The sequence below is a fragment of the Bradyrhizobium monzae genome (assembly GCF_021458635.1).
Taxonomy (GTDB): Bacteria; Pseudomonadota; Alphaproteobacteria; order Rhizobiales; family Xanthobacteraceae; genus Bradyrhizobium.
Genome location: NZ_JAIRDQ010000001.1, coordinates 110,712 through 165,939 on the forward strand (window position 1 = coordinate 110,712; position 55,228 = coordinate 165,939).

58 protein-coding genes, 1 tRNA gene and 1 pseudogene (2 of these 60 only partly in view) are annotated in these 55,228 nt (G+C 64.4%); 30 read left to right on the forward strand and 30 right to left on the reverse strand.

Annotation, left to right across the window (positions count from 1 at the left end):
• Positions 1-178, reverse strand: the beginning of a protein-coding gene (locus K3F49_RS00575) for a BREX-1 system adenine-specific DNA-methyltransferase PglX (RefSeq protein WP_234678852.1). Its footprint begins 197 nt before the window's first position; 178 of the gene's 375 nt are visible here — the first part of the coding sequence; its start codon is at positions 176-178; its stop codon lies beyond the left edge, outside the window.
• Between the two features lie 231 nt (positions 179-409).
• On the opposite strand from K3F49_RS00575, the gene K3F49_RS00580 reads away from it, so the two are divergent.
• Positions 410-667 carry a hypothetical protein gene (locus K3F49_RS00580; RefSeq protein WP_187437394.1) on the forward strand — a complete coding sequence of 86 codons (258 nt, stop codon included), beginning with the start codon at positions 410-412 and terminating at the stop codon, positions 665-667.
• A gap of 46 nt (positions 668-713) precedes the next feature.
• Here K3F49_RS00580 and K3F49_RS00585 read toward each other — a convergent pair.
• A tRNA-Leu gene (locus K3F49_RS00585) sits at positions 714-798 on the reverse strand.
• A 211-nt stretch (positions 799-1,009) separates the two neighbouring features.
• Positions 1,010-1,252 (reverse strand): FliM/FliN family flagellar motor switch protein, encoded by a 243-nt coding sequence (locus tag K3F49_RS00590; RefSeq protein WP_234678853.1) that lies wholly within the window; start codon positions 1,250-1,252, stop codon positions 1,010-1,012.
• Between the two features lie 82 nt (positions 1,253-1,334).
• Here K3F49_RS00590 and lipB point away from each other — a divergent pair, with 82 nt between their 5' ends.
• Positions 1,335-2,072 carry a lipoyl(octanoyl) transferase LipB gene (lipB, locus tag K3F49_RS00595; protein ID WP_234678854.1) on the forward strand — a complete coding sequence of 246 codons (738 nt, stop codon included), beginning with the start codon at positions 1,335-1,337 and terminating at the stop codon, positions 2,070-2,072.
• Between the two features lie 198 nt (positions 2,073-2,270).
• A complete protein-coding gene (locus K3F49_RS00600; protein ID WP_234678855.1) occupies positions 2,271-2,984 on the forward strand; it encodes a DNA helicase in 714 nt (237 codons plus the stop codon).
• Between the two features lie 44 nt (positions 2,985-3,028).
• Here the strand turns inward: K3F49_RS00600 and K3F49_RS00605 are convergent, their stop codons facing one another.
• Positions 3,029-3,451, reverse strand: a complete 423-nt coding sequence (locus K3F49_RS00605; RefSeq protein ID WP_234678856.1) for a tautomerase family protein — start codon at positions 3,449-3,451, stop codon at positions 3,029-3,031.
• A gap of 111 nt (positions 3,452-3,562) precedes the next feature.
• On the opposite strand from K3F49_RS00605, the gene K3F49_RS00610 reads away from it, so the two are divergent.
• Complete coding sequence (locus tag K3F49_RS00610) at positions 3,563-4,417, forward strand: LysR family transcriptional regulator (protein ID WP_234678857.1); 855 nt, start codon at positions 3,563-3,565, stop codon at positions 4,415-4,417.
• A 4-nt stretch (positions 4,418-4,421) separates the two neighbouring features.
• On the opposite strand, the gene K3F49_RS00615 is transcribed toward K3F49_RS00610, so the two are convergent.
• From K3F49_RS00615 to K3F49_RS00625, 3 genes are read right to left on the reverse strand one after another with little or no spacing between them, the layout of a single operon-like run.
• Complete coding sequence (locus K3F49_RS00615) at positions 4,422-5,858, reverse strand: TIGR01777 family oxidoreductase (protein WP_234678858.1); 1,437 nt, start codon at positions 5,856-5,858, stop codon at positions 4,422-4,424.
• Entirely contained in the window at positions 5,855-6,520 is a 666-nt protein-coding gene (locus tag K3F49_RS00620) for a DUF4166 domain-containing protein (protein WP_234678859.1), read from the reverse strand. The genes K3F49_RS00615 and K3F49_RS00620 overlap by 4 nt, the downstream gene beginning before the upstream one ends.
• A gap of 16 nt (positions 6,521-6,536) precedes the next feature.
• The gene (locus tag K3F49_RS00625; RefSeq protein ID WP_187437385.1) at positions 6,537-7,094 is read right to left on the reverse strand and encodes a GbsR/MarR family transcriptional regulator; all 558 of its coding nucleotides are present in this window, start codon (positions 7,092-7,094) and stop codon (positions 6,537-6,539) included.
• A 153-nt stretch (positions 7,095-7,247) separates the two neighbouring features.
• Between K3F49_RS00625 and K3F49_RS00630 the strand changes: the two genes are divergently transcribed.
• Positions 7,248-8,768 (forward strand): PAS domain-containing sensor histidine kinase, encoded by a 1,521-nt coding sequence (locus tag K3F49_RS00630; RefSeq protein WP_234678860.1) that lies wholly within the window; start codon positions 7,248-7,250, stop codon positions 8,766-8,768.
• 7 nt (positions 8,769-8,775) lie between these two features.
• On the opposite strand, the gene K3F49_RS00635 is transcribed toward K3F49_RS00630, so the two are convergent.
• The 4 genes from K3F49_RS00635 to K3F49_RS00650 form a co-directional block, all read right to left on the reverse strand.
• Positions 8,776-9,075: an acylphosphatase gene (locus tag K3F49_RS00635; protein WP_234678861.1), complete on the reverse strand. Its 300-nt coding sequence runs from the start codon at positions 9,073-9,075 to the stop codon at positions 8,776-8,778.
• A complete protein-coding gene (locus K3F49_RS00640) occupies positions 9,072-9,938 on the reverse strand; it encodes an isocitrate lyase/PEP mutase family protein (protein ID WP_234678862.1) in 867 nt (288 codons plus the stop codon). Before K3F49_RS00640 ends, K3F49_RS00635 begins: the two co-directional genes overlap by 4 nt.
• A gap of 109 nt (positions 9,939-10,047) precedes the next feature.
• Positions 10,048-12,063 carry an acetyl-CoA carboxylase biotin carboxylase subunit gene (locus K3F49_RS00645; RefSeq protein ID WP_234678863.1) on the reverse strand — a complete coding sequence of 672 codons (2,016 nt, stop codon included), beginning with the start codon at positions 12,061-12,063 and terminating at the stop codon, positions 10,048-10,050.
• A 174-nt stretch (positions 12,064-12,237) separates the two neighbouring features.
• Positions 12,238-13,320 (reverse strand): zinc-binding metallopeptidase family protein, encoded by a 1,083-nt coding sequence (locus K3F49_RS00650; RefSeq protein ID WP_234678864.1) that lies wholly within the window; start codon positions 13,318-13,320, stop codon positions 12,238-12,240.
• 225 nt (positions 13,321-13,545) lie between these two features.
• Here K3F49_RS00650 and K3F49_RS00655 point away from each other — a divergent pair, with 225 nt between their 5' ends.
• The 4 genes from K3F49_RS00655 (at position 13,546) to K3F49_RS00670 (ending at position 19,078) form a co-directional block, all read left to right on the forward strand.
• Complete coding sequence (locus K3F49_RS00655) at positions 13,546-16,011, forward strand: hybrid sensor histidine kinase/response regulator (protein WP_234680545.1); 2,466 nt, start codon at positions 13,546-13,548, stop codon at positions 16,009-16,011.
• 9 nt (positions 16,012-16,020) lie between these two features.
• A complete protein-coding gene (locus tag K3F49_RS00660; protein WP_234678865.1) occupies positions 16,021-16,461 on the forward strand; it encodes an EamA family transporter in 441 nt (146 codons plus the stop codon).
• 66 nt (positions 16,462-16,527) lie between these two features.
• Positions 16,528-17,805, forward strand: coding sequence for an MFS transporter (locus tag K3F49_RS00665; RefSeq protein WP_234678866.1), 1,278 nt, complete (start codon positions 16,528-16,530; stop codon positions 17,803-17,805).
• A gap of 22 nt (positions 17,806-17,827) precedes the next feature.
• The gene (locus K3F49_RS00670) at positions 17,828-19,078 is read left to right on the forward strand and encodes an arsenic transporter (RefSeq protein WP_234678867.1); all 1,251 of its coding nucleotides are present in this window, start codon (positions 17,828-17,830) and stop codon (positions 19,076-19,078) included.
• 9 nt (positions 19,079-19,087) lie between these two features.
• Here K3F49_RS00670 and K3F49_RS00675 read toward each other — a convergent pair whose 3' ends face one another.
• A complete protein-coding gene (locus K3F49_RS00675) occupies positions 19,088-20,452 on the reverse strand; it encodes an MFS transporter (RefSeq protein ID WP_346657285.1) in 1,365 nt (454 codons plus the stop codon).
• A 24-nt stretch (positions 20,453-20,476) separates the two neighbouring features.
• A complete protein-coding gene (locus K3F49_RS00680; RefSeq protein ID WP_234678869.1) occupies positions 20,477-21,244 on the reverse strand; it encodes a GntR family transcriptional regulator in 768 nt (255 codons plus the stop codon).
• 179 nt (positions 21,245-21,423) lie between these two features.
• Between K3F49_RS00680 and K3F49_RS00685 the strand changes: the two genes are divergently transcribed.
• Genes K3F49_RS00685 through K3F49_RS00695 form a run of 3 tightly spaced genes read left to right on the forward strand, consistent with a single transcriptional unit; the run spans position 21,424 to position 24,457 of the window.
• Complete coding sequence (locus tag K3F49_RS00685; protein ID WP_234678870.1) at positions 21,424-22,623, forward strand: mandelate racemase/muconate lactonizing enzyme family protein; 1,200 nt, start codon at positions 21,424-21,426, stop codon at positions 22,621-22,623.
• A 12-nt stretch (positions 22,624-22,635) separates the two neighbouring features.
• Entirely contained in the window at positions 22,636-23,403 is a 768-nt protein-coding gene (locus K3F49_RS00690) for an SDR family oxidoreductase (protein WP_234678871.1), read from the forward strand.
• Positions 23,404-23,425: 22 nt separating this feature from the next.
• Positions 23,426-24,457, forward strand: a complete 1,032-nt coding sequence (locus K3F49_RS00695; RefSeq protein ID WP_234678872.1) for an L-idonate 5-dehydrogenase — start codon at positions 23,426-23,428, stop codon at positions 24,455-24,457.
• A 68-nt stretch (positions 24,458-24,525) separates the two neighbouring features.
• Here the strand turns inward: K3F49_RS00695 and K3F49_RS00700 are convergent, their stop codons facing one another.
• Positions 24,526-25,398 carry a DUF3280 domain-containing protein gene (locus tag K3F49_RS00700; protein WP_234678873.1) on the reverse strand — a complete coding sequence of 291 codons (873 nt, stop codon included), beginning with the start codon at positions 25,396-25,398 and terminating at the stop codon, positions 24,526-24,528.
• A 187-nt stretch (positions 25,399-25,585) separates the two neighbouring features.
• Between K3F49_RS00700 and K3F49_RS00705 the strand changes: the two genes are divergently transcribed.
• Both K3F49_RS00705 and K3F49_RS00710 read left to right on the forward strand, forming a co-directional pair.
• Positions 25,586-26,971 carry a sensor histidine kinase gene (locus K3F49_RS00705; protein ID WP_234678874.1) on the forward strand — a complete coding sequence of 462 codons (1,386 nt, stop codon included), beginning with the start codon at positions 25,586-25,588 and terminating at the stop codon, positions 26,969-26,971.
• Positions 26,968-27,621 (forward strand): response regulator, encoded by a 654-nt coding sequence (locus K3F49_RS00710; protein WP_234678875.1) that lies wholly within the window; start codon positions 26,968-26,970, stop codon positions 27,619-27,621. The genes K3F49_RS00705 and K3F49_RS00710 overlap by 4 nt, the downstream gene beginning before the upstream one ends.
• Positions 27,622-27,637: 16 nt before the next feature.
• Here K3F49_RS00710 and K3F49_RS00715 read toward each other — a convergent pair whose 3' ends face one another.
• A complete protein-coding gene (locus tag K3F49_RS00715) occupies positions 27,638-28,621 on the reverse strand; it encodes a VOC family protein (protein WP_234678876.1) in 984 nt (327 codons plus the stop codon).
• Positions 28,622-28,768: 147 nt separating this feature from the next.
• Between K3F49_RS00715 and K3F49_RS00720 the strand changes: the two genes are divergently transcribed.
• The 5 genes from K3F49_RS00720 (at position 28,769) to K3F49_RS00740 (ending at position 34,547) form a co-directional block, all read left to right on the forward strand.
• Positions 28,769-29,560 carry a DNA-binding transcriptional regulator gene (locus K3F49_RS00720; protein ID WP_234678877.1) on the forward strand — a complete coding sequence of 264 codons (792 nt, stop codon included), beginning with the start codon at positions 28,769-28,771 and terminating at the stop codon, positions 29,558-29,560.
• A 73-nt stretch (positions 29,561-29,633) separates the two neighbouring features.
• On the forward strand, positions 29,634-31,130 hold the full coding sequence (gene mhpA, locus K3F49_RS00725) for a bifunctional 3-(3-hydroxy-phenyl)propionate/3-hydroxycinnamic acid hydroxylase MhpA (RefSeq protein WP_234678878.1): 1,497 nt from the start codon (positions 29,634-29,636) through the stop codon (positions 31,128-31,130).
• A gap of 24 nt (positions 31,131-31,154) precedes the next feature.
• Complete coding sequence (locus tag K3F49_RS00730; RefSeq protein ID WP_234678879.1) at positions 31,155-32,006, forward strand: fumarylacetoacetate hydrolase family protein; 852 nt, start codon at positions 31,155-31,157, stop codon at positions 32,004-32,006.
• A gap of 57 nt (positions 32,007-32,063) precedes the next feature.
• Positions 32,064-33,266 (forward strand): ABC transporter substrate-binding protein, encoded by a 1,203-nt coding sequence (locus K3F49_RS00735; RefSeq protein ID WP_452100164.1) that lies wholly within the window; start codon positions 32,064-32,066, stop codon positions 33,264-33,266.
• 72 nt (positions 33,267-33,338) lie between these two features.
• Positions 33,339-34,547, forward strand: a complete 1,209-nt coding sequence (locus K3F49_RS00740; RefSeq protein ID WP_234678880.1) for an ABC transporter substrate-binding protein — start codon at positions 33,339-33,341, stop codon at positions 34,545-34,547.
• A 48-nt stretch (positions 34,548-34,595) separates the two neighbouring features.
• Here K3F49_RS00740 and K3F49_RS00745 read toward each other — a convergent pair whose 3' ends face one another.
• The 3 genes from K3F49_RS00745 to K3F49_RS00755 form a co-directional block, all read right to left on the reverse strand.
• On the reverse strand, positions 34,596-35,438 hold the full coding sequence (locus K3F49_RS00745) for a hypothetical protein (RefSeq protein ID WP_234678881.1): 843 nt from the start codon (positions 35,436-35,438) through the stop codon (positions 34,596-34,598).
• Between the two features lie 195 nt (positions 35,439-35,633).
• Positions 35,634-36,125, reverse strand: coding sequence for an SRPBCC family protein (locus K3F49_RS00750; RefSeq protein ID WP_234680547.1), 492 nt, complete (start codon positions 36,123-36,125; stop codon positions 35,634-35,636).
• Positions 36,125-36,532 carry an ArsR/SmtB family transcription factor gene (locus tag K3F49_RS00755; protein WP_234678882.1) on the reverse strand — a complete coding sequence of 136 codons (408 nt, stop codon included), beginning with the start codon at positions 36,530-36,532 and terminating at the stop codon, positions 36,125-36,127. The genes K3F49_RS00750 and K3F49_RS00755 overlap by 1 nt, the downstream gene beginning before the upstream one ends.
• A gap of 284 nt (positions 36,533-36,816) precedes the next feature.
• On the opposite strand from K3F49_RS00755, the gene K3F49_RS00760 reads away from it, so the two are divergent.
• Complete coding sequence (locus K3F49_RS00760) at positions 36,817-37,893, forward strand: serine hydrolase (RefSeq protein WP_234678883.1); 1,077 nt, start codon at positions 36,817-36,819, stop codon at positions 37,891-37,893.
• A 61-nt stretch (positions 37,894-37,954) separates the two neighbouring features.
• Here the strand turns inward: K3F49_RS00760 and K3F49_RS00765 are convergent, their stop codons facing one another.
• Together K3F49_RS00765 and K3F49_RS00770 are read right to left on the reverse strand one after the other, a co-directional pair.
• Positions 37,955-38,779 carry an outer membrane protein gene (locus tag K3F49_RS00765; RefSeq protein ID WP_234678884.1) on the reverse strand — a complete coding sequence of 275 codons (825 nt, stop codon included), beginning with the start codon at positions 38,777-38,779 and terminating at the stop codon, positions 37,955-37,957.
• 273 nt (positions 38,780-39,052) lie between these two features.
• Entirely contained in the window at positions 39,053-39,757 is a 705-nt protein-coding gene (locus tag K3F49_RS00770) for an SDR family oxidoreductase (RefSeq protein ID WP_234678885.1), read from the reverse strand.
• A gap of 156 nt (positions 39,758-39,913) precedes the next feature.
• Here K3F49_RS00770 and K3F49_RS00775 point away from each other — a divergent pair, with 156 nt between their 5' ends.
• A complete protein-coding gene (locus tag K3F49_RS00775) occupies positions 39,914-40,756 on the forward strand; it encodes a GNAT family N-acetyltransferase (protein ID WP_234678886.1) in 843 nt (280 codons plus the stop codon).
• Positions 40,757-40,907: 151 nt separating this feature from the next.
• Positions 40,908-41,222 carry a hypothetical protein gene (locus K3F49_RS00780; protein WP_234678887.1) on the forward strand — a complete coding sequence of 105 codons (315 nt, stop codon included), beginning with the start codon at positions 40,908-40,910 and terminating at the stop codon, positions 41,220-41,222.
• Positions 41,223-41,247: 25 nt separating this feature from the next.
• Here the strand turns inward: K3F49_RS00780 and K3F49_RS00785 are convergent, their stop codons facing one another.
• The 7 genes from K3F49_RS00785 to K3F49_RS00815 all read right to left on the reverse strand — a co-directional run bounded on the left by K3F49_RS00785 (position 41,248) and on the right by K3F49_RS00815 (position 44,881).
• On the reverse strand, positions 41,248-41,691 hold the full coding sequence (locus K3F49_RS00785; RefSeq protein WP_234678888.1) for a hypothetical protein: 444 nt from the start codon (positions 41,689-41,691) through the stop codon (positions 41,248-41,250).
• 185 nt (positions 41,692-41,876) lie between these two features.
• Positions 41,877-42,167, reverse strand: a complete 291-nt coding sequence (locus tag K3F49_RS00790; protein WP_234678889.1) for a hypothetical protein — start codon at positions 42,165-42,167, stop codon at positions 41,877-41,879.
• A gap of 20 nt (positions 42,168-42,187) precedes the next feature.
• On the reverse strand, positions 42,188-42,526 hold the full coding sequence (locus tag K3F49_RS00795; RefSeq protein WP_234678890.1) for a curlin: 339 nt from the start codon (positions 42,524-42,526) through the stop codon (positions 42,188-42,190).
• A 149-nt stretch (positions 42,527-42,675) separates the two neighbouring features.
• Positions 42,676-43,086: a curlin gene (locus tag K3F49_RS00800; protein ID WP_234678891.1), complete on the reverse strand. Its 411-nt coding sequence runs from the start codon at positions 43,084-43,086 to the stop codon at positions 42,676-42,678.
• Between the two features lie 44 nt (positions 43,087-43,130).
• Positions 43,131-43,523 carry a curlin gene (locus tag K3F49_RS00805; protein WP_234678892.1) on the reverse strand — a complete coding sequence of 131 codons (393 nt, stop codon included), beginning with the start codon at positions 43,521-43,523 and terminating at the stop codon, positions 43,131-43,133.
• A 141-nt stretch (positions 43,524-43,664) separates the two neighbouring features.
• Positions 43,665-44,057, reverse strand: coding sequence for a curlin subunit CsgB (locus tag K3F49_RS00810; RefSeq protein ID WP_234678893.1), 393 nt, complete (start codon positions 44,055-44,057; stop codon positions 43,665-43,667).
• A 167-nt stretch (positions 44,058-44,224) separates the two neighbouring features.
• Entirely contained in the window at positions 44,225-44,881 is a 657-nt protein-coding gene (locus K3F49_RS00815; protein ID WP_234678894.1) for a response regulator transcription factor, read from the reverse strand.
• A 608-nt stretch (positions 44,882-45,489) separates the two neighbouring features.
• On the opposite strand from K3F49_RS00815, the gene K3F49_RS00820 reads away from it, so the two are divergent.
• From K3F49_RS00820 to K3F49_RS00840, 5 genes are all read left to right on the forward strand, one after another.
• On the forward strand, positions 45,490-46,920 hold the full coding sequence (locus K3F49_RS00820; RefSeq protein ID WP_346657286.1) for an efflux RND transporter periplasmic adaptor subunit: 1,431 nt from the start codon (positions 45,490-45,492) through the stop codon (positions 46,918-46,920).
• Entirely contained in the window at positions 46,917-47,642 is a 726-nt protein-coding gene (locus K3F49_RS00825) for an ABC transporter ATP-binding protein (RefSeq protein WP_234678896.1), read from the forward strand. Before K3F49_RS00820 ends, K3F49_RS00825 begins: the two co-directional genes overlap by 4 nt.
• Entirely contained in the window at positions 47,639-48,862 is a 1,224-nt protein-coding gene (locus tag K3F49_RS00830; protein WP_234678897.1) for an ABC transporter permease, read from the forward strand. Before K3F49_RS00825 ends, K3F49_RS00830 begins: the two co-directional genes overlap by 4 nt.
• A 53-nt stretch (positions 48,863-48,915) precedes the next feature.
• A complete protein-coding gene (locus tag K3F49_RS00835) occupies positions 48,916-49,233 on the forward strand; it encodes a response regulator transcription factor (protein ID WP_234678898.1) in 318 nt (105 codons plus the stop codon).
• A 948-nt stretch (positions 49,234-50,181) separates the two neighbouring features.
• A complete protein-coding gene (locus K3F49_RS00840) occupies positions 50,182-52,038 on the forward strand; it encodes an alkaline phosphatase family protein (protein WP_234678899.1) in 1,857 nt (618 codons plus the stop codon).
• A 40-nt stretch (positions 52,039-52,078) separates the two neighbouring features.
• On the opposite strand, the gene K3F49_RS00845 is transcribed toward K3F49_RS00840, so the two are convergent.
• Positions 52,079-52,657 (reverse strand): hypothetical protein, encoded by a 579-nt coding sequence (locus tag K3F49_RS00845; RefSeq protein WP_234678900.1) that lies wholly within the window; start codon positions 52,655-52,657, stop codon positions 52,079-52,081.
• A gap of 392 nt (positions 52,658-53,049) precedes the next feature.
• On the opposite strand from K3F49_RS00845, the gene K3F49_RS00850 reads away from it, so the two are divergent.
• The 3 genes and pseudogenes from K3F49_RS00850 (at position 53,050) to K3F49_RS00860 (ending at position 54,315) form a co-directional block, all read left to right on the forward strand.
• Positions 53,050-53,709 (forward strand): peroxiredoxin, encoded by a 660-nt coding sequence (locus K3F49_RS00850; protein WP_234678901.1) that lies wholly within the window; start codon positions 53,050-53,052, stop codon positions 53,707-53,709.
• A 91-nt stretch (positions 53,710-53,800) separates the two neighbouring features.
• A pseudogene (locus K3F49_RS00855) lies at positions 53,801-53,947 on the forward strand (FAD-binding domain-containing protein); the annotation flags it as partial.
• 68 nt (positions 53,948-54,015) lie between these two features.
• Entirely contained in the window at positions 54,016-54,315 is a 300-nt protein-coding gene (locus tag K3F49_RS00860; RefSeq protein WP_234678902.1) for a histone, read from the forward strand.
• 66 nt (positions 54,316-54,381) lie between these two features.
• On the opposite strand, the gene K3F49_RS00865 is transcribed toward K3F49_RS00860, so the two are convergent.
• Positions 54,382-55,119, reverse strand: a complete 738-nt coding sequence (locus K3F49_RS00865) for a hypothetical protein (RefSeq protein WP_234678903.1) — start codon at positions 55,117-55,119, stop codon at positions 54,382-54,384.
• A gap of 89 nt (positions 55,120-55,208) precedes the next feature.
• On the reverse strand, positions 55,209-55,228 hold the final stretch of the coding sequence (locus K3F49_RS00870; RefSeq protein ID WP_234678904.1) for a DMT family transporter. It continues 859 nt past the right edge of the window; 20 of the gene's 879 nt are visible here — the last part of the coding sequence; its start codon lies off the right edge, out of view — the gene reads right to left on this strand; its stop codon occupies positions 55,209-55,211.

Genomic DNA, 55,228 nt, shown 5'->3' on the forward strand with positions numbered 1-55,228 from the left:
TCTGGAAGAAGTAGAACGCGCGCAGCGTCGAGGCCGCGCGCATGCCGCTGTAGACCAGCACCAGGATCGCGAGGATCGCCCGGTTCTGATACCTCTCCATGACGTTCAAGCTGAAATAGACCAGGGCCATGAACGCGAAGTTGGTCAGAAAGCGGTAGACGAAGCTTAGAAAGACCATGCTGGCTCCAGCCGAGAGAGGTCGCGCGAGGCCCGTCTACGCCCACTTTGTTTCAACAAAGATACCATCGCCCACGTGCCGCCGCCTTTTAGCCACGCGCCGCCATAATGCAAGCGAGAGCGCGGCCCCTCGCCTTCTTCCACGCAGCCCGCGGCGCGATGGAGATTCGACCGAAGCTACGGTAGACTGCTGCCGCTGCCATACGTGAGGTCTGCGGATTGAGGTCTGCCGATGCCGAAGAAGGGAATCACGGGCCACGACGACTGGGTCCTGACCGAGGCGCTCGCAACCGCGCTGGTCGCGCTGGAGCAGCTCGAGGCCAAGCACCAGCCGGGCGCGCACATGGACGACATCCGCAAGTTGCTGTCGAACGGCAAGGAGCCAGCTGCGGTGAGCCTGCATCTCGCCCAGGCCAAATGCCGCCTGTTCCCCGACCTCGATCCGCTCGAGATCTACCGGGAATACGGGATCGGCGAGGAATATGGCTGAGACCCCTGCGCGGGGCCGCCTGCTTCCTTGAATGGAGATTCGAAGGTGGTGCGCTCGGAGGGACTCGAACCCCCACGATTTTACTCACTGCCACCTCAAGGCAGCGCGTCTACCAATTCCGCCACGAGCGCTAGGAGATACCGGCCTGAAGCTCTAGAGCTGGCCGGATCAGCGGCCGCCGATCTAACAAATCCGTCAGAGGGATACAAGCCTGCAAAGGCTTCGAACTCCACAAGCTCGACAGGAATTTCACGCGCCCGGATCGGCCCTATCCGTCCCGCCTCGCTACCGCGTGCCCAGGCCGCTACCGCGTGCCCAGGCCGCTACCGCGTGCCCGGGCCGCTACCGCGCGCCTTGCGTCCGCGGCAGCATCTGCTTGACCTCGACCGCGATCCGGTTGCGGTCGACCAGCACGACGCCGGACGCCACAGGCAAATTGTTGGCGAGAACCTTGACCTCGTCAGCCTCGGTTGCGTCCAGCTCGATGATGGCGCCGCGGGAAAGACGTAATACTTGATGGATGGGCATGGTGGTCGTCCCGAGGACGACCATGAGATCCACGGTGACTTTGTCGAGAGTAGGCACTGTCAGCACCACCGCAACTGGGGACTTACGCCAAAGGACTTGGCATTTGCGCCTGCAATCATCACCACGTTATGGTTAGCCAATGGTTAATTCGCCCCAAAACCCCCGCCAAGAGCTCGATTTGACGTCGTTTTCCGCCGCCGGCGGCGAGCCCGTCGAATGGCGAATCTCGGACGCTCCGGTGCCCTATCCGGAGGCCGTGGCCGCCATGGAGGCCCGCGTCACCGCCATTGCGGCGGGCGAAGCACCCGAGCTGGTCTGGCTGCTCGAACACCCTCCGCTCTACACCTCCGGGACCTCGGGCAAGGAGACCGACCTGCTCGATCCCCGATTCCCGACCTTTGCCTCCGGACGTGGCGGCCAGCTCACCTATCACGGCCCTGGCCAACGAGTGGCCTACATCATGCTCGACCTCAAGCGCCGCCGGCCGGACGTCCGGGCCTACGTCGCAGGCCTGGAGGAACTGATCCTGAAGACGCTCGCCGCCTTCAACGTCCGCGGCGAGCGGCGCGAAGATCGGGTCGGCGTCTGGGTGAAGCGCCCGGACAAGGGGCCGGAGCACGAGGACAAGATCGCGGCGATCGGCGTGCGGCTGAAGCGCTGGGTCTCGTTTCACGGCATCGCCATCAATGTCGAGCCGGAGCTTTCGCATTTCGCCGGCATCGTCCCCTGTGGCGTCGCCGATCCCCGCTACGGCGTGACCTCGCTGGTCGATCTCGGCCAGCTCGTGACGCTCGCCGATGTCGACGTCGCGCTGCGGCAGGCGTTTGTAGAGCTGTTCGGGCCAACACGCGCGATGGTGCCGGAAGCAACCGCCTGACGCTTTCCTGTTGGAGGCGCGCCGAATGCGTTCTCCATCGGCACGGAATCGGTTACGCTTGGCTTTGGCGCCGCCCACGCCTCCCCCCTCCGCCGGGAAAGCAGACTTCATGCCGGGCGACTAAACCATCGGACCGACTGTTCGAGCGCCAGGCATAAGGAGGGATTGCGCTTTCTGCTCGCAATGGGAGGTTTGACGATGAAACTGTCTGCGCCAATCTATCATCTGAAGCGAAAAGCGAAGCGCCTGTCCCGCGAGGAAGGCATTCCGCTCCACGATGCGCTTGACCGCATCGCCACGACGGAAGGGTTTTCCGCCTGGAGCATGCTGGCGGCGAAAGCTGCCGCGGCGACGCCGGCCAACAAGCTGTTCCCACAATTCAAGCCGGGCGACCTCGTGCTGGTCGGAGCGCGCCCCGGTCAGGGCAAGACCTTGATGAGCCTCGAACTTGCCGTGGAGGCCATGAAGTCCGGCCATCGCGCCGCATTCTTCTCGCTCGAATACACCAAGAAAGACGTGCTGGACCGTTTGCGTACGATTGGCACGGAGCCGGCAGAGTTCGACAAACTGTTCGAGATCGATTGCTCCGACGCCATCAGCGCCGACTATGTCGTCAAGCAAATGGCCGCTGCACAGCGCGGCACAGTGGTGGTGATCGATTATCTGCAACTGCTCGACCAGAGACGGGAAAACCCCGATCTGACCGTTCAAGTCCGCGCGCTGAAGTCGTTCGCGCGCGACAAGGGGCTGATCGTCGTCTTCATCTCGCAGATCGACCGGTCCTATGACCCCTCGGTCAAGCCCTGCCCCGACCTCAGCGATGTCCGCCTGCCGAACCCGTTGGACCTCAAGCTGTTCGACAAGATGTGTTTCATGAACAACTCAGAGGTTCAGTTCCGCGCAGCGAGCTGACGACAAAAGCCGCGGGTGAGATCCCTCACCCGCGGCTTGCATCATCACGCCGCCTTCAGCGAAACCTCGAGCTTGCCGGCGATGTAGCGGCGCTCCTGGGTCAGGCCGCCAAAGCCGTAGGCGTCGCCCTTGACCTCGTCGACGTGCAGATATGTTTCGGAATGCAGCGGGCCCAAAATCTCTGCCATGCGCTTGAACATCGCGGCGAGATAAGTTGCCTTCTCGTCCTTGGTATTGGTGCCTTCGGTGATGTGGATGTCGATCCAGTAGCTCGCAAGCTTCTGCTCGGCGAGCGACTTGCCGCCGGCGAACCAGTCGTCAGCATCGACCGACTTCACGATGATGGCGGTCACCTGGGGATCCTTGTGCAGGATTTTTGCAGTGAGTTCCGACACGGCGTTGGCGATGTCGGCCTTCAGCGACGGCGACTGGCGGGACGAGGTGTAGGATACGGTGATCAGGGGCATTGTCGTTCTCCTCGAAATGTCGCGCTGTTTGCGCGGCGTTGGTGAGAAGCTAGACCTTCCCCTATCATCTTGGTATCTTATCTCTGTTGATACCAGTGATAATAAATAATAATGACCGCCACACTCGACATCGCCACCGTCCAGGCCTTCCTGCTGGTCGCCGACCTCCAAAGCTTTACCCGCGCCGCGGAGGCGCTCGGTACGACGCAGGCAGCGGTCAGTCTCAAGCTGCAAAGGCTGGAGACATTGCTGGGAAAACGCCTCGTCGAGCGCTCGCCCCGCGCGGTGCGCTTGACCGCGGACGGCGTAACATTTCTCGATCGCGCCCGCGCGCTGATGCAGGCACATGACCGTGCGCTGTCAGGCGAGGCCCCGGCCGCACAGTCGCTCTCGCTCGGTATTTCCGACCACGCTGCAGGCCCTGAATTGGTGCCGCTGCTCGAACGCTTGCACGCCATGTCGTCAAACCTCACACTCGCCGTCACCATCGGCTTCTCACGCGAGATGCAGGATGCCTATGACGCGGGCGAGCTGGACGCGGTGATCGTGCGCCAGGAGGGCAGCCGCCGCGGCGGCGAGAAGCTGACGGAGGACGAGTTTGGCTGGTTCGCGTCGCGGCGCTTCGCCCTGCCGAAGGGCGAGCCTTTGCCGCTCGCAACGCTCGCCCCGCCCTGTGGCGTCCGGGCGATTGCCGTGCGCGCGCTCGACAAGGCCGGCATCGCCTGGCGCGAGCGCTTTGTCGGCGGTGGCGTGACGGCGGTGGTCGCAGCCGCGCTCGCCGGACTCGCCGTTGCACCGCTGGCGCGGCGGATCGCGCCTCCCGGACTGATCAACATCGGGCCCGCGCACAAGCTGCCAAGGCTCGGCAGCTCGAAGGTGATGCTGCATTCGAAAGTCAGCGATCCCGCAAAACTGGCAGCGCTGCGCGCAGTGGCGGCGACGTTCCGGAGCGTAACCGCCACATGAAGCCTCACAGGATTGCCTCGAACGCGCTGCGGAGCGTTTCGTGCCGAAAGACAAAACCGCGGCTCAACGCCTTGTTCGGCAGCACGCGCTGACCGCCGAGCAGGAGCTCGTCGGCAAAGCCGCCGCCGATCCGGCGCAGCAGGCCACCGGGAATGCGTAACACAGCGGGGCGGTGCAGGCGGCGACCGAGCTCCTCGGTAAACTTTGCATTGGTGACCGGGATCGGCGCGGTGGCGTTGACGGGCCCCGAAAGATCGGGCGTCGCCATCACATAGGCGATCAGCCGGATCAGGTCGTCGCGTTCGATCCAGGACATCCACTGCCGCCCGGTGCCGAGGGGACCACCGAGGCCGAACTCGAACGGCGTCAGCATGCGCGTGATGAAGCCGCCTTCGGTGCCCAGCACGAGGCCGATACGCAAATTGACCACACGCACGCCGAACTCCTCCGCCGGCCGCGCCGCGGTCTCCCAGGCCGCGCACAGCTCGTGGCTGAAGCAGGCGTGAGATTTCGCCGACTCCGTCAGCACCTGGTCGGCCCATAGGCCGTACCAGCCGATCGCGGAGCCGCTGACGAGCACCTCGGGCTTGCGCTCGAGCCGCGCGATCAGTTTTACGACCTCGCCGGTCATGTCGATGCGGGAGCCGATGATCTTCGCGCGCTTCGCCTCGGTCCACAGGCCATTGCCGATCGGCTCGCCGGCGAGATTGACGATGGCGTCGATGGGCGTGTCCGAGCCGAGCTGGTCGAGGCTGGTGATCAGCGTGACCGGCGGCGGCAGCATCTCAGCCTTCGCCGGATTGCGGATCAGCGCGATGACGTTGTGCCCGGCACCGCCGAGGCTCGCCGCAAGGCGGCTGCCGATGAAGCCGGTCGCGCCGGTGATCAGCACGGTCTTGCGGCCGGGGATCTTCTCGACGAGCCCGCTTGCAGGAACACTCTTCATGCGGCCGAGCCGGCGCACCGCGGCAAGATCCCTGACGCCGCAGAGCGCAGCGCCGATCGCGCAGGCGGTCGCGGCGATGCTGAGCAGGCCCTGATGAACGATCCTCACACCGAAGGGCTGCATCGCCCAATCGATCAGGACGGGCAGCAGCAGCACCAGGATGGCGCCGTAATTGATCGCGAGCAGCGTGTGATTGATCCGCTCGCTCGGTGGCAATTTCCGGCTCAGATCCTCCTCGACAAAATCCATCAGTGTGATGACGATCTCCGCAACCAGCACAGCGACGATCGCCAGTGCCAGTACGCCGTAGACCTCCAGCCAGCCGAGCAGCAGGAACAGCAGCGCATAGAGCATGTTGCGGATGCCGTGCAGCTTCAGCTCGAAGCGCTGTGAGGGGCGCCAGGCCAGGCGCTCGGTGAACTCGTGATGATAGAAAGTGTCGAACACGCCCATCACGATCTGGATGGCGATGAGCGTCCACAAGAGCGGCGTCACGATACGGCCTCCCTGAAGGTGGCGGACTGGTGGATCAGCCCGCCGTAACGCGGATGAATGACATCGAGGGTGAAGCGGAACGCGCCCTCGCCGAGATCGGAATGCGTGACCGTGAGATCGCCCGGCGTGAGCCATTGTGGCAGCGGGATCCACAGGCCTCCGAGCTGCAGGCCATAGGCGGCGCTGCGGAAGGTCAGCGTCTCGCCTTCGACCGCGATGCGCAGCGCCATCGAGACGCCAAAGCCGACATATTCCTCGAGCCCGGTCGGGCCGGCGAAGCGCTTGGCGGAGTGGATCACCTGCGGAAAACCGCGCTTGCGCGCGCAGATGCGGGTCCAGGTCTGGCCTCCGGTTGCGCCGTCCTCGGTGACTGTGACGATCATGGGTACGCCGGTGTCGCGTCCCGTCGGCAGCGGCCCGCCGATCAGGCGCGCCACTTGTGCGAACCACCGGCCGATGTCGCTGAAAGAGACCTCGTCGACGATTCCGACATAGACCACGCTGTCACCATCGGCGACGCGCTTCGAGAAGCGCCGCCAGGTCGCGAGCGGCAGGCGGCCCCAATCCTCGTCCGACAACAGCGCGCGGAAGCGGCGGTCGTCGAGCAGTTTGACGTGAGCGGAGGGAGTTGCGTTGGAGCCTGATAATCGAGCCGACGTCATCACACCCTCCTCGGAACTATTTGGCCTTACCCAGCGGCAGCAGGTTGGCGATCTTCTCGCCAAGCCGCATCAAGGCGACCAACCGCGGCCGCGGCACTTTCAGCATCTGCATGAACCAGTGGTCGGCGAGCTCGGTGAAGGCGAGCATCTCCTTCAACCGTTTGCTCGCGACAGGATTGATGGTCGGATCCTCGGCGGCATCAGACACGCAGGCCCGCAGCGCCGTGATCGCGGGATCGAGCTCCCGCTCCTTGCGCCGCGCCGCGATACGGGCTGCGACCTCCCAGATGTCGGTCTCGGCCTCGTAATGATCGCGGCGGTCGCCCAGGATCGGCACCCGCCGGATCAGGTTCCAGGCGAGAAGCTCCTTCAAGGAATTGGAAACGTTGGACCGCGCCATGCCGAGCGTGTCGGCGATGTCCTCGGCCGTCATCGGCGCCTCGGCCAGATAGAGCAGCCCGTGAATCTGGCTGACCGAGCGGTTGACGCCCCACTGATCCCCCATGTCGCCCCAATGCAGGATGAAGCGCTCGACCGCGGCAGGGAGTTTCTTCTTTCCGGTTATTTCTGTCATAACAGAAATATCTGACGACTGAGATTGCGTGTCAAGTGCCTGAAGGCCCGCCCCTGCTGTATACCGTCGAGGGGATTTGCCTAAGAATCCTTCAAACGGAGGGGAACCAAACGAATCTTCACGCGTTTGCTCCCGTCGAGGCGGGGTCCAGGAATGGTTAAAAAGTCCAGTCAACAGAGAGACTTGTTCGAAAGCGAGCGGAGTTTCCGGCTGTTGGTGGAGGGAGTCGCGGACTACGCGCTCTATATGCTCGATCCCACCGGCATCATCACGAGCTGGAACATCGGCGGCGAGCGGATCAAGGGCTATTCGCCCCGGGAGATTCTCGGCCAGCATTTCTCGCGCTTCTATACCGAGACCGACCGCGCCAACGGCAAGCCGGCGCGGGCCCTCGGCATCGCCCGGGATCACGGCCGCTACGAGGAGGAAGGCTGGCGCGTCCGCAAGGACGGCACGTTCTTCTGGGCGAGCGTCATCATCGACCCGATCTACGAGGACGGCGCCCTCGTCGGCTTCGCCAAGATCACCCGCGACATCACCGAGCGCCGCAATACTCAGCTCAAGCTCGAGGCAATGCAGACGCAGCTTGCCGAGTCGCAGAAATTCGATGCGCTCGGCCAGCTCACCGGCGGCGTTGCGCACGACTTCAACAACCTCCTGATGATCATCACCGGCAGCCTTCACATCCTGAAGAAAGGCGATGCCGACGATGAGAAGTTCCGGCGGGCGATCTCCGCGATTGATACCGCCTCCAAGCGTGGTGCAGCGTTGACCGCTCAGCTGCTGACCTTCGCGCGGCGGCAAAGCGTCAATCCACAGGCGATCCGCTTCGGTGAGCGGATCGACGCGATCCGCGAGGTTCTGAACGCCGGCGTCGGCAGCGCGGTTCGTCTCGCCTTCGACATCGACCGCGAGGTCTGGCCGGTCAAGGCTGACGTCTCAGAGCTCGAGACGGGACTGCTCAATCTCGTCATCAATGCGCGCGACGCCATGCCCGACGGCGGCACGGTGACGATCGGCGCGCACAACATCGTGCTGGATGATCCGTTCTACAGCGGTGAATTCGTCGCCATTACCGTCACGGATACCGGGCTCGGCATCCCCTCGGACGTCGTCGACAAGATCTTCGAGCCGTTCTTCACGACGAAGCCGGTCGGAAAAGGCACCGGCCTCGGCCTTTCTCAGGTGCACGGCTTTGCACACCAGGCGGGCGGCACGATCAAGGTCGCAAGCGAGCTCGGCAAGGGCACGACCTTCACCATCCTGCTGCCGCGCGCGATCGCGGCCGTGCCGAACGAGCCCCTCGAGACGGCGCCGGTGCGCGGCAGCGGCACCGTGCTGCTGGTCGAAGACAATCCCGATGTCGCCATCGTCAGCATCGGCCTTTTGGAGCAGCTCGGCTATCGCGTGCGCCGGGTTGCGGATGCCGAATCCGCGCTGCGCGAGCTCGAGAACAACGGCGTCGACTTCGTGTTCTCCGACATCGTGATGCCCGGCAAGATGGACGGGCTCGGCCTCGCCCATCGCCTGCGCGAGATTCACCCCGACCTGCCGATCCTGCTCGCCAGCGGCTACAGCGAAGCCGCCGCCGACGTGCGCGGCGACTTCCCCATCCTGCGCAAGCCGTATGAGATCCACGAGCTCAGCGAAGCGATCTCGAAGCTGCCCAAGTGACGGCCAACTAAACCGTCGGCAACACCGAGAACGCTTCCCCTGCCCGGCGCAGGTTCAGCTCATCGACGCTGGCCGTCTCGCTCGTCACGCTATCCACGCGCGACGACGGCGGGCCGTGACGGCATAGCGCGACCATGTCGGCGACGTGTTTCGGCGCACCTGCGAACAGCGCTTCGACGCTGCCGTCGCGGCGGTTGCGGACCCAGCCCTCAAGGCCACAAGTCACCGCCTGGGACTCGACCCAGGCCCGATAGCCAACGCCTTGGACGCGGCCGCGGACCATGACCTGGAGGATCGCGCGGCTCATTTCTTCAGCCCGAGGAGATCGGCGCTGCGCGCTTTCACTTCGGCTTCGCGGATGACGCGATTGGTCAGCTCCGCGGACGGCAATCCCTTCAGCGCTTTCGGCGCCGTGCCCTCGCGCAACGCCTTCTGGACTTCGTAGACCGCTTGCGTCGCCGCCGCGATCGGCGCGTGGCCCTGAAGCGCGATGCGGACGCGTTGGCCGGCGAGATAGTCGATCGCGTTCAATTCGTCCGGCGCGCCACCGAGCACGATCGGCAGGCGCGTTGCCGATACGATGGCCTCGAGCTCGGCGCGCGACTTGATGCCGGTGAAGAACAGCGCATCGACGCCGGTCGCCTCATAGGCCTTGGCGCGGCGGATCGCGTCCTCGATCGAGCTGATCGAGGCCGCACCGGTGCGGCCCATGATGACCAGCGAGGGATCGCTGCGGCCGTCGAGCGCGGCCTTCATCTTGCCGACGCCCTCCTCCAGCGAGATCAGCTGTGCCTTTGTCTCGCCAAATGCGGCCGGCAGCAGCGTGTCCTCGATGGTGAGACCGGCCGCCCCCGCTGTCTCCAGCTCCTGCACCGTGCGGCGCACGTTCAGGGCATTGCCATAGCCGTGATCGGCATCGACCAGCACGGGCAGCGCCGCGGCGCGCGACATTCGCCGCATCTGCTCGGCCAGCTCGGTGAGCGTGATCAGCGTGATGTCGGGATCGCCGAGCACGGCCAGGGAGGCCACCGAACCGCCGAACATGCCGAGGGGGAAACCGAGATCCTCGGCAATGCGGATCGAGATCGCGTCATAGACCGAGCCGGGATGGACGCAGGTCCCGCCCGACAGGATGGAACGCAGTTTCTCGCGGCGGGAACGGAAGGCCATGGTACTGTCTCTTTCTGGGGCTTACGAAGCTGCCCAATCTCCGTCATTGCGAGCGCAGCGAAGCAATCCAGAGATGCATCCGCGGCGACCGCCCGCACCGCTCACATCCTTACGCAAACTCCAAGATCAGCGCGTCGACCGCGAGTGTGGCGCCGACGCTGGCGTGGATCTTCTTCACGGTGCCGTCCTGCTCGGCGCGGAGCACGTTCTGCATCTTCATGGCCTCGACCACGGCCAGCGTCTCGCCGGCCTTGACCTCCTGGCCTTCGGTGACGGCGATCGAGACGATGAGGCCGGGCATCGGGCACAGCAGCTTCTTGCCGGTGTCCGAGGCCGTCGTCACCGGCATCAGCTTCGCCGAGGCCGCTTCCGCTTCGGTCCAGACATAGACCGGCACCTCGACACCCTGATGGGCCAGACGAATGCCGTTGGCGATCGGGCGCGCCTGCACCGCGATGAAGTGGCCGTCGATGGTGCCCTGCCAGACCGGATCGCCCGGCTTCCACGCGGACTGCAGCAGATGCGGATTGCCGGCCTTGCCCTCGGCATCGACGAAACGAATTGCGATCGCGTCACCCTCGCGGGCGACCTCGAGCAGGAGCTCCTGACGATCGAGCCAGACCGCGCGGCGGCGCTCGCGCTGCACGATGCGGCCGCCCATCTGACCGGAGATCTGCCGCTTGCGCTCGCCAAGCACGTGATCGATGGCGGCGCCGACAGCGGCGATCCGGCGGGCGACCTCACCTTCGGGCACACGCACCGCAAAGCCCTTGGGGAATTCCTCGGCGATGAAACCGGTCGACAGATTGCCCTCGCGCCAGCGCGGATGGTGCATCAGCGCCGACAGGAACGGGATATTGTGGCGGATACCGTCGACATAGAACGAATCCAGCGCGGTCGCCTGCGCCTCGATCGCAGCCGCGCGCGACGGCGCGTGCGTGACGAGTTTTGCGATCATCGGATCATAATGGATCGAGATCTCGCCGCCCTCCTGCACGCCGGTGTCGTTGCGCACGGTGATGCCGTCCTGGCTGACTTCCGCCGGCGGACGATACTTCACCAATCGACCGATCGAGGGCAGGAAGTTGCGGAACGGGTCTTCGGCATAGAGGCGCGATTCCACGGCCCAACCGGTCAGCGCGACGTCCTTCTGCGCAAGCGCGAGCTTCTCGCCGGCGGCAACGCGGATCATCTGCTCGACGAGGTCGACGCCGGTGACGAGCTCGGTGACGGGATGCTCGACCTGCAGCCGCGTGTTCATCTCCAGGAAGTAGAAGCTCTTGTCCTGGCCGGCGACGAACTCGACGGTGCCGGCGGAATCGTAGTTCACGGCCTTGGCCAGCGCGACCGCCTGCTCGCCCATCTTGCGACGGGTGGCTTCGTCGAGCAGCGGCGATGGCGCCTCCTCGATGACCTTCTGGTTGCGGCGCTGGATCGAGCATTCGCGCTCGCCGAGATAGATGACGTTGCCATGCTTGTCGCCGAGCACCTGGATCTCGATGTGCCGGGGATCGACGATGAACTTTTCGACGAAGACGCGATCGTCGCCGAACGACGCCTTGGCCTCGGCCTTGGCGAGATTGAAGCCTTCGGCGACTTCGGCCTTGGAATGCGCGATGCGCATGCCCTTGCCGCCGCCGCCGGCGGAGGCCTTGATCATCACGGGATAGCCGATCTCGTCGGAGATGCGGACCGCGTGCTTGTCGTCCTCGATGACGCCGAGATAGCCCGGCACGGTCGAGACCTTGGCTTTGGCAGCTGCCTTCTTGGATTCGATCTTGTCGCCCATCGCGGCGATCGCGCCGGGGTTGGGGCCGATGAAGACGATGCCGGCGGCTTCGAGCGCGCGCGGAAACGCCTCGCGTTCGGACAGGAAGCCGTAGCCGGGATGCACGGCCTCGGCGCCGGTCTTGCGGCAAGCCTCCACGATCTTCTCGATCACCAGATAACTCTCGGCCGCGGCCGGCGGCCCGATCAGCACGGCCTCGTCGGCCATCTCGACATGGAGAGCGTCGCGGTCGGCCTCGGAATAGACGGCAACCGTCTGAATTCCCATCTTGCGGGCGGTCTTGATGACCCGGCAGGCGATTTCGCCGCGGTTGGCGATCAGAATGCGTTTGAACATGCTTTTCTTGGGTCTCGACCTTGGGCGGGACCCTTCCCTGGCCGTTGGGACCTATGAGGGATGGGCCGTGTGCTCCCGTGGTACATCAAAATTGGCCGGAGGCAACGGTCTAAATCCAACCCGGCTGGCGTACCAGCGCAAGACCGATCGAGCCCGGCGAACCCCTTGGATCACCTACGGCTTCCCGGCCTTGGCCCTATCCTTGGCCACGTCCCGGACCAGGTTGTGAATGAAGCCCAGTTTGGCGACCACGGCCGATGACAGGATGAAGGGATAGAGGTCGCGCAGGCCCATGGCGCGGTTGACGCTGTTCATGGCGAAGGTAAAGGGCAGCCATGCGTCGATGATCGCCTCGACGCCTTTCGCCTCGTAGGGGTTGAACCGGATTCGCGTCGACAACTCCCCGTCGCGGTCGACCTTGGGGCGCACCTCCATGCCGAACTCCGAGGCCATTTCCAGGGTGTCGACGATGTGGAGGTAATGCGCCCAGGTCTCGGCGAAGTCTTCCCAGGGGTGCGTCGTCGCATAGGCCGAGACGTAATTCTGCTGCCAGTCCGGTGGGGCGCCTTCGGCATAGTGGCGCTGCAGTGCCTCGCCGTAGTCAACGGAATCGTCGCCGAACACCGCACGGCATTCGTCCAGTTTGCCGCCGCCGCGCACCAGCGCGTCCCAGAAATAGTGCCCGACCTCGTGGCGGAAATGCCCAAGCAACGTGCGATACGGCTCGCCCATCTCCAGCCGTCGCCGCTCGCGCTCGATGGTATCGGTCTCGGTGAGCGCGATCGTGATCAGGCCGTTGTCGTGGCCGGTCAGGACCTTCTGTCCGCTGTTCGGATCGTCGGCGAGGAAATTGAAGATCAGGCCGTGCTCGGGGTTGTCCTGCCGGGTCTGGAGCGGGAGCTTCCAGCGGATCAGCGAATAGAACAGCCGATGCTTCGCGACCTCCAGCTCGCGCCAGCCGGCGAGCTGCGCGGGGTCAGAGAGATCAGGCACGATGCCGTTGTGGCGGCAGGCCCGGCAATAGCCGGTGGCATCGCTGACATCGGTCAGCCAGTTGCAGGCGTCGTACTCGGCATTGCGGCACAGCATCCGCCCCTTGCCCTTGTCGGCGAGCGTGGCCCAGCCCTGCCCGTCCGGCTCGATCGCCGACATCGTCTCCTTCTCCGGCAGGAAGGCGACCTTGTGGCCGCAACGTTCGCAGGCGCGGTTCTCGAAATAGAGAACATTGCCGCAGGCCTGGCAGACAAAGAGCTTCAAGATTTAGCCTCTCTGGAAAGGGTGCGTTACGAATGAGAGTCGTAGCGCCTCGCAGATACGCGCCCGCGGGCTCATCGTTCCAACGTTTGGAACAAATAGCCAGACCCCGCGTTCGTTCATACCCGCCACACGCCGTCCGGTGGGCGTTTCCGAGCCTATTCGCTTTTGAGCAATGGCTATCACGCTTTGTCTGTGTGAATATCGGCTCGGCACGCGCGCTTCCGCATCACAACGGCCGACGCCTTGAACGATTCTACACCCGAAATCACCGCCGCCGAGAGGCTGCGCCAGCACCTCGAAGACATCGCGCGCGAGCGCGACGAGGCCTATCGCGCGCTCCAGGAGCGTGAGGCGGAGCTGGCGCGGATCCAGCGAATCGGCAAGGTCGGCGGCCTCGAGGTCGACTTCCGCGAAGGCTTCAAGAACCGCCGCTCGCCGGAATATCTGATGATCCACGGGCTACCGCCCGAGGCTGCCGACGAGACCCACGAAGACTGGGTCAGCCGCATCCATCCCGACGACCGCGACGCGACCGTCAAACATTTCTTCGAGGCGCTGGCCGGGACCAGCGAGGACTACACCGCCGAATACCGCATCATCCGTCCGAGCGACCACGAGACCCGCTGGATCCGCGTCGTCGCCAAGCTCGAGCGCGAGGCCGACGGCCGCGCCATCCGGCTGGTCGGCGCCCATATCGACGTCACCGACCAGATGCTCGTGCGCGAGACCTTGCGCGAGAGCGAGGAGCGCTTTCGGCTGATCGCCGACAGCGCGCCGGTGCCGATCTGGGTCACAAAGCTCGACCGCACGCGCTCCTTCGCCAACCAGGCCTATGTCGATTTCGTCGGCCTGCCCTACGACCAGGCCATCGCCTTCGACTGGCGCAAGGTGCTGCATCCGGACGACCTGCCGCACGTGCTGCAGCAATCCGTCCAGGGCGAAGCCTCGCTCAAGCCGTTCGTGCTGGAGGCGCGCTACAAGGATGCATCCGGCGAATGGCGCTGGCTGCGCTCAGAGTCGCAGCCGCGCTGGGACCCGACCGGCAAGCATATCGGCTTCATCGGCGTCGCCCACGACATCACCGTCGCCAAGCGGGCCGAAATCGAACTGCGGCAGCTCAACGAGACCTTGGAAGAGCGTATCGTCCAGCGCACCGCCGAGCTCGAATCCAACGAGGCGCGACTGCGCGCGATCCTTGGGACGAGCAACCAGTACCAAGGTCTGGTCAATCTCAAAGGCGAGCTACTCTACGCCAACAGGACCGCGCTCGACGGCATCAAGGCGAGCTCTTCGGACGTGGTCGGCAAGCCGTTCTGGGACACGCCGTGGTTCACCGGCACCCACGGCATGAGCGCAACCGTGCGCGAGGCTTTCGACACTGTGCTCCGGGGCGAGGCGGTGCGGATCGAGATGCGGCTACGGCTGCCGATCGGCGAGCGCGATTTCGAGTTCGGCATGCGTCCGGTGCTCGACCGCCACGGCAACATCACCGGCGCAGTGCCGGAGGCCGTCGATATCACCGAGCGTCGCCGCGGCGAGGAAGCGCTGCGGCAATCGCAGAAGATGGAGGCGATCGGCCAGCTCACCGGCGGCGTCGCGCACGATTTCAACAATCTCCTCACCATCATCCGTTCGGCGACCGACTTCCTGCGCCGGCGCGAGCTTCCAGAGGAGCGCCGCCGCCGCTATGTCGACGCCATCTCCGACACCGTCGAGCGCGCCTCGAAGCTGACCGCGCAGCTTCTGGCCTTCGCGCGCCGGCAACCGCTGAAACCGCAGATATTCAACGTTGGCAGCCAGGTCGAGGGCGTGGCGCAGCTGGTCCGGCCGCTGGTCGGCGGCCGCATCGAGATCGCCGTCGAGATCGACGATGCCGATTGCTTCACGGTGGCCGACATCGCCCAGTTCGAGACCGCGCTGATCAACCTCGCCATCAACGCCCGCGACGCCATGGAGGGCGAGGGCCGCCTCACCATCGCTGTGCGCAAGGTTCAGGGCATCCCGAGCCTGCGCGCGCAGTCGGCGCGCGGTGGCGATTACGTCGCAATCACGGTGGCGGATACCGGCAGCGGCATCGCACCGGAAAACATCGACGCCATCTTCGAGCCGTTCTTCACCACCAAGGAAGTCGGCAAGGGCACCGGCCTCGGCCTCAGTCAGGCGTTCGGCTTCGCGAAACAGTCCGAGGGCGACATCGCGGTGACGAGCACGCACGGTCAGGGCGCGACCTTCACGATCTACCTGCCGCAGGCTCAGAGCCCGGCCGCCGAGAAGGAAGCCGCATCGCTCACCAGCGAGAGCGCGACCACCGGGCGCGGCTATCGCGTGCTCGTGGTCGAGGACAACGACGATGTCGGCCAGTTCTCGACCGAGCTGCTCGAGGACCTCGGCTATGTCGTCCGCCGCGTCGCCAACGCCAATGCCGCGCTCGCCATCCTTGGCGAGAACGAATTCGCGGTCGACCTGGTGTTCTCCGACGTCATCATGCCCGGCATGAACGGCGTCGAACTCGCCGGAATCATCCGCGAGCGCTTTCCGGGCCTGCCGGTGGTGCTGACCAGCGGCTACAGCAACGTGCTCGCCGAAAACGCCCATCGCGGATTTGAATTGATCCAGAAGCCATATTCGGTGGAATCGCTCTCACGCATCCTGCGCAAGGCGATCACGGAGAAGCTGTCGGTGGCTCGCTAAGGAACCGCCATGAAACCCGCCCTCTTCTCCGCCTGGCAGTCCTGGGCGCTGCTGTCGGCCTGCTTCGCCGCGCTCACCGCGATCTTCGCCAAGGTCGGCGTCGAGAACATCAATCCGGATCTCGCCACCTTCATCCGGACCGTGGTGGTGCTGCTGGCGTTCTCGGTGCTGCTGTTCTTCACTGGCCAATTCGCCGTGCCCGCGGCGGTCTCGTCGAAAACATGGCTGTTCCTGGTGTTGTCGGGGCTTGCGACCGGCGCGTCGTGGCTGTGTTACTTCCGCGCGCTGAAGCTCGGGCCTGCAACACTGGTGGCGCCGATCGACAAGCTCAGCGTCGTGCTGGTTGCCCTGTTCGCTTTCGCTTTTCTCGGCGAGCGCCCGACCACGCAGGGCTGGATCGGCATCGCCATGATCGGCGCCGGCGCGGTTCTCCTGGCCGTGAAGTTTTAGGGCGGAACAAAAGTCGCGTGAGATGGGTTTCTGCCGGGGCGTTTTCGAGCCTCGATCGAGAGACCGATGTCGCGCGAAAACCCCGATCAGGCAAGGCAGGCCGGCCGCGCGCTGGATGCGGCCAATTTCTTTCTTGCCGACGTCCGCGATGGCCTCGGCCCCTATCTCGCCGTCTATCTCCTCACCGAGCAGCACTGGGACGAGGCGCGGATCGGTCTCGTGATGTCGATCGCGACGATCGCCGGCATCGTGGCGCAGACCCCGGCCGGCGCGCTGGTCGATGCGACGCGGGCGAAGCGAGCCGTGATGGCAATTGCCGCCGTTATGGTGACCCTCGCCTCGCTGTTGCTGCCGCTGCTTCCGACCTTCGGGCCGGTTGCGATCTCGCAGGGCATCGCGCAGGCCGCCGCCGTGGTCTTCCCGCCCGCGATCGCCGCCGTCTCGCTCGGCATCTTTGGCCATGTCGCCTTCACCCGGCGGATCGGACGCAATGAGACCTTTAATCACGCCGGCAACGCGGTTGCGGCCGCTCTCGCCGGGCTCTCCGCTTATTGGTTCGGCCCCACCGTCGTGTTCTACCTTCTCGGCGCCATGGCAATCGCGAGCCTCGCCAGCATTCTCGCAATCCCCGAACGTGCCATCGACCACGACCTTGCCCGCGGGCTGGACGAGGCCGATGCACAGAGCGAGCAGCCGTCAGGCCTCGCCGTACTGCTGACCTGCCGCCCCCTGCTCGTCTTCGCGATCTGCGTGCTGCTGTTCCATCTCTCCAACGCCGCGATGCTGCCGTTGGTCGGGCAAAAGCTGGCGCTCCAGGACAAGAACATGGGCACCAGCCTGATGTCGGCCTGCATCGTCGCGGCACAATTGGTGATGGTGCCTTTCGCGATGCTGGTCGGCGCGAGGGCCGACCAATGGGGCCACAAGCGCTTCTTCCTCGCCGCGCTCCTGATCCTCCCCGTTCGCGGCGCGCTCTATACGCTCTCGGACAATCCGTTCTGGTTGGTCGGCGTCCAGCTGCTCGACGGCGTCGGTGCCGGCATCTTTGGCGCAATCTTCCCCGTCATCGTCGCCGACCTCATGCGCAACACGGGTCGCTTCAACGTCGCGCAAGGCGCTGTCATCACCGCCCAGAACATCGGCGCCGCGTTGTCGACGACACTCGCCGGTTTCGTCGTCGTCGGTGCCGGTTACAGCGCGGCCTTCATCACGCTCGGCGCGGTCGCCGCGGTGGGCGCCGTAATCTGCCTCGTCGCCCTCCCCGAGACCCGGCAAATCGCCGATGACGGTCCGCGTCCGCGGGGGAAGACAGCGGCATCGGGTTCCGCTATCGCTGCCAAATGAACTCACGCCACAAGGATTGAACGTGCCGTCTGACGCCATCTGGGCCTGGAGCATCATCGTCGTCGCGACCGCAGGCGTCATCATCCGCCCTTTTCGCCTGCCCGAGGCGATCTGGGCCGTGCTCGGTGCCGGCGCCCTGGTGCTGCTCGGCTTCCTGCCATGGCAGGATGCGCTCACCGGCATCGAGAAGGGCGTGGACGTCTATCTCTTCCTGATCGGCATGATGCTGATCGCGGAACTGGCCCGGCTCGAAGGCCTGTTCGACTATCTCGCAGCCCTTGCGGTGGAATATGCATCCGGCTCTCCGCAGCGACTGTTCCTGCTGATCTACATCGTCGGCACGGTCGTCACCGTCCTGCTCTCGAATGATGCCACCGCCATCGTGCTGACGCCCGCGGTCTATGCCGCGACACGCGCGGCGGGCGCCAAGCCGCTGCCTTATCTGTTCGTCTGCGCCTTCATTGCCAATGCCGCGAGCTTCGTGCTGCCGATCTCCAATCCCGCCAATCTCGTCGTGTTCGGCGCGCGCATGCCGCAACTCACGGAATGGCTGCGCCTGTTCGCGCTGCCGTCGGCGGCCTCGATCCTGCTCACCTACATTGTGCTGCGCCTGACCCAGCATCGCGCGCTGAAGGAAGAGACCATCGCGCGCAGCGTGCCGCATCCGAAGCTCGGCCGCGGCGGCAAGCTGACAGCGGTTGGCATCGTGGCGATTGGCGTCGTGCTGGTCACGGCCTCCGCGCTCGACAAACAACTGGGGCTGCCGACCTTCATCTGCGGCGTGGTGACGGCGGCCATCGTGCTGCTGATCAGCCGCCAATCGCCGCTGCCCGTACTGCGCGGCGTTTCCTGGAGCGTGCTGCCGCTGGTCGGCGGGCTCTTCGTGATGGTGGAAGCACTGATCAAGACCGGCGTGATCGGGCAGCTCAGCGCGCTGCTGCATCAGGCGGTCGCGCAATCCGTGACGCAAGCCGCCTGGAGCGTCGGTATCGCAACGGGGATCGCCACCAACGTGGCCAACAACCTTCCGGTCGGTCTCGTCGCGGGCTCGGTGGCCGCCAGCGATCATCTGCCGGCGCCTGTCGTCAGCGCCATCCTGATCGGCGTCGATCTCGGCCCCAATTTGTCGGTGACCGGCTCGCTCGCCACCATCCTTTGGCTGGTCGCGCTGCGGCGAGAGAAGATCAAGGTCGGGGCCTGGCCGTTCCTCAAGCTCGGCATGCTGGTGACGCCCCCCGCCCTGATCGCGGCCTTGGCCGCCGCGATCAGGTAACTTGCGAGGTCAATCGTTCTCGTAGCCGTAAACTTCCGGCAGGATGAAGACTGCGGCGAGCAATCCGATCAGCGGGAAGATCGCGACCATCAACGTGGCATTGGCCTGCCCGACCGCAGCGAACACCGTGGGGAACAGGAAGATCGCCAGGAACGACGGCAGCTTCACAAACATATAGGCGAAGCCGCTGGCCGTGCCGCGATACTTGGGCTTGGCGACCATGGTCGGGATCGTCATGCAGTTCGAGGCGTCCCAATAGTGGCCCCACAACATGGCGGCGGCCGCGAACGGCAGCAGGATCTTGTTGTCGGTGTAGAGCGCGAAGGCAGCGACCAGCAGCGAGGCGAGCACGATCGAGAAACCGGCGATCGCGATGCCGCGGTGGCCGATCTTCGGCGTCAGCAGCGGACCGACCCAGCCGGACAGAGCGGCGAAGCAGAACAGCGCCATCGTCACCAGATTGATGCCGAGCACGCTCGACACGCCGACCATCACGAACAGCACGGGCAAATAGAACGCGAAGGTCGAGAACTCGCTGCCTTGCGCGAAGCAGGCGATCCAGCCGTAGACAGTCGCGCGCCAGCGGATCGGGTCCTTCTTGAGGTCCGCGAGGAACGCACGCGTGCTGACCTTCGGCACCACCACATCCTGGTTCGGCAGCATGGCGAGGTCGTCGTTGAACATCTCGCGCGCGACCTGCTTGGCCTCGCGGTAGCGTCCCTTCTGCACCAGCCAGACCGCGGTCTCCGGCACGTCGTGGCGCATGATCAGAATGATCAGCGCCGGTACCGCGCCGAGGCCGAGCGTCACGCGCCACAGCATCTCGTGCTGGATGTCGAATAGCAGGAAGATCACGATGACGCCGATGGTCAGCACTTCACCGACCGCGAACATGAACTGCCAGCGGTTGCCCATGACCTCGCGCTCACCCTTCGCCATGGATTCCATGATGTAGGTGTAGCCGGTCGAGATGTCGGAGCCGAGCGGGATGCCGAGCAGGAAGCGGATCACCACGAGCCAGCCGACGCTGGGCACGAAAGCCTGCGCCAGCGCGAGCACGATGAACATCACCATCGTCACCAGGAACATCACGCGGCGGCCGATCTTGTCGGACAGCCAGCCGCCGAGCAGCGCGCCGATCAGGGCGCCGCCCTGCGTGCCCGCTGCAGCGAGGCCGAGCATCAGCGGATCGGGATTGTACTGTTCCTTGATGAAGATCAGCACGAAGGCGATCGAATAGAGGTCCCAGGCTTCGACCAGGATCGAGGCCATCATCAGCCAGCCGACCTTGTTGCCCTTGGGACTGTAGTTCGTGATGAGATAGCGCACCGCGGCTTCGCTCGCGGTCGGTTGTGGCACAGCCATCGTTGACATCTTTGGTCCTCTCTTCAAAACTCTTTACGCGCCGAGTAACGGCTCGATGCTGCAATCCAGCAGGCGCGGATCGATCCCCGCTTCCATGCCCGTGAACATCTGATCCATGTAGTCGATCAGTGCATCGCTCGCCTTCACCGCGTCCTCGACGCGTCGGGCGGCAACAGCCGCGAGAATGGCAAGATGGTGATCGATCGTGCCGGACAAATCGGTCTGTCCCGGCATGAAGCGGTGGTGGATATAGCCGATGCGGCGATACAGCGTGTGCAGCGGCCGCAGCGTATGCACCAGGAACGGCTCGCCGGCGGCTTCCAGCACCAGCGCGTCGATGCGACGGTCGATGCTGTTGAACTCGTCGAGGGTCAGGGTGGCGCGGCGCTCGCGCAGCAAGCGCTCGATGTGCAGCGCCTGATTGCGATGCGAGAGGCTGGCGCGATCGGCTGCAAGACGCACGACGAAGCGCTCCATGTCACGGCGCAAAGCCAGCAGCATGCGCTCGCGCGCGAGATCGATCGGCGCGATGTGCAAGCCATGGCGCGGACGGATGATGATGAGCGTATCGGCGGAGAGACGATTGACGGCGTGATGCACCGGCGTACGGCCGAAACCGGTGATCTGCTGCAACTCCAACATCGTCATGAATTGTCCGGGCTTGAGCTCGCAATGAACGAGCAGCTCCTCGATCTTCTGGTAGGCCAACTCGAAGAAATTGAGCCGGTTGCGCCGCGAGGGCTTGCCCTCGCTGTCGTCGCCGTTTCTCACCACCTCGAGCGCGCGCTTGCGCCGTGCCATGTCGCCCTCTCCCGTCTGCTCGCGCTCTCGTTGCTGGATGGCGCCTTATTTGTGGCACCCTTAAAACATGTTGTGATATATTACAAGCGAGCGTAAGACTTTCGCGAGTGCGCCGCATGCTGCAGCGCAAAATGAAAACACGACTGGTGCGAGGCGCCTGTGATGGGAGAACAATTGCCGTGAAGATCACGTCGATCGAGACGCTACGCACCGAGGAATTCTCCAACGTCATCTGGGTGCGTGTTCACACCGATACGGGCATGATCGGTCTCGGCGAGACCTTCTATGGTGCTGGCGCGGTCGAAGCGCAGATTCACGACACCTTTGCCGGCCGCCTGCTCGGCCGTAATCCCCTCCACATCGAGGCGATTCATCGCGACATGCTGAACCTGCCGATGGCGCAGTCCTCGACCGGCGTGGAATATCGCGCGGCGTCGGCGATCGACATCGCGCTGTGGGATCTGTTCGGCAAGGTCTGCAATCAGCCGGTGCACCAGATGCTCGGCGGCCTCTGCCGCGACAAGCAGCGCATCTACAATACCTGTGCCGGCACGCAATATGTCCGCTCCACCAATATCAGCCCGGTCGCCAACTGGAATCTCGGTGCCGCCAAGGGCCCCTACGAAGATCTCGACGGCTTCATGCATCACGCCGACGGGCTCGCCGAAAATCTGCTGGAAAGCGGCATCTCCGCGATGAAGATCTGGCCGTTCGATCCTGCGGCGCAGGAAAACAAGGGTCTCTACATCACCGCCGCGCAAATGAAGCACGCGATCGAGCCGTTCGAAAAAATTCGCAAGGCTGTCGGCGACAAGATGGAGATCATGGTCGAACTCCATTCGCTGTGGAACTTGCCGACAGCAAAGCAGATCGCCCGCGCGCTCGAGCCTTACAAGCCGACCTGGTACGAAGACCCGATCCGCATGAACTCGCCACAGACGCTCGCCGAATATGCGCGCTCGACCGACGTCTGGGTCTGCGCCAGCGAGACGCTGGGCTCGCGCTTCCCCTACAAGGACATGCTCGACCGCGACGCCATGCACGTCGTGATGGCGGACCTGTGCTGGACCGGCGGCCTCACCGAGGGCCGCAAGATCGCAGCGATGGCCGAGACCTATCACCGTCCCTTCGCACCGCATGATTGCATCGGCCCGATCGGCTTCATCGCCGCGATCCACATGTCGTTCAGCCAACCCAACACCCTGATCCAGGAATCCGTCCGCGCCTTCTACAAGGGCTGGTACAATGAGCTCGTCACCACGATGCCCACGATCAAGGACGGTTTTGTCTACCCGATGGAAGGTCCCGGCCTCGGCGTCGATCTTCTGCCCGCAGTCTTCGATCGCTCCGATCTGACCGTGCGTCGCTCCAACGCTTGAGGATTTCTTGAGATGAGCACTGCCTTGTTCAACCTTTCCGGCCGCACCGCGCTCGTGACCGGCTCCTCCCGCGGGCTCGGCCGCGCCATCGCCGAGGGCATGGCCAAGGCCGGCGCAAAGATTATCATCAACGGCGTCGATCCCAAGCGCGTCGAGCAGGCTGTCGCCGAGTTTCGCGCAGCCGGACATCAGGCCGAGGGCGCGGCGTTCAACGTCACCGATGAGCCCGCGATCGTGGCCGCCTTCGAGCGCTTCGACCGCGAAGGACTCGAGGTCGACATTCTCGTCAACAATGCCGGCATCCAGCACCGCAAGCCGCTGGTCGAGTTCACCACCGACGAGTGGCGCAAGGTGATCGAGACCGACCTCACCAGCGCCTTCGTGATCGGCCGCGAGGCCGGCAAGCGCATGATCCCGCGCAAGCGCGGCAAGATCATCAATATCGGCTCGCTCGGCAGTGAACTCGCGCGTCCCACCATCGCGCCCTACACCGCGGCCAAGGGCGGCATCAAGAACCTAACCCGCTCGATGGCGGTGGAATGGGCCCAGCACGGCATCCAGGCCAATGCGATCGGCCCCGGCTACATGCTCACCGATATGAACGAGGCGCTGGTCAACAACACCGATTTCAACAACTGGCTGATGGGCCGCATCCCCTCCAAGCGCTGGGGCAAACCGGACGAGCTGGTGGGCGCGGCAATCTTCCTGGCGTCGGATGCCTCCACTTACGTCAACGGCCAGATCATCTATGTCGATGGCGGCATGATCGCCGCGATGTAATCGCAAAACAGGGAACGGGACCATGCGCGCCGTCGTCATTCACGCCCCCAGGGACCTGCGGATCGACAACTATCCGGATACCGAGCCCGGCCCGAGCGAGGTCCGCGTCAAGATCGCCAATGGCGGCATCTGCGGCTCCGATCTGCACTACTACCACCACGGCGGCTTCGGCGTCGTCCGGATCCAGCAGCCGATGGCGCTGGGGCACGAGATCGCCGGCGTGATTGCTGCGGTTGGTGACGGCGTTACCGGCGTGAAGGCCGGGACGCGCGTTGCGGTCAATCCGAGCAAGCCGTGCGGCAAGTGCCTGCATTGCCAGGAAGGCCTGCGCAACCAGTGCCTCGACATGCGCTTCCTCGGCAGCGCGATGCGCTTTCCTCATGTGCAGGGCGGCTTTCGTGAGTTCATCACGGTCGATGCGACGCAGGCGGTGCCGATCTCCGACAAGCTGTCGCTCGCGGAAGCCGCGGTCGCCGAGCCGCTCGCGGTGTGCCTCCATGCCGGCAAGCAGGCCGGCCCCCTCCTCGGCAAGCGCGTGCTGATCACCGGCTGCGGCCCGATCGGCGCGCTGATGATTTTGGTCTCGCGCTTCGGCGGCGCGTCCGAGATCGTCGTGACCGATGTCGCCGACGCCCCGCTCGCTGTCGCCCAAAAGCTCGGCGCCACGCATGCGATCAATGTCGCGACCAACGCTTCCGCACTCGATCCCTGGCGCGCTGGCAAGGGCGTGTTCGACACGCTGTTCGAAGCGTCCGGCAATCAGACCGCGCTGCGCACCGCGCTCGACGTGCTCCGTCCCGGCGCGACACTGGTGCAGCTCGGCCTCGGCGGCGAGATGACGCTGCCGATCAACTCCATCGTTGCCAAGGAATTGCAGCTCCGCGGCACCTTCCGCTTCGATCCCGAATTCGAGCTCGCGGTGCGGCTGATGGGCGAAGGCCTGATCGACGTGAAGCCGCTGATCACGGCGACCATGCCGTTCGAGAACGCGGTCGCGGCGTTTGAATTGGCCAGCGACCGCTCGCAATCGATGAAGGTGCAGCTGACGTTCTAGAGCATGATCCGGAAAAGTCTGCAGCGCTTTTCCGACAAGATCATGCTCAAGAAATAAAGCGTCCCGCGCTATCGGCTTTCGATCAGCCGGTCGCTGACGAGCCGGACTGCGCCCCGCTTCCACGAATAGTCCGCGCCCATCCGCAGGCCGCTGTCGCCGCGTGCCAGCACGACGCCGGTTTTGGCGTCGCGCACCTGGAAGCCGAGCGTGTATTCGGTGCGGCTGACCCGCCGCACCACGCCGATCAGTGATTGATCCGCACCGAGCTTTTGCGCGATCAGCGCCTCGCAACCATTGCAGTCACGCAGCGTATGCGCCTTTGCCGCCTCGCCGCTTGCACCGCCGACGTCGATAAGACGGTATCGGCCGGACTGACCGAGCGACTCGCGCACGCTGGCCGTGACCTCGGCCAGATAGGACGCATCGGACGCAGCTGAAGCGCCCGCTGACGCGGCGGTCGTATCCTCCAACTCGAAATCGAACACCGCCAACGCGACCGGCGCGGGTGCGGCCAGCGCGGCCAGAACCTCGCGGGACACAAAGATTTCGGCGCGCTCCCAGGATTCATCATTGTCGCCGCGGAAGGTGTAGAGCTTGTCCATGACGACCCTTTTGGCGCCGACGTCGATCACCGCGACCTTGGCCCATTGCACCAGCGTACTGGTCTTCTGGATCCCGCCGATGACCTTGAACGCCGCCCCCTCCTGCACCGACGGCGCAAGCTGGTAGCGCGGGTCGGCGGCGATATCCCGCCGGAGCGCGACCATGAATGCCTGCAACCGCTTTTCGTGGGCGGCGCTCTGGTCGGTCGGCTCGGCCGAGGTGTCGGTATAGCTGAAATCGTCGAGCGCAATGGCGGTGGCCTCGGCGGCGACGGCCCGGCCGTCCAGCCCGACGCTGAGAAGAACAAGGAAAGACAGCAACGACAGGGTACGGCGCATCGCGAACCTCGCATGATGGAAAGGCCGCAAGCTAGGCCGACGTGTCCCGCGCCGCAGCCGGGGTGGTCCCGACCAGCGCCGGGAAATTTTCACGACGTTGCACCGCGGTAAGGGTGCCACTTTGCGCGGCTCGCGTTCTGCCTTTTAATGCGGAGGCGACAATTCCGTTCGCGCCAGGTGCCCGCCGATGTGGAACCGCCCGAGATTCGATCTCAAGGTCCGCCTGACCTTGCGCGTCGCCGCCATATCGGCCGCCTGCTTTGCCGCAATCTCCGCCTATTTCCTGATCACGGCCGACCGCGCGGCCCATGCGCGCATCGACGGCATCGCCGCCATCGTGGCGAAGACACTGGAGCTGCAGCAGGGCAAGGTCCTGTGGGCGGCGAGCCCGCGCTCCGACTTTCCCAACCTCGATCCCGTTTCGGCCTATGTGATGACGCCCGGCCTGTGCCTGGCCTTCCGTGGCACGAGCGGCGAGATGCTGCAGCGCTTCTGTAGCGGCGCGCCGATCCCGGAGGACCCGCCGCCGCAGATCTTCACGGCGTTCTACCACGGCCTGTTCGACCCCGGCCGCGAGGCCGCGCGCCCCGTGATCCTGCGCGGAACGAAACTTGGCGACGCCGTGGTCTCGGTCGATCCGGCCGTGCAGACGGCCGAGGCTTGGCACGAGGCCGGCCGCCTGATGCTCGCACTCGCGATCGCCCTGCCGCTGTTGTGCGTCCTGGTCTACGCCGCACTGGCCCGCGCTCTCCGTCCCACCCACATGATCCGCGCCGGTCTCGAGCGGATCGCCGCCAACGACCTCACCGCGCGGCTGCCGCCGTTCGATCTCGCCGAACTGTCGGCCGTTCGCGACGTCTTCAACCATCTCGCCGAAAGCCTCGACACGGCGCTGGCCGAGCGCGCCGAGTTGACCCGCAAACTGATCGCGCTCCAGGACGAAGAGCGCCGCCATCTCGCGCGCGAGCTGCACGACGAATTCGGCCAGTCGCTCGCTGCGATCCGCGCGCTCGCGTCCTCCGCCCGCCAGACCGCCGCGCAGGACTGCCCCTCCCTGCTTGGCGAGTGCGACGGCATCGCACGGACCGCAACCGGCATGATGGAGACGCTACGCGGCACGCTGTTCCGGCTCCGTCCACCCGACGTCGAAGAGCTCGGACTCGTTGCCAGTCTCGAAGGCCTCGTCGCCGGCTGGAATGGACGCAGCCGCGGTGAGACCCGTTTTGCGATCCGTTTCGACGGCACGTTCGAGACCCTGCCGGCCACGATCAGCGCCAATCTCTACCGCATCGTGCAGGAAGCGCTCACCAACGCCGCCAAGCATGCCAGCGCCAGCAAGGTCAGCCTGGAATTGACGATGCATGCCGGCGAGATCGCGCTCGCCATCGACGATGATGGACGCTCGACCGATCCGGCTGCGAAATCCGGCATGGGCCTGCTCGGCATGCGAGAGCGCGTCGCGGCACTGCGCGGCCGTCTGAGTTTTGAGGCCGGTCCCAACGGCGGCTCCGCGCTGCGCGTCGTCATTCCGCTCGCAGCCGCCAATCCGCAAGCGCAGGAGCGCGCCGCATGACCGCGACCATTCTGCTGGTCGACGACCATTCCGTCGTCCGCGAGGGCTATCGCTCCGTGCTCGAGAAGCAGCCGGGGCTGCGCGTCATCGCCGAAGCCGGCGACGGCGCGGAGGCCTATCGCCTGTTCAAATCCGAGACGCCCGACCTCGTCATCATGGATCTCAGCATGCCCGGCATCGGCGGCGTCGAAGCCGTCAGGCGCATCAGGCAATGGGACAAGGCGGCAAAGATCCTCGTCTTTACCATGCATGAAAATGCCGGCTTCGCCGTGCAGGCCATCCGCGCCGGCGCGAGGGGTTACGTCACCAAGACCAGCCCGCCGGAGACGCTGGTGCGCGCAGTGATGGACGTGCTCGCCGGCAGGATCGCGATCAGCCCGGATATCGACCACGAGCTTGCGCTGAGCCGGATCAGCGGCGAGAGCTCGGCTGCCGACGTTCTCACGCCGCGCGAGTTCGAGGTGATGCGGCTGTTGCTCGCCGAGAACACGACGGAGGAGATCGCCGAGACGCTGCACGTCAGCCCGAAGACGGTCGCGAATCTGCATTCGCTGATCAAGGACAAGCTGGGCGTCGGCTCCGACATCGAGCTGGTCCGGCTGGCGCTGCGCCAAGGAATTTTGACGCAGCTCGATCTCGGTGATGCCTGAAGCGCGTCGCCGCGGATCATTCGCGCGCGACGACGGAGTCCAGCCACGCGCAGTTCAGCGGCGGCACGCGGGGATCGGCGACGCGCACGCCGCGCGCGGCCGCATCCAGCCGCATGTCGCGCATGCGCTTGCGCGGCTCTTCCGGCATGTTGAGCCGCTCATGGCCCCATAGCGACGGGCCGTCGAAGGTTTCGTGCGGCTGCCAGGTCTGGGGATCGATGATGCGTCCGCCCCAGCCATATTCGATGAAGAAGCCGGACGGCGTGTTCACATAGAACGAGGTCATGTGGTCGTTGGTGTGCCGCCCCAGCGTATAGACGACGCGGCCGTCTTCGAGCTGCGCAAGGTCATAGCCCTGCCCGACATCGTCGAGGCTGCCGAGCTCCACCATGAAATGATGCAGCGCCTTGCGTCCCGAGCCGACCATCGCAAAGGAGTGATGGCGGCCGTTGACGTGGAAGAAATAAAGGCCATAGGGCTTCAGCCCGAAATCGGAGACGTGAAAGCCGAGCACGTCGCGATAGAACGGCACCAGCGGCTCGACATCCTCGACATTGAGCACGACATGGCCCATGCCGAGCGCGCCGGTGCGAAAGCCCGAGATCGGCCGGCCCGGTCTAAAGGGTTCGGTCGCAAGCTCAGGCTTGCAGAACGCTTCCAGCCGGTTGCCGGCAGGATCGGCAAAAATAATCAGCTTGGCCACATGCCGTTCATCGGCGAGTGCGCGCGAACCGCGTGTCACCTTGACGCCGTGGCTTTCCAGCCGGCCGGCGAGCTGGTCCAGCTCCGCGGTCGAAGGAACCTCCCATCCCATCACCGCGAGGCCGGCATCACTGCTGCCATCGACAATCAGGCGCTGCTTGCGATCGTCCATGCGGAAGGCCCGCATCTTGCCGCCGCGATCGACCTGCTGCATGCCGAGCAGTCCGGTCGCCATCTGGCCCCACTGGTCGAGCTGGGATGAGTTGATCCCGATATAGCCGAGCGCGGTGATTTCCATCGACGTTCTCCCAAGGGCATCGCATCCGCTGCAGTGCGGCGAACTTGATACCGGCCGCGCACGCTCCTACGGTGACGTCCCGCAATCGCTTCGCCTTCGCAACGACGATAATCGCGCAGTAGTACGCCACAAGGGAGGAAATACGAAGTGTCCAAGGAGCGGACGCGGAACGGCCAGCCGCGGCAGTCGGAAGGCGTCCGCGCCTTCAAGCGCGGGCTGGACGTGCTGCAGGAGGTCAACCGCTCCGGCGGCATCCGCGCCGGCGACGTCGCCCGCGCGCTCGACCTGCCCCGCCCGACCGTCTATCGCCTGCTCGAAACGCTGGAAGAACTCGGCTATGTCGCCCGCAGCGCCAGCGACGACCGCTTTCGGGTCACCCGTCTCGCCCTGAGCCTCGGTGATGGCTACGACCCCGGCGTGGTGATCTGTCAGGCGGCCGCGCCGTATCTCGCTGAGCTCAGCAAGACCCTGGTCTGGCCTGTCGATCTCTCCACCTACGAGAACGCCGCGATGGTGGTGCAGGAGACCACGCATTCCCGCAGCCCATTGTCGATCGACCGCGGCATGATCGGCAAGCGCCTGCCGATGCTGCGGACGTCGGCGGGCCGCGCCTATCTGGCCGCCTGCCCCGCCCGCGAGCGCGACCTCATTGTCAGCCATCTCCGCCGCATCGACGAGGCCGATGACCGTCCCTTCCTCGACCAGGGCCGCCTCGACAAGATGATCGCCGAGACGGCCGCGCGCGGCTACGCCATCCGTAGCGAAGGCGAGTACAATCCCAAGACCGCCTCGATCGCCGTCCCGATCGTGCGGAACGGCGCCGTGTTCGGCTGCATCTCGATCATCTGGATCCGCTCCGCGCTCGGGATCGAGGAAGCAATGGCGCAGTTCGTCGGCCAGCTTCAGGAGACGGCCGCAGCCATCCCGGTCGAGGTGTAGGGGCCGTCCGCTGGGCGGACACTTCTGCCGGCGCCGTTGAAGCGGTGGCATTGCTGGGGGAAGAGATAGCCCCATGCAAGATAAATCCGCCCCTGAGGAATTCGACGTCGTGATCGTCGGCCGCGGCCCGGTCGGCACCACGCTCGCCAACCTGCTCGGCCTGTGCGGCGTGCGAACGCTGGTGCTGGAGCGCGAGGCGCGGACTTATCATCTGCCGCGCGCGGTGCACTTTGACGACGAATGCATGCGCGTGTTTCAGACCATCGGCCTCGCCGACGCGATGCTGCCCCACGTCATTCTCAGCCCCGGCATGCTCTTCCTCGACGCCGACGGCAAGATGCTGCTGGACTGGTCGCGCCCTCAGACGCTCACGCCGATGGGCTGGAACCTCAGCTATCGCTTCCACCAGCCCGACCTCGAGGACGTGCTGATCTCCGGCCTCGCGCGCTGGCCGCATGTCAGCTTGCGAAGCCGCTGCGATGTGTTCGCGCTGGATCAGGACCAGACCGGCGTGCGCGTCCGCTACGAGGATCTCTCCAACGGACAGCTCAGCGAGGTTCGTGCCGGTTATGTGATCGGCTGCGACGGCGCGCGGTCTCTGGTGCGCCGCTTCATCGGCTCCGGCATGGACGATCTCGGCTTTCACGAGCGCTGGCTGGTGATCGACGTGCTGCTCAAGCGCGCCCGCGACGACCTCGGTGACTACAGCCTCCAGCACTGCGATCCCCGGCGGCCGGCGACTTACGTCCGCGGCACCGGCACGCGGCGGCGCTGGGAGATCACGGTTCTTCCCGACGAGGATTCGAACGACGTGGCACGGCCCGCAAAAGTCTGGGAGCTGCTGTCGCGCTGGATCACGCCTGACGATGCCGAACTCGAGCGCGCCGCGGTCTACACCTTTCATTCCGTGATCGCGCAGCAATGGCGCAACGGCCGGCTGCTGCTCGCGGGCGATTCCGCGCACCAGACGCCCCCCTTCCTCGGCCAGGGCATGTGCGCCGGCATTCGCGATGCGGCCAATCTCGCCTGGAAACTCGCGAGCATCATTCGCAACGGTGCTGTGCCTGATCTGCTCGACACCTATCAGAGCGAGCGCCAGCCGCATGTCCGCGAGTTCATCGAGCTCGCGATTCGCTTGGGCGGTGTCATCAACACCAAAGCGATCGAAGCCGGCCTTGCCGCCGGGCAGACGCGTGAAAATGCCCCCGTGAAGCTGGAGGTGAAAAAGCCCCTGCTCGGCCCCGGGCTCGCGTTTGGCGACCTGCTGCTCGCCGGACATCTCGCGCCGCAGTTCATCTTGAACGACGGCAGCCGCGGCGACGACCGGATCGGCTACGGCCATGTCCTCCTCGTGGCGAGCGCGACGCGTCTCGCTCTCTCGCAGCCCGGGATCGAAATCCTGACCAGCGACGATGCCGAAGGCATCGGACCCTGGCTGCGCGAGCACGGCATCATCGCCGCGCTCGTTCGTCCCGACCGTTACATCCGCGGCACCGCCCGCAACGATGCCGAGCTCGACCGGCTCATCGCCGCCTTCTCGCCTCCCGCCCACGTGCCGTCCGCGGCCTGATCGACCACTCCTCAAGGATATCTCATGAAGCTGCTCTCTTTCATCGCCAACGGCCGCGCCTCCTTCGGAGCGGTCAAGGACAATGGCGTGGTCGATCTCGGCACGCGCATGGCGCCCTGCGCCACGCTGCGGCAGCTGCTTGAAGCCGGTCGCGTGGCCGAGGCGGCAAAGCTGGTCGCGTCCGCGTCGCCGGATCATGCGCTCGACACCATCAGCTTCGCGCCCGTCATCCCCGATCCCGGCAAGATCATCTGCGTCGGCCTGAACTATCGCGACCACGTCGCCGAAACCGGCCGCACCGTGACCGAAAAGCCCGCCCTGTTCGTCCGCTTCCCCTGCAGCCAGGTCGGCCATCTCCAACCCATCGTGAAGCCTAAGGTGAGCGACGATTTCGACTATGAGGGCGAGCTGGCGCTCGTCATCGGCAAGCAAGGCCGCCACATCCCGCCGGGCCGCGCGCTCGACCACATCGCCGGCTATGCCTGCTACAATGAGGGCAGCATCCGCGACTGGCAGCGCCACACCAGCCAGTTCCTCTCCGGCAAGAGTTTTGCGGAAAGCGGCAGCTTTGGCCCGTGGCTGGTGACGGCCGACGAGATCCCCGATCCATCGAAGCTCACCCTTCAGACTCGCCTGAACGGCACGGTCGTGCAGAACACGACGACCGATCTCCTGATCACGGGCATCCCCGAGCTGATCGCCTACATCTCCACAATCTGCCCGCTCGTGCCCGGCGACGTCATCGTCACGGGGACACCGGGCGGCGTCGGCGCCAAGCGCACGCCGCCTTTGTGGATGCGCCCCGGCGACACCGTCGAGGTCGAGGTCTCCGGCATCGGGACGCTCCGCAACAAGGTCATCGCCGAACCGACCTGACCACTACCAAGACGATCCCGAAAAGGGACGCATCGGCATCGAAGGGGAGAAAACAATATGTACGGCATGGTTCGCACGCTCACCGTGACAGCGGCAATCCTGGCTACGACGGCCGCTCATGCCCAAATCTCTGACGATGTGGTCAAGATCGGCGTGCTGTCGGATATGACGGGGCCCTCCTCGACTCCGACCGGCCAAGGCTCCGTCACCGCGGCTCAAATGGCCATCGACGATTTCGGTGGCAGCGTGCTGGACAAGCCGATCAAGCTGATCGTCGGAGACCATCAGATAAAACCTGACATCGGCGCCGCCATCGCGCGACGATGGTACGACACCGAGCAGGTCGATCTCATCGTGGATGTTCCCGTGTCGGCGGTGGGGCTCGCCGTGCAAACGGTCGCGAGCGAGAAGAAGAAGCTGCTCGTCGTCACGGCGACCGGAACGGCGGACTTTCACGGCAAATTCTGTTCGCCCTACACCATGCAGTGGGTGTTCGACACGCACGCACTCGCCGTCGGTACGGCTCAGGAGGTGGTCAGGCGCGGTGGCGACGCCTGGTACTTCCTCACCGACGATATTGCGTTCGGCCATGCGCTGGAACGCGACGCGACTGACGTGATCAAGCGAGAGGGCGGCAAGGTGCTGGGATCGGCCCGGCCGCCGTTCGGAACCACCGACATGTCGTCCTTCGTGCTTCAGGCACAGGCCTCGAAAGCGAAAATCATCGGCATCGCCGGCGGCCCGCCGAACAATGTGAACGAGATCAAGACCGGTGGTGAATTCGGCCTATTCCAGGGCGGACAGCAGATGGCCGCCCTGCTGGCGCTGATTACGGACATCGATGCACTTGGATTGCAAAGCGCGCAAGGTTTGCTGCTGACGACGGCCTTCTACTGGGACATGGATGAGCAGACGCGAGCGTGGTCGAAGCGCTTCTTCGCGAAGATGCAGCGCATGCCCACGATGTGGCAAGCGGGCGTCTATTCCGCGGTCACGCACTATCTCAACGCCGTCAAGGCTGCCGGAACCGACAATCCCGGCAAGGTCGCGAGCAGGATGCGCGACACGCCGATCAACGACTTCTTCGCGCATGGTGGCAAGCTGCGGGCCGACGGCCTCATGGTGCACGATCTCTGGCTTGCCCAGGTCAAGACGCCGCAGGAATCGAAATACCCCTGGGACTACTACAAGGTCCTGACGAAGATTCCTGGCGACCAGGCTTTTGGGCCCGAGGACCCCGCCTGCAAGATCGCCAACTAAGGCACGCCCTCGCATCACCGCGCGCCCCAACGATGGCGGCGCCAAGCTTCAATTCAAACCCGAGAAAACGCCATGGCCACTCTCCGCAATCCATCTACCGCCATCCTGCTGATCACGCTGGCGCTCGCAGGCACGGCGCACGCCGAGATCAAGGGTGACGCCGTCCGCATCGGCGTCCTCACCGACATGAACGGCATTTTCGCAACCGCGATGGGCCCGGGCTCGGTCGAGGCCGCGCGGATGGCGGCGGAGGAGTTCGGTGGCAAGATCAACGGCAAGCCGATCGAGATCTTGCAGGCCGATCACCAGAACAAGCCGGACCTCGCAGCCTCCCTCGCGCGAAAATGGTTCAGCGACGGCGTGCAGGCGATCGCCGATGGCGGCAGCTCCGGCGCGGCGCTCGCGGTGCAGGAGCTGGTGCGCGGCAACGGAAAAATCTTCCTCGTCTCCGGCGCCGGCGCCAACCAGCTGACCGATGACGCCTGCGCGCCTTCGAGCGTGCAATGGACCCAGGACGCCTACTCCACCGCGACGGCCGTGGTCTCCGGCGTCATGCAGACCAGCAAGGAGCCGTGGTTCTTCATCACCGGCGATTACGCCTTCGGCCATTCGATCGAGGCGACCGCGCGCGACCGTATTGCGGCGCTCGGCGGCAAGGTCGCCGGCAGCGTCAAGGCGCAGCTCGGCACGCCCGACTACAGCTCGTTCCTGCTCCAGGCGCAGTCCTCGGGCGCAAAGATCCTCGCGATCAACGTCGCCGGCGACAACGCTACCGCGATCAAGCAGGCAGAGGAATTCGGCCTCGCCGACCAGGGCATCAAGATCGTGCCGATGTCGTTCCAGAACGTCGATATCGAGGCGGTCGGCCTGAAGGCGACCCGCGGCGATCTCATCGTCACCTCGTTCTTCGAGGACGTCTCGCCAGCCGCCCGAAAGTTCTCCGATGCGTTCTATGCCCGGCGCAAGGCAATGCCGTCACAGATCCAGGCCGGCGTCTATTCGGCCGTGCGACACTATCTACAAGCCGTGCAGGACACCGATTCCGACGACAGCACAGCGGTGATGGCGAAGATGAAGACGACCCCGGTGTCGGATGCCTACACGCCGAACGGCCGTATCCGCGAGGACCAGCGCATGGTGCACGATCTCTATCTGGTCCAAGTCAAGACGCCCGAGGAATCCAAGGGGCCGTGGGACTTCGTCAAGCTGGTTGCGACCATCCCGCCCGACCAGGCCTTTCGCCCGCTCGACCGCAGCAAGTGCAGCCTGGTTGGTAAATAAACAAAGCGTTTTCAAGCGAAGTGGATACCGGTTCGTGTCAAAAAAAACTCAGGCCAAATAGCGCGTGAGATAGCCTTCCATGGCGTAGAGCGCGCAGAGCGCGAGGCTCGACCACACGGCGGCGCTGAAATACAGGAACATCCAGGTCAGCTCGCCCTTCCAATGCGCGATGTCGTGGGTCACGACCCACCGCGTCGAGACGTCATGCAGGCCTTCGAGGAAGCCGAGGAACCTGCCGCCCTCTTCATGCCCGGCCCGCCAACGGCTGAGATACATGGGAACGTCGACGGTGACGAGGAAGGCGAGGAAGCAGGCGATGCCGATGATGCCCGCGATCAGCGCCCAGCGCACCGGCCCCTGGAATTCCGGCATCAAGCGGCACAGCGCGATGCCCGCGAGGAAGAAGGTCACCGCCCACAGCGAGTTCTCGATCGCGTTGAAGAGGAAGTTGGTCGTCACCACCGCGTACCAGGAAAAGCACTCCGCGATGATGATGATCGGCACGATCACAAGCGCGACGTTCACCGCGGTCTCCGCGCCCGTCATCTGACCGAGCTGATGCAGGATGATCGCCCATTGCGCGACGAAGCACAGTTCAGCCACGGTCGCGACCGTACGGCCGACAAAGACGCTGGAGAGCCAGGTGTCGAATAGGCAGATGCGCTGCACGTCGGCGCGCGGCAGCACCGAGCGGAAGGCACAGCCGAACACATAGCCGGCGCAGAGCAAGAACATCAGGCCGATATCCGACCCGCCTCCGACACTGCCGGCAACGGTCGGATAGAACTCGCGGTACAGCATGAACCAGACGAGAATGTTGGCAGCGCTGACAAGCGTCAGGGACCCCCACCACCACGCGAGGGGATTTGACCGTGCCTGCCACTGCAACATGAATCGCTCCGCCGTAGTCAAGATGACATCCAACGGTAGTAATTCTGTCATAAATAAGCAGCACGACGCGACAAAAATCTGCGTGACGGCACTGTCATAATTCGCGGGGGCACTGTCATAATTGCGAAGGCACCCACTCGTGTCCGAGATGGTCCGGGGGCGCTCTTTTGAGGCCCCCGGAATAATGCGGAGAACTTACTTCTTCAGCCCGCCGACATAGGCCGCGAGCTTGTCCAACGTCTGGTAGCCGTACTCGACCGCGCCGAAATCGATCATGCCGTTGCGCTGCTCGGTGCTCGCGGCCAGCTGCCGCATCATCAGCACGGTCTTGCCGTTGCTCTGCTCGGCAAAGGTGATGGTAAAGCGAAACATGCTGGGGTCATCGTCCTGGTCGTCGCCATGGTCCATTTCCATGAGGGACGGCCGCTCGATGCGGCGGAAGCGCATGCGGTTCGGATAGACGGTTCCGTCGGGGCCGATCATGTTGAAGCGCCAGACGCCGCCGACCCGCACGTCGATCTCGAAGGTCTCGATCTCAAATCCCTTCGGCCCAAACCATTGCGGCAGGTGCTTCGGGTCGGACCACGCCTCGAACACCAGATCGCGCGGGGCGTCGATCACACGCGACATCACGATCTCGCGGTCGATCGACCATTGCGACAGGGCAGCATTGGTAGCATTCGTCATCACTCGGTGCCTTTCCGTTTGCCTGGCTTGTTGGTGGTCTTGTCAGTTGCCTTGGACGGCCGCTTGGCGGCCGCCCTCTCCTTCTTGAGCTTGATCACGTAAGCCTCGAAGCGGTCGAGCCGCGCCTCCCAGATCGCGCGCTGGTGCTGGAACCAGTCTTCGGCACCAACGAGCGCCTCGGGACTGAGACGGCAGGTGCGCACGCGGCCGGACTTTTCCGACTGCACGAGCCCGCTCAGCTCCAGCACGTGGATGTGCTTCATGAAGCTCGGCAGCGCCATCTCGAACGGCTCCGCGAGCTCGCCGACCGACGCCTCGCCGGCGCACAGCCGCATCACGATGGCCCGCCGCGTGGGGTCGGCAAGCGCTGCAAAAACCTGGTCGAGATGGGATAATTGGTTAGCCATGTAGCTAACTATAGGATCGTCGCGATCCGACGTCAAGAATTGTTAGCTCAGAAGCTAAGTCTTTTTAGGGGCCGCCGACACGGAACCCGCACGCGCAATCGTGAATTGGACACTTGCATGCCACCGCTAAACTGGTCTCCGGGGGCGAATCCTGTCATTCACCGGATCACGTGCCGCCTATTGTCACCTCATCTCAGCTCACCCGGCGAACCCTCGCCCGCGTCGCGCTTGTTCCCTTTGCAGCCGCACTGGCCGACCCGCGCCGCGCGTTGGCGGATTCGGACATGATCGCGCAGATGCGCGACATCGTCGCCGCCGAGCTCGCACCGACAGTGACGCCGGAGCATCCGGGTGGCCTTGCGGCTGCGCTCTATGCCGGCCGCCATGTCGAATTCTTCACCTACGGCTTCGCAGACGACATTACCAAGCGACCGGTGACGCCGGACACGCTGTTCAACCTCGCCTCCCTGCGAAAGCCGTTCGAGGCGACGCTGGTGGCACTCGGCACGCTCCGCGGCGAGCTGCGGCTCGACGATCCCCTGCCCAAATATCTGCCGGAGCTGAACGGCGACGACATCGACCGTGTCACCGTCGGCGAGCTCGCCACGCACACGTCGGGACTGCTGCTGCCGACCGACCACCCGCCATGGCCGAACGACTCCTACTCTCGGGCGCAACTGATCGCGATGCTCAACGCCTGGACGCCGCCCGCGGGCGTCGCGCCCGGCAAGCAGCGCATCTACAGTCATGCCGGCTACGTGCTGCTTCAGCTCGTGCTCGAGAGCTGCTATCGCACGCCGATCGCAAAGCTGATCGAGAGCCGCATCCTCACGCCGCTCGGCATGCATGCCACGTCCATTCCCGAACGCGGAGCGGACAACCGCGCGATCATGGACGCGGCCTCGATGCGTCGCATCGCGCAGGGCTATTCCGACCAGGGCAGCGCGATCGGCCCGATCGGCGACCAGCAGAGCTATTTCGACTTCCCCGGCACCGGCCAGATGTTCTCGTCCGCGCGGGATCTTGCGACGTTCGCTGCGGCCTGCGTCGACGGCCGTTCGATCGATCCGCATTTGCGCGAAGCGCTGCGCATGGCACAGCGCGAGAGTTTCCACATCGACCAAAGGTTCGGCCAGGCCACCTTTGGCCAAGCCATGGCCTGGGAGACCGTGCACCTGCCCGGCGTCACCGTCGTCGACAAGCCGGGCGGCCTCAACAACGCGTCAGGTTATATCGGTCTGGTGCCGGCGCACCGCCTCGGCATCGTGCTGCTCGCCAATCGCGGCGAATACCCGCATGAGATCGCGCGTTATAAGATCTTGCCCGCGCTGACGCATCTCCTGGCCGCGCACGGCGGCTGAGCTCCAAAGCAGAAAGCCCCGGCTGAACCAGGGCTTTCCACGCGAGAATGGGAGGGAATGCTCAGTACCTGGCGACGACCGGTCCGCCGAACTTGTAGTTCACGCCGACGCGCACGATGTTCGACTTGAGGTCGACCGAGTGGGTGTAGACGTTGCTGGGATATGACGTTGCGCCGAGAACCAGATTGGTGCTGGTCGCGGTGCTGCGGCCGAGATCGACATAGAGATATTCGGCCTTGAGCGACCAGCCATTGCCGACAGCATACTCGCCGCCGACGCCTGCGGTCCAGCCGACCCGCGTATCGTGGATCGCACCGGACTCGGTCGCGGAGAAAGTATCGGTGAGATTGAAGTTACCCTTCACGTCCGCGATCGCCACACCGCCGGTGGCGTAGAGCAGCCAGTGCGGGGTGGCGAGGAAGCCGATGCGGCCGCGGATCGTGGCGAGCCAGTCGGCCGAGACCTGGGAGCTGACGGTGAAGGCGAACGGCGCGCAGCAGGGATAGAGCGCCGAGCCGGTGGCACTGCCCTTGAAGCCGAAATAGTTGATGTCGCCTTCCAGGCCGAAGACGGCCTGGTTGACCTGCCAGTTGTAGCCGGCGGTGAAGCCGCCGGTCACGCTGGAGCTGTTGACGTTCTGGGCGCCGACGGCCGCGATGGCAGGAACACTGCTGGCCGCGAAGTAGCCGGTCGGCGCAAACACGGTCGACGTGGTCGGATCCGCGCTGCCCCATTGTCCGCCTATATTGGCGCCGACGTAGAACCCGGTCCAGTTGTAGCCGGGCGCCATCACCGGCGCCTTGGTGTACTGCGCCGCGAGGTCGGCGGCCTGCACGGACGCGGTGCCCAAAACAACCATCGCTGCCGCCAGCAAACACTTCTTCATTGCAATCTCCTTGCCCCACGCGATCGAACCGCGCGTTTCCGAATGCGCCGGTGAGGTGTTTCCGGCACGGGCTAGGCATAGACGGCACACCGCGCAGCGTCTTGGGCTGCCGCGAAGTTCGCAGGGACTGTGACGTAGCGTGCGCGCGACGTCGTGCGAACCCATGACGAGTGTGGCCCAGGGGCCACGCACCGTCCTTCATCCGCGACGGGCGATGCAGGGCCGTGTCGCGCCACGCCAAGGCAGCGAGACAGCAACTCGCATGAGCGCGCCTCAGACCGAGCGCGTCAGCCCGCCGTCGACGCGGATGTTCTGGCCGGTGATATAGGCAGCGCCGTCGGATGCGAGGAACGAGACCGTCGCCGCGATCTCCTCGACCTTGCCGTAGCGCTTCAGCGGCACGCTGTCGCGGCGCGCGTCCAGCTGCGGCAGGCTGTCGATCCAGCCCGGCAGCACATTGTTCATGCGGATATTGTCGGCCGCATGGGTATCGGTGAAGATCTTCGTGAAGGCGGCAAGGCCTGCGCGGAACACCGCCGAGGTCGGAAACATCGCGCTCGGCTCGAACGCCCAGGCGGTCGAGATGTTGACGATCGCGCCGCCATTCTGCGCCTGCATCACCGGCGTCACCAGCCGGGTCGGACGGATCACGTTCAGCAAATAGGTATCGAGGCCAAGGTGCCACTGCTCGTCGGTCATCTCCGTGATCGCCGCGCGGGGCCCATGGCCCGCGCTGTTGACGAGTACGTCGATGCGTCCCCATTTCGCGAGCGCGCCGTCGACAAGGCGCTTCAGATCGTCATTGGACTTGTTCGAGCCGGTCACGCCGAACCCGCCGAGTTCCGCCGCCAGCGCCTCGCCCTTGCCGGAGGACGACAGGATCGCCACGCGAAAGCCATCGGCTGCGAGCCGCCGTGCGGCCCCTGCGCCCATGCCGCTGCCGCCTGCGGTGACGAGTGCGACCTTCTCTGCTGCCATGACCGATCATCCCTGTGATAGCGTTGGGGCGAACCCAGATTCAATCTGCTACGGCTCAGCCTGTCATCAGGCCTTCTACAGCCAGACTTGCCCGCAAACCAGACTTGCCTGCAAACCAGACTTGCCAACGAGCCCATCGCCACGAGGCCACGCAACATGAGCAATTTGCAGATCCGCAATTTGGATCCAGAGAAGATCTCCATCGCGATCGACTGGGCCGCGGCCGAGGGCTGGAATCCCGGCCTGCGCGACGCCGCCTGTTTTGCGATTCCCGACGCGGAAGGTTTCTTCGTCGGCGAGATCGACGGCGAGCCCGTCGCGACCGTCTCCTGCGTCAATTACGACGACCGCTTCGCCTTCCTTGGCTTCTACATCGTGCGCTCAGGCTTTCGTGGCAGAGGTCACGGCCTGCGCATCTGGAATGCCGCGATTGCGCATGCGGGTGCACGCGTGATCGGTCTCGACGGCGTCGTGGCACAGCAGGACAATTACAGAAAATCCGGCTTCCAGCTTGCTTACGCCAATATCCGCTATGGCGGCACCATCGCCACACCGCCGAAGCCGCCCGCCGATGTCGTTGCGCTCGACAAAATCCCGTTCGCACTCGTGGAAGCCGACGATACCACCGTCTTCCCTGCCCCGCGCGCGGCCTTCCTGCGCGCCTGGGTCAACACGCCCGGCCATGTCGGCCGCGCACTGCTGCGCGACGGCAAGCTCGCCGCATGGGGTGTGATCCGCCCCTGCAGGACAGGCCACAAGATCGGCCCGCTGGTAGCCGATCACCGCGCGGGGGCGGACGCCATCCTCCAGGCTTTGCTGGCAAGCAGCGGAAGCAGCGAGATTGTGCTCGACATCCCCGCGGTGAACCGCGATGCTATGGCGCTTGCGGAATCCCTTGGCCTGAAGCCGACATTCGAAACGGCGCGAATGTACACTGGAGCAGTCCCGTCACTACGGCTCGACCGCGTGTTCGGCGTAACCAGTTTTGAACTGGGCTAGTACCGACTCTCAATCCGCCGGCTTGAAATTTGTAATCTGTTTCACCTTCCCGCTGCCGCGCAGCGGGTATTGATGTCGTATCCGGCGATTTTGTCGGGCGGCTCGACGATCATTTTTCTGACTATCGATGTTTCATTCGGGAGAGGATTTCATGACCGAAGCGAGAGGCAAGGCACGCCCTTCTCATGACACGACCGACGAGATGCAGCGCCCCACAATCGCGGCTGCACTGGTGCTTGCCGTTGTGACGGCCTTGGGGTTGTCCGCGCTCGTCTCGGCTCCCGCGCTGCGGCAGGCCGCCGAGGCGGATGTCGCGCGCGTCATTGCGGATGAGGATCGAGATGTCTGCGGTCAGTTCGGGCTGCGCCCGGGAACGCCCCCGTTTGCAACTTGCAGCCGCGAGCTCGCGAATGTGAGGCGGAAGCAGTCCGAGCGCGACCAGGCCGCTGCGGCTGGAATCCTCTAACGCCTTCAGGGACGCCGTACGCCGCTCAGTAGCAGCGCATGATGTTGACGGTGTGCTCGCCACCGCCGCGGCCGGGCACCGTCACGGATTCCGTCGGACAGCTCGGCACATAGGGCCGGTCGGACGGCACGACGTTCGGCGGGAAGCGATGCGCCCAGTCCCAGGGAACGTCATAGGTGTAGGTATAGCGCACGTCGTTGGTGACAGGCTGTCCGGCATCGGCGAAGGGCTGGCTGTAGGCTGCGCCGTCGTTGAAGAATCCGCCGCCGCCGGGCCAATAGACAAATGAACTGTTTCGACCACGGAACCGGGCGCCCGGCGCGATTGGCGGACGCGCCGACGGCGCGGCAGCGGCCATCACGCCATGCGGGGCGGCGCCGCCCGGTCGTGCAAAACTGTCGCTGGGGCTAAGGAGCAGCGCGGCTGCGCTGAGCGAGGCGAGCAAGGCCCCATTTGATCTGGACATCATGATACGCACCAACTCGTTTGGCTTCGCGGATAGCGGCTCCCCACCGCACGCTAGGCCGGGCTGTCGCCCACCCGCAAACCTATAATTAATTGTTGGTTAAGGCACGGGATTAACAGGGAACCCGGTGCGGCAGAACGCCCGGGATTTGGTCTGGTTTCAGGAACTTCATTCCCGGGAATGGCGCGTCAGCGACCCTGCTGCTTGCGCAGCCAGTCCAGCATGTCCTGCGCATTTCCGCTGCCCTGCGACACGATCGCAGTGTTGCCGCCGCTGCGGCGGTAGACCGTGGTGCGGCCCGGCTCCTTGTCGATCTTGACCTCGGCCTGCGCCGAATCGCCGCTTTGGGTAATGACCGCCGTCCCGTTTTCGTCCTGGACCACGGTGGTATGGCCATCGCCGCTCTCGCCCGCGCCGGCCGGCGCCATCGCAATTGCGGTCATGAGGGTCATTCCGGATGCGAGCAGGAGGAACTTCATGTCACGCCTCTTCGTCTCGATCATCGTCCGAACTGAAAGATCGACAGCCAGTTGAAACGTCCGAACTGCCTGACGGCTCCCGTGTTCATGTCGCCGATCTGCAGCAGGAGCGCATTGGTCGAAGTGCCGACTTGGGTGATGTCGGCAATGTTGCTGACGCCCGACTGTCCGATCAACGCGTTGGTCGTGTCGCCGACCTGAATCACATTGACATAGTTGCGCGTCCCGTTCTGGACAATCGTGGCATCGACGGTGCCCGTCCCGATTTCGATCACGCGCGCGATATTGATCCTGCTGTTCTCCACGATGGTGACCGGCTGCGGGTTATTGCCGAATTCAACGACCGTCTCGATGCTCACGCTCCTGTTGGTCCAGGCGGACCCGGGCCCAGCCAGGGCGCGCAACGGCCTGGATCCCGCGGATGCCTCGGACGCAATGCTGATGGCGACGAGCAACGCCGCCAATGCCAGGAGCCCTTGACCGTATCTCATCGCCTTGCCCCATCAGCTCACGGACTGGTCTGGATCACCGTCGACGAGTTGACCGCGCCGAATTGCGCGATCGCCCCCGTATTCATGGCACCGAGCTGCGACACGAGGCTCGTCGCCGACTGACCGGCCTGGCCGACAAAGGCAAAATTGTTCATGCCCGCCTGGCCGACCGAAGCCGATGTCGTCCCGCCGAATTGCAGAATGCCGGTGGCGTTGTTGCTGCCGTTCTGGGTGACGGTCGCGCTGGTCGTGCCGCCAATCTGGAATACGCCGACCATGTTGAGCGAGCTGCTCTGGTTCACGACGACGGGCGGCCCGTTGACCGAAACGATCGTTTTGATGTCAGCGCCCTGCGCCCGCGCGGGTCCGTTCGCGGTGAAACAGGAGACGAGAACCGCCGTCGCGACGACCAGAAGATGCCTGTTCATCATATGCCTCCACAATATCTGCCGAGTCACCACACGATCCCAGGTCACGGAGCCTGCTGCAGAATCGTGGAGCCGTTCAAAATGCCAAGCTGGGATACCCCGGCGGCGTTGTTCAAACCGATTTGGCCAATCAAGCTCGTGTTGGCGCCACCGATTTGGCCAACCGCAGCGATATTGGTCGCGGTGGCCGTCGTGCCGCCCTGTCCAATCGTCACTGAATTGACCGAAGACAATGAACCGAGTTGCACGCTCGATGCCTGGTTGAAGGCCCCGAATTGCAGCGTCGTCGCGGTATTGTTCACCGGGCCGGTCTGCGTTGTGGACGAGATATTTGTCGCACCAAACTGCAACACGCTGACCGAGTTGGCGGCTTGGGCATCGACAGCGATCAGCGCGCTCAGCGTGACGACCGTCGTGATGAGAAATTTCGTGCGCATGTCATATCCTCTGAAAAATATCAGCCGTCGACCCACGGCCCCGTTCAGGCAATCTGATCGCGGTCATTTCGAGCATGGCGTGTCGAGTATCGCCCGGACGCGCCGCTCGATGGACGCGCCCGGGCCGACACCGAGGCTGGCTTAGTGCTGCGTGATGGTGCTGAGGTTGAGTCCGCCGCCCAACTGCCCAACGGCGGCGGCGTTGTTCGGCGGGAGGCCGAAGAGCGTGGACTGGCTGATCCCGCTGGTGTTGTTGCCGGTGGCAACCTGCCCGGTGGTGGCCGAGTTGCCAAAGACGCCAATCTGGGTCACCGAGCTGGCATTGTTGAGCGACGGAGAGGTCGTGCCCTGCATCGTGCTTGCGCTGTTCAGGAAGCCGAGCTGGGACGTGGTCGAGGAGTCATTCACGTGGCCCTGCTGGTCCACGGTGGAGCCGTTTACGAGGCCAACTTGCACTGTGGTCGCGGTGTTGGCAGCCTGGGCCGCGGAGGACAGAGCGAACACGGCAACGGAAGCGAGGAGCAATTTGCGCATGGAGTATCCCTTTCGGTTCAAGTTGTCTAACCAGTTTTACGAATGCCGTCTTGGGGGAGGTCGACATCGTAGGCTGACTCTGAACCGATCGTGCTCGGTGCGACAGACTGCAGTTCATGCTAATCGGTAAGGACTAGACCTCGTGCGGCAAGTCGCCGCTCGAAATGCTAATTGTGCGATTGTCCCGCAGCAGTGCGCGCCGCCACGTCGCGCTCCATGTTGTCGACCAGCCGCACCACTTCGATCGGCGAACGCAATTCCATCTTGCGCATCATCCTGGCGCGATGAACTTTCGCCGTCACCTCGCTCACGCCAAGCCTTGCTGCGATCTGCTTGGCGACGAGCCCCTCGGCCATCAACAGCATGATCTCGCGCTCTCGGGTCGTCAGCGTCTCGACGCGCTGCCTTGCATCGCGTACGGCGTTTTCGCGCTCAATTCGCTTGCGGTCGCGCTCGATGCCGTGCCTGATCGCGTCGAGGATCTCCTGCTCGCGAAAGGGTTTCGGCAGAAACTCGACTGCACCGCGCTTCATGGCCTCGACCGAGACGCGGACGTCGGAATGGCCGCTGATGAAGACGATCGGAATGGGTACGCCCGTCTCGGCCAATCGGCGCTGCAGCTCGAGGCCGGTGGGCGACGTGCCGGGGAAGCGGACGTCGAGCACGAGACACGAGGGACCGCCGGAAAGACGCTCTCCGAGAAACTCGTCTGTCGAGGCGAACAATCTTACCTGGTGTCCGGTCTCCTCGCAGAGACTTCCAATCGCGCTTCGTATCTGGATTTCGTCGTCAACAATATAAACTGTGGCTTGATTTGTATTCATTGCAACAGACTCCCGGACTCGACGCTCGATGATCCAGCAACGAGCCGTCCATTGTTCTTGCAAGCGATAACAAGGCGCTTGAATGCATGTGCGATGACGTGGCGAATCTCGTCGGTCCGCAGCTCTGACGTCTTAGGGCCAACAGCCCGTCGTGACGAGTGAAGGCGTTCACATATCTGGCTTCGTGATTGAAAGGACCGGTTAGCGCTACAGGCGGCGTCACGGCGAGATACCATGTCAAGGATGTGACAGTCCGGCGCTGCAGCCGTGATATCGCCCACTGCGTCATGGCGTCGCCATCCATGCGCCGACGTGAACGCCAACGGCCCGCAAAACAGACGGGACGTTCAGTCAGCTGTCGAGTCTCGATACCGCGCGCATCTTTTGAATACGCCCGGTATGCATTCCGCGCAATCACGAAAGGTCGCACCCCGCGGACTTTACTTCTGGATCATGGAGCGCGCCCGTCCGTCGCACTAAGAACAGCGACATACTGCCAAGCCACCGATATTGAATCTGACGAAATACAACCATTGCGCGAATACAACCATTACACGATTTGAGCTTCGTCCGCCAACGCAATCATTTTTAAGAAGGCGGGTTTTGATATGCGATTTGTGCCAATTGTTGCCTTGTTCGGAACTGCATGCGGGCTCGCCGCAATCTACGGCGCGGCACCAAACGTCGTTGCGGGCGCAGCGGCGAACGCTGCGGACGGAGTGAGCCGCGCCTATCAATCGACGAGGCAGTTCCTCAAGCCCGGCGAGCGCGAGCCCCCGACCTTCGGATCGGACGCCCCATTGTTCCGCTACGCCGCGATCCAGCGCGGCAGTATCGAGCAGACCGTCACCGTCACGGGCGCCCTGCAGCCCGTCAAGACGATCGAGGTCGGCTCGCAACTGTCGGGGCAGCTCGCCCGCGTCTATGTCGACTTCAACGACACCGTCAGCAAGGACCAGCCGCTTGCGCTGATCGATCCCCGCAGCTTCGCGGCCAAGGTCGACGAGGCCAAGGCGGCGCTGGCGGTCGCGGACTCCCTGGTCGACATCGAGCGGGCCAAGCTCGATCGCGCCCGGATCGATCTGCAAAACGCCAGGGGCAGCCGGGACGTGCTCGTCGCCAAGCTCGACAGCGCCCAGGCGGTCAAGGCGTCGGCGCAGAAGACCCTGCAGCGCAAGCTGGCGCTTCAGTCGCAAAACGTCGTGGCAACGTCCACCGTCGACGATGCGCAGACGGAGTTCACCGCGCGCGTGGCCCAGGAGCGCGAGGCCGAGGTGATGATGTCCCTCAACGCCTATTCGGTCGACGGCGCGCAGGCCGACGTCCGCCGGATCGAGGCCGAGCTTGACCAGGCCAGGATGGCCGTGCCGGAGAAAGCGGCCGTCCTTGCGGCGGCGCAAGCCGACCTCGACCGCACCGTGATCCGCTCGCCAATCGACGGCGTCGTGGTCGGCCGGTTCGTCAATGAAGGCCAAACGCTCGCGGTCGGCCTCGAATCCCGCACGACCTTCGTGGTCGCCCATCGCCTGGAGGACATGGAGATCCACGCGCAGGTCGACGAGGCCGATATCGGGCGCATCGCGCCCGGTCAGCGCGCTCACTTCACAGTCGATGCCTATCCCGACCGCCGTTTCGAAGCAGCGGTGCGACAGGTGCGCAAGGCGCCGCAGAACCAGCAGCACGTGGTCACTTACACGGTCGTCCTGTCGACCTCCAATCTCGACGGAGCGCTGCTCCCGGGAATGACTGCCCTGGTCAAGATCGTGATCGAGCAGCAGGACAACGTGTTGAAAGTGCCGCTGGCCGCGCTGCGGTTCCAGCCTTCGGGCGCGCGGGCGGACACAGCCCCCGGACGCAGCGGCGTTTGGCTCCGCACCGCCAGCGGCGCGCTTCAGCGCGTCCCCGTGACCGTCGGCGCGGCGGGTACGGAACAGGTTGCGCTCAAGAGTGGAGAGCTCGTCGAGGGCAGCCAGGTTGCCGTCGGACAGGCGATCCGGCCTGCCGGCATGGAATTTCTCGGCATCAGGTTCGGATCATGACAGCCCCCCTACCCCTTATCAGCCTCCGATCCGTTGGTAGAACGTATCGCACCGACGGAATCGCGGTCGCGGCCGTGCGCAATGTCAGCTTCGACATCGATCAGGGCGAGATCCTCGCCGTGATGGGGCCGTCAGGTTCCGGCAAGTCCACGCTGATGAACATGATCGGATTGCTCGACCTCCCGAGCGAGGGGGCGATCTATCTCGAGGGGGCCAACGTCGCCGACCTCTCGGAAGACCGCAGATCGACCTTGCGCGCGCGTAGCATCGGTTTCGTGTTCCAGTCCTACAATCTGTTGGCGCGCCACAACGCGATCGAGAACGTCGCCCTGCCGCTGGTCTATTGCGGCGTGGGCAACAAGGAACGCCTTAGCCGCGCCGAACAGAGCCTGGAGGCCGTCGGCATGCTGCACCGGGCGCATCACTTTCCGCGGCAATTGTCGGGCGGCGAACAGCAGCGCGTCGCCATCGCGCGCGCGCTGATCGCATCTCCGCTGATCATCCTAGCAGACGAACCGACCGGCGCGCTCGACAGCCGCACCGGCGCCGAGATCCTGGCGCTGTTCGCCGCGCTCAACCAGACCGGCCAGACCATCGTGATGATCACGCACGATCCGAGCATCGCCACCCGGTGCCGGCGCACCATCCGCCTGCATGACGGCGAACTCGTCAGCGACGAGACGCAAATTCCGTTGATACCGAAACGGAGCGTTGCGTCATGACGATGCTTCAGGGCTTTCAGATCGCTCTGCACGCCTTGCGCCTCAACCCGCTGCGCAGCTTCCTGACCATGCTCGGCATCGTGATCGGCGTCGCCTCGATCGTGACGGTCTTCGCGATCGGCTCCGGCGCGCAGTTGCGGCTCCAGGAGCAGATCCGTTCGATCGGCGCCAACGTGCTGATGATCATGCCCGGCGCGGTCTACCAGGGCGGCGTGCGTCTCAAGGACGGCAGCAAGCTGACGATGACCGAAAGCGACGTGCAGGCCATCCTCGAGCAGATCCCGGAGATCCAGGCGGCGGCCGGCTCGATCGCCGGAACGGCGCAGGTCATCCATGAGGGCAAGAACTGGAACACGACGATCAACGGCACGACGACCGGGCACTTCATGGTGCGTGACTGGCAGCTGGCGTCCGGTCGCTATTTCTCCAGCGCCGAGGAAGCCGCCGCGGGAAAAGTCGTGATCCTCGGAAGCACGGTTGCCAGAGAACTGTTCGCCCCCGGAGACGATCCCATCGGCGCGCAGATCAGGATCATGAAGGTCCCGCTCGAAGTGGTCGGCGTGCTCGATCGCAAGGACCCCGCGCAGGATGACGTCGCCTTCGTCCCCCTCACCACGGCCAAGCTCCGCTTCCTCGGCAGCGCCAGCAACATCAACCGGGATTCGGTCGCCTACATCATTGCCAAGGTGGCCGCCGACGGTCAGATGGCCGGTGCGCGATCCGAAATCGAAAGCCTGCTGCGGCAGCGGCATCACGTCCCGGCCGGTCAGGAGGACGACTTCAAGGTCCAGGATCCGGCCGCCGCCATGGAAGCGCAGCAGGGAGCGATCCGCACCGTGGCGCTCCTGCTCGTCGCCATCGCCTCGGTCTCACTGCTCGTCGGCGGCATCAGCATCATGAACGTCATGATCGTGTCGGTGACCGAGCGCACCCGCGAAATCGGGATCCGCCGCGCGCTCGGCGGGCGGATGCGGGACATCCGCCTCCAGTTTCTCTGCGAAGCGCTCGTGCTCTGCCTGCTCGGCGGCGCCGTCGGCGTGCTCGGCGGCGTCACGCTGTCGATGACGGTCGCGCGCATGGCCGGCTGGATCACCTCCATCGACGGCGAAGCGATTGCCCTGGCCCTCGCCTTTTCAATCGCGACCGGCCTCATCTTCGGTTTCTATCCTGCACACAAGGCGTCCAAGCTCAGTCCAATCGAGGCGCTCAAGACGGAATGAGATCATGCCGGATTGGCCACGACATCAAACCAGAGGCCAGGGAGGAGCAAGTCATGAGCTTGGATTCGAAGGATTTGATTACGCCGACGCCGCGCGAGCGCGAGCTGATGATGCTCATCGCACGCGGACTGCAGAACAAGAACATCGCCTACGAGCTCAAGATCTCGGAGAACACGGTGCGGGCGCATATCGGCAACATCATGCGCAAATACCGCCTCCATAACCGGACCCAGATCGCGATCGTCTATGCGCTCAAGGCAGCCCCGCTTTCGCCGCGGCGCGATCCGATCGGGAGCAGAGCCAACCCGGCAGAGGTCAAGCCGGTACAGGCGCTCGCACAAAATCCTCAAGTGACGACCGTGCCGGAATGACCGTCCCGGCCACAATCCCTTGTGCCACCCGTCGGGCGAAGCACCAAAGCCCGGGTCAAGAATATTGCGACAAAATATTTCTCTTTATTCGAATTCGGAATTTTGTTAGAAGCTACTCACTCCGGCCCAGGAAAGAGGGGCGTATCGCGATCGTCACGAACGCGGGCCGGGCGGCGGTGGACGCGGGTCACATCGGCGCGAAGGGTTTTGCAGGGCGGGCAACCGTGAGCAAAAGCGTCGCGCGCACGACCGGTGTGATCTGGGTACGGCGAAATCGTGTGGTCCTGGCGCCCGGAGTCTGTGCGCCAAGCCTCGTGGTGATGCGTGTGGCCCAACCGGGCCTCCGTATCAGTCATCCGCGAGACGACGGGGGCAATAGTGCATCGCTCCCCGGGGAGAGCACGACATAAGCCGTTCCAACCATCCGCGCAGGGAAGGCCGGGATGCCTCCGGCTGCCCTGTTACCCGCTGTGCAGTGTAGCGCAATCTACTCATGGCATAGCGGTCAATGGGAGCCAGCCGGCTCCCGGCCTTCCCTGCGCCCTCTTTCAATGGAGGGCGAGGCGACGAAGCAAAGCTCGGGCGAACAAGCCGCGAGGATGCGAAGGTGTGTCTGCGAGAATGTGTGCTTGCGGACAGCGATCCCGTGCCCCGGACGCAGCGCAGCGCCTCTTCGGCGGTGCGCTGCAGAGCCGGGGCCCATTTGGCGGCGAGTGCGCGGCCTGCTGAGTCCCGGCTCTGCGCAGCAGCGTTGCACGCTGCAGCGCGTCCGGGACACGAGAGCCCCCTTCCCCACCCAGCAATGACGAATCCGTGGATGTCCGGCCACCTCCCGGTCACTTCTGCATGCACGCTCGCTCTTGTAACAAAACCGTCATACAGCAAAACTAAACGATTGCCGGGGGCCGCGGTTCGGCGGCCAAGCCGCCTCACCGCTAGGAGATTTTGATGCGCCGTTCACTGGTGTTGCTGTCAGCCGGACTGACAGTGCTGTCCACCGGATTTGCCTCCGCCCAGAATAACACGCCCCGCAACCTGATCCTGTTCATCCCCGACGGGCTGCGCGCGCTGAAGATCAGCCCCGAGACCGCGCCGGCGATGGCTGAGGTCCGCGACAAGGGCGTCAACTTCAAGAACTCGCATTCGCTGTTCCCGACTTTCACCATGGCCAATGGCTCGGCGATGTCGACCGGCCATTACCTCGGCGACACCGGCGTGTTCTCCAACACGATCTGGACCAACTACACCTCAGGTCCGGCCGGCGACACCGTGGTCCCCTTCATCGAGAACGACGCCGTGATCGGTGACGTCGACGAGCATTTCAAGGGCGACTATCTCAACGAAGAAACCGTGTTGAAGATGGCCCGCGACAAGGGCCTGAGCACCGCCGCGATCGGCAAGGTCGGTCCGACCTATCAGTGGGACCACACCGACCATCCGGAGAAGCCGGGCAAGCACTCGATCGTCATCGACGACGCCACCGGCAGCAAGGCCGGCGTGGCACTGTCGGACGAGATGAAGGATGCGCTGACCAAGGCCGGTCTCGCGCTCACCACGCCCAGCCGCGGCGACAACGGCAAGGCGGGCGACGCCAAGACGCCCGGCACCACCACGGCCAACATCGTACAGCAGGCCTATTTCGCCGACGTCGCCACCAAGGTGGTGCTGCCGATGTTCAAGGCGCGCAACAAGCCATTCGTGCTGGTGTTCTGGTCGCGCGATCCCGACGGCACCCAGCATAACCAGGGCGACAGCCTCAACCAGATCCTGCCGGGCATCAACGGCCCGAGCACGATGGCGAGCATCAAGAACGTCGACAACAACCTCGCCCAGCTCCGCAGGGCGCTGGACGAGCTCGGCCTTGCCGCCAGCACCAACATCATGATCCAGGCCGACCACGGCTTCTCGACCATCTCCAAGGAGAGCAAGACCAGCCCCTCGGCCAAGGTCAGCTATGACGACACGCCGAAGGACTTCTTGCCGATGGGCTTCCTCGCCCTCGATCTGGCTAAGGCGCTCGACCTGCCGCTGTTCGACCCCAACGACAAGAACGCGGCCGTCACCGGCAACGCCCACCCGAAGGCCGGCAACGGCGTACTCGGCAAGGACCCGACCAAGCCCGACCTCGTCGTCGCCACCAATGGCGGCTCGGACCTGATCTACCTGCCGAACAGGGACAAGAAGCTGGTGGCCAAGACCATCAAGGCCCTGATGGAGCAGGACTACGTCTCCGGCCTGTTCGTCGACGATCGGCTCGGCCGCTTCCCCGGCACCCTGCCGCTGTCGAGCGTCAATCTGCGCGGCAAGGCCGCAACGCCGACGCCCGCGATCGTGGTCAACTTCCGCTCCTATGCCAGCGAATGCGGCGACGCACCGACCAACTGCTCGGTCCAAGTGGCCGACACCGTGCTGCGCCAGGGCCAGGGCATGCACGGCAGCTTCAGCCGCGGCGACACCTACAACTTCATGGCTGCGATCGGACCGGACTTCAAAGCCGGCTTCGTCGACGAGCTGCCGGTCAGCAATGCCGACGTCGGCATGACTGCGGCTCAGCTGCTCGGCCTGCGCGGCGCGGAGAATGGCGGCCTGGTTGGCCGCGTGATGTCGGAGGCACTTCCCAACGGCATCGTGCCGAAGGCGTTCAAGGCCGTGGAGAAGTCGAAGAAGAAGTCCGAGAACGGTCTCGAGACCGTGCTCAACGTCCAGCGCGTCGGCAGCCAGCGTTATTTCGATGCCGCCGGTTTCCCCGGCCGCACGCTGGGCCTCGAGCCGGACGCCGGCAAACAAAAAACGGCGGGGAAATAACCCCGCCGCTTTTACTCGCCCTCATGAAGAGCTGCGAAAATCACATGCCAATGTCGAACACGTTCGGCAGTTGGCCCGCCAGAGGCAGCGCGGTGGCGCCCAGGAAGGTCGCCACCATCGCCATCAGGCGACGGTTGTTGTGGCGCTTGCCGCGCATCTGGCCGGCAATCCACTCCAGCATCTCGCTATTGACCCTGGACGCATAAGACGGCGCCCAGCTCTCGATCTCCTGCGCCAGCGCGACGTTGCGCGGCGGCACCTTCACGCCGGAGGCGCTCGCGGCGTAATGGGCCACGGCCTTGGCAAGCAGATCGTCGAACCGGCCACCATCGGTGCGCTCGGTCGCGGCCTCGTTGATCTCGAACAGCGCCTCGGCTTCGGCGCGGCTCACCGGCTGATCGTTGACCGCGGTGGCGGTCAGGATCCGGGTGCACCAGGCGGTGTCATCGGCATCGAGCGAGCGGGAAAAGTGCACCCGGCCCTTGGTGGTGGGGCCTTCGCCCGTGATCACGCCGTCGCGCACGATGGAGAGCGCATGGGCCGCGGTATCGCAGCAGGACGGTTCGAGGGACGGAGACTCAACGGACATTTGAGCGGACTTGGGCAGTGCGGCGGACATAGTTCACTTCCAGATTTCTTCTGATCGACCAGCATTTTCATGCGGGCGTAAAGGGGTGGTTAATGATTCGATATGGGGATCGCGACTTTTCTCAATGGTTGCCGATTAGTCGCTAAGAGGACCGTTTCGGTTCCGGAGAGCGTCGGGCGAGCGTGATGCGGGTCATAAACGGCTTTATCGCGGCAATCGAGACCGTGAAGGCCCGGCGGGGATGTTTCGCCGCAGGCGACCCCGTAACAGAAAAGTGCTAGGAAATCGGCCCTTCAGAGAAGGAATTCACATTTTACTTCAACCGGTTCAGTTGACGTTCACTTGGGGTCGGTGAGGCCCTATACTGATGATGACGGCCAGACAGTAATTCTCAAGCAAATTCAATGCGATGAGGTAGAACCATGACACTTCCGATTGGCACCACCGCCCCTGATTTCGAAGCCGAGACCACCGAAGGGAAGATCAAGTTCCACGACTGGATCGGCAACAGCTGGGCGCTGCTGTTCTCGCACCCGAAGGACTTCACGCCGGTTTGCACGACCGAGCTCGGCGCTCTCGCCAAATTGAAGCCGGAGTTCGACAAGCGCGGCGTCAAGCTGATGGGCCTCTCGGTCGACCCGGTCGATCGCCACTCGAAGTGGTCGGAGGACATCAGGGAGACCCAGGGCGCCGCCCCGAACTACCCGATGATCGGCGACACCGATTTCAACGTCTCGAAACTCTACGGCATGCTGCCGGCCTCGACCTCGGGCGATCCCCTCACCCGCACGCCGGCGGACAACCAGACCGTCCGCAACGTCTTCATCATCGGGCCGGATAAGAAGATCAAGCTGGTGCTGGTCTATCCGATGACCACCGGCCGGAACTTCCAGGAAATCCTGCGCGTGATCGACTCGCTCCAGCTCACCGCCAAGCATCGCGTCGCGACGCCGGCTGACTGGTCGCAGGGCGATGACGTCATCATCGCGGGCTCGGTTTCCAACGATGAGGCCAAGACGATCTACCCGCAGGGCTGGAAGGAACCGAAGCCCTACATCCGGATCGTGCCGCAGCCCAAGTAAAGGGCCCTATCCGGTCACACGATCCGCCACCAACAGACCCGCGGTCGACGAGACCGCGGTCACCACCGCGCCCCAGCCGATGTCCACGATACTGATCCATCAGCCGTGGCAGGCGACGCCGATCGAGCTTGCGAGTGTTGGTGTCGCGCTCGGCAAGACCTATCCGCAACCGATCCTCGATCATGCCAAAGGACGCGAGCGCGCGCTCGCCGCTTATGCAAAGATCCGCAAAGGTTGAGCGTTGCTTTGACACAATTATGAAACCCGCTATCGTCATCGCTCCATGCAAACCGTGGGGGACACGATATGGACGACGATAAGCCGATCACCGAGCAGGCGATGGAGACGATCACCAGCGCCGTGGAAGCGACCAAGGACGCCGCCGTTACCGCTGTGAAGAAGGTGAAGAAGGCCGCCAAGAAGGTCGCGAAGAAAGTCGCGCCGAAAAAGGCAAAGAAGGCTTCCAAGAAGAAGGCTAAAAAAGCCGCCAAGAAGTCGTCGAAGAAGACGGCCAAGAAGTCCGTGAAGAAGGCCGCCAAGAAAACGGCCAAGAAGACCGCGAAGAAGGCTGCCAAGAAGAAAAAGGCCAAGAAGGCGAAGCGCTGATCGCCGCTTGAGAGCAAGTCTCCGGGTGCGCGCGCGCCCGGAGAGTCCTCGCCAAGTTACCCCACCTCAACGCTTGGACTTGCGGCGGCCCGGATGGTGAACGCCCTTCGGATCGCGAAACTCGCTGCGATGACCGCGCCGGTCTTCGGCGTTGAAGCGCCGCCGCTTCGCGGGTGAGCCGAACGCCTTGATCACCTTCCTCCCGTTGACCTTCTTGATGACGTAGCCACCTTCGGTCATCGAGAACGGCGCCTTCAGCGTTCCCTTGTGGTCGAACTTGGTGCCGCGGGGATGCTTGAATGGCTCGAACCAGGACGGATAGACGAAGTTCGACATCGGTAAGCCGTCGACGTCGAAGGAGTCCTCCTCCACCGCGTCGCAGACCTCATAGGCATATTGGGTGTTCGGATTCTTGTCGGCCCAGAGATTGGCCATGGGGTCGAGCACCATTTCGAACAGCTCGTGCGAAGCCGCCACACTGATCGGCTCCTCGCCCAGTGCCTTGACGAAGATCTTCGAAATCGGCTGGCCGCGATGGGTCAGCTCATGGCGCCCGAGCATGTTCTTGTGCAAGGCATCGTCGAAATAGACCAGTTGCCAGTCGGTGGCCTTCGGCTTGCGCGTGACGTAGAGGTCGACCGGATAGCCCCACACCGGCAGGAAATGCTTGTCGTAACACCTCTGGAGTGCCGCGGTGAGCCGGCTCATGTCGCGGTCCTTGATCGACTCCCTGGCGTAGTTGATGCAAGCAATCCGAACCGGCTTCGGGGACCTGCCGAGCAGTGCACGCTTCGCCTTCTTCATGGAAATCACCGCGTGAAAGGGAAACTGAAATGCGGCAAGCCTAGCACGAACACGGCCCGCACGTCAGGGATGTATTCCGGCAGAGGGGCCTACGCGCCGAAGCGCCGGT

Coding starts and splice junctions, on each gene's coding strand:
- K3F49_RS00580 (WP_187437394.1), top strand. CDS start 410: ATGCCGAAGAAGGGAATCACGGGCCACGACGACTGGGTCCTGACCGAG.
- lipB (WP_234678854.1), top strand. CDS start 1,335: ATGGTTAATTCGCCCCAAAACCCCCGCCAAGAGCTCGATTTGACGTCG.
- K3F49_RS00600 (WP_234678855.1), top strand. CDS start 2,271: ATGAAACTGTCTGCGCCAATCTATCATCTGAAGCGAAAAGCGAAGCGC.
- K3F49_RS00605 (WP_234678856.1), bottom strand. CDS start 3,451: ATGCCCCTGATCACCGTATCCTACACCTCGTCCCGCCAGTCGCCGTCG.
- K3F49_RS00610 (WP_234678857.1), top strand. CDS start 3,563: ATGACCGCCACACTCGACATCGCCACCGTCCAGGCCTTCCTGCTGGTC.
- K3F49_RS00620 (WP_234678859.1), bottom strand. CDS start 6,520: ATGACGTCGGCTCGATTATCAGGCTCCAACGCAACTCCCTCCGCTCAC.
- K3F49_RS00625 (WP_187437385.1), bottom strand. CDS start 7,094: ATGACAGAAATAACCGGAAAGAAGAAACTCCCTGCCGCGGTCGAGCGC.
- K3F49_RS00630 (WP_234678860.1), top strand. CDS start 7,248: ATGGTTAAAAAGTCCAGTCAACAGAGAGACTTGTTCGAAAGCGAGCGG.
- K3F49_RS00635 (WP_234678861.1), bottom strand. CDS start 9,075: ATGAGCCGCGCGATCCTCCAGGTCATGGTCCGCGGCCGCGTCCAAGGC.
- K3F49_RS00640 (WP_234678862.1), bottom strand. CDS start 9,938: ATGGCCTTCCGTTCCCGCCGCGAGAAACTGCGTTCCATCCTGTCGGGC.
- K3F49_RS00645 (WP_234678863.1), bottom strand. CDS start 12,063: ATGTTCAAACGCATTCTGATCGCCAACCGCGGCGAAATCGCCTGCCGG.
- K3F49_RS00660 (WP_234678865.1), top strand. CDS start 16,021: ATGAAACCCGCCCTCTTCTCCGCCTGGCAGTCCTGGGCGCTGCTGTCG.
- K3F49_RS00665 (WP_234678866.1), top strand. CDS start 16,528: ATGTCGCGCGAAAACCCCGATCAGGCAAGGCAGGCCGGCCGCGCGCTG.
- K3F49_RS00675 (WP_346657285.1), bottom strand. CDS start 20,452: ATGTCAACGATGGCTGTGCCACAACCGACCGCGAGCGAAGCCGCGGTG.
- K3F49_RS00680 (WP_234678869.1), bottom strand. CDS start 21,244: ATGGCACGGCGCAAGCGCGCGCTCGAGGTGGTGAGAAACGGCGACGAC.
- K3F49_RS00690 (WP_234678871.1), top strand. CDS start 22,636: ATGAGCACTGCCTTGTTCAACCTTTCCGGCCGCACCGCGCTCGTGACC.
- K3F49_RS00695 (WP_234678872.1), top strand. CDS start 23,426: ATGCGCGCCGTCGTCATTCACGCCCCCAGGGACCTGCGGATCGACAAC.
- K3F49_RS00700 (WP_234678873.1), bottom strand. CDS start 25,398: ATGCGCCGTACCCTGTCGTTGCTGTCTTTCCTTGTTCTTCTCAGCGTC.
- K3F49_RS00705 (WP_234678874.1), top strand. CDS start 25,586: ATGTGGAACCGCCCGAGATTCGATCTCAAGGTCCGCCTGACCTTGCGC.
- K3F49_RS00710 (WP_234678875.1), top strand. CDS start 26,968: ATGACCGCGACCATTCTGCTGGTCGACGACCATTCCGTCGTCCGCGAG.
- K3F49_RS00715 (WP_234678876.1), bottom strand. CDS start 28,621: ATGGAAATCACCGCGCTCGGCTATATCGGGATCAACTCATCCCAGCTC.
- mhpA (WP_234678878.1), top strand. CDS start 29,634: ATGCAAGATAAATCCGCCCCTGAGGAATTCGACGTCGTGATCGTCGGC.
- K3F49_RS00730 (WP_234678879.1), top strand. CDS start 31,155: ATGAAGCTGCTCTCTTTCATCGCCAACGGCCGCGCCTCCTTCGGAGCG.
- K3F49_RS00735 (WP_452100164.1), top strand. CDS start 32,064: ATGTACGGCATGGTTCGCACGCTCACCGTGACAGCGGCAATCCTGGCT.
- K3F49_RS00740 (WP_234678880.1), top strand. CDS start 33,339: ATGGCCACTCTCCGCAATCCATCTACCGCCATCCTGCTGATCACGCTG.
- K3F49_RS00745 (WP_234678881.1), bottom strand. CDS start 35,438: ATGTTGCAGTGGCAGGCACGGTCAAATCCCCTCGCGTGGTGGTGGGGG.
- K3F49_RS00750 (WP_234680547.1), bottom strand. CDS start 36,125: ATGACGAATGCTACCAATGCTGCCCTGTCGCAATGGTCGATCGACCGC.
- K3F49_RS00755 (WP_234678882.1), bottom strand. CDS start 36,532: ATGGCTAACCAATTATCCCATCTCGACCAGGTTTTTGCAGCGCTTGCC.
- K3F49_RS00760 (WP_234678883.1), top strand. CDS start 36,817: ATGATCGCGCAGATGCGCGACATCGTCGCCGCCGAGCTCGCACCGACA.
- K3F49_RS00765 (WP_234678884.1), bottom strand. CDS start 38,779: ATGAAGAAGTGTTTGCTGGCGGCAGCGATGGTTGTTTTGGGCACCGCG.
- K3F49_RS00770 (WP_234678885.1), bottom strand. CDS start 39,757: ATGGCAGCAGAGAAGGTCGCACTCGTCACCGCAGGCGGCAGCGGCATG.
- K3F49_RS00775 (WP_234678886.1), top strand. CDS start 39,914: ATGAGCAATTTGCAGATCCGCAATTTGGATCCAGAGAAGATCTCCATC.
- K3F49_RS00780 (WP_234678887.1), top strand. CDS start 40,908: ATGACCGAAGCGAGAGGCAAGGCACGCCCTTCTCATGACACGACCGAC.
- K3F49_RS00785 (WP_234678888.1), bottom strand. CDS start 41,691: ATGATGTCCAGATCAAATGGGGCCTTGCTCGCCTCGCTCAGCGCAGCC.
- K3F49_RS00790 (WP_234678889.1), bottom strand. CDS start 42,167: ATGAAGTTCCTCCTGCTCGCATCCGGAATGACCCTCATGACCGCAATT.
- K3F49_RS00800 (WP_234678891.1), bottom strand. CDS start 43,086: ATGAACAGGCATCTTCTGGTCGTCGCGACGGCGGTTCTCGTCTCCTGT.
- K3F49_RS00805 (WP_234678892.1), bottom strand. CDS start 43,523: ATGCGCACGAAATTTCTCATCACGACGGTCGTCACGCTGAGCGCGCTG.
- K3F49_RS00810 (WP_234678893.1), bottom strand. CDS start 44,057: ATGCGCAAATTGCTCCTCGCTTCCGTTGCCGTGTTCGCTCTGTCCTCC.
- K3F49_RS00815 (WP_234678894.1), bottom strand. CDS start 44,881: ATGAATACAAATCAAGCCACAGTTTATATTGTTGACGACGAAATCCAG.
- K3F49_RS00820 (WP_346657286.1), top strand. CDS start 45,490: ATGCGATTTGTGCCAATTGTTGCCTTGTTCGGAACTGCATGCGGGCTC.
- K3F49_RS00825 (WP_234678896.1), top strand. CDS start 46,917: ATGACAGCCCCCCTACCCCTTATCAGCCTCCGATCCGTTGGTAGAACG.
- K3F49_RS00830 (WP_234678897.1), top strand. CDS start 47,639: ATGACGATGCTTCAGGGCTTTCAGATCGCTCTGCACGCCTTGCGCCTC.
- K3F49_RS00835 (WP_234678898.1), top strand. CDS start 48,916: ATGAGCTTGGATTCGAAGGATTTGATTACGCCGACGCCGCGCGAGCGC.
- K3F49_RS00840 (WP_234678899.1), top strand. CDS start 50,182: ATGCGCCGTTCACTGGTGTTGCTGTCAGCCGGACTGACAGTGCTGTCC.
- K3F49_RS00845 (WP_234678900.1), bottom strand. CDS start 52,657: ATGTCCGCCGCACTGCCCAAGTCCGCTCAAATGTCCGTTGAGTCTCCG.
- K3F49_RS00850 (WP_234678901.1), top strand. CDS start 53,050: ATGACACTTCCGATTGGCACCACCGCCCCTGATTTCGAAGCCGAGACC.
- K3F49_RS00860 (WP_234678902.1), top strand. CDS start 54,016: ATGGACGACGATAAGCCGATCACCGAGCAGGCGATGGAGACGATCACC.
- K3F49_RS00865 (WP_234678903.1), bottom strand. CDS start 55,119: ATGAAGAAGGCGAAGCGTGCACTGCTCGGCAGGTCCCCGAAGCCGGTT.